General features: G+C 68.2%; 56 protein-coding genes (2 of these 56 only partly in view). 16 read left to right on the forward strand and 40 right to left on the reverse strand.

Annotation, left to right across the window (positions count from 1 at the left end):
- The 3 genes from V5F59_RS11780 to V5F59_RS11790 form a co-directional block, all read right to left on the reverse strand.
- A protein-coding gene (locus tag V5F59_RS11780) for an SPOR domain-containing protein (RefSeq protein ID WP_393977561.1) crosses the window boundary here: on the reverse strand, positions 1-424 show its beginning. 1,331 nt of this gene lie to the left of the window's left edge; only the first 424 of its 1,755 coding nucleotides appear in the window; its start codon is at positions 422-424; its stop codon lies off the left edge, out of view.
- A 141-nt stretch (positions 425-565) separates the two neighbouring features.
- Positions 566-2,326, reverse strand: a complete 1,761-nt coding sequence (gene argS, locus V5F59_RS11785; RefSeq protein ID WP_393977563.1) for an arginine--tRNA ligase — start codon at positions 2,324-2,326, stop codon at positions 566-568.
- A gap of 35 nt (positions 2,327-2,361) precedes the next feature.
- Positions 2,362-3,567, reverse strand: a complete 1,206-nt coding sequence (locus V5F59_RS11790) for a deoxyguanosinetriphosphate triphosphohydrolase (RefSeq protein ID WP_393977565.1) — start codon at positions 3,565-3,567, stop codon at positions 2,362-2,364.
- 173 nt (positions 3,568-3,740) lie between these two features.
- Here V5F59_RS11790 and erpA point away from each other — a divergent pair, with 173 nt between their 5' ends.
- A complete protein-coding gene (gene erpA / locus V5F59_RS11795) occupies positions 3,741-4,118 on the forward strand; it encodes an iron-sulfur cluster insertion protein ErpA (protein WP_393977567.1) in 378 nt (125 codons plus the stop codon).
- 130 nt (positions 4,119-4,248) lie between these two features.
- Here the strand turns inward: erpA and V5F59_RS11800 are convergent, their stop codons facing one another.
- Positions 4,249-5,409, reverse strand: a complete 1,161-nt coding sequence (locus V5F59_RS11800; RefSeq protein WP_393977569.1) for an alginate O-acetyltransferase AlgX-related protein — start codon at positions 5,407-5,409, stop codon at positions 4,249-4,251.
- A gap of 16 nt (positions 5,410-5,425) precedes the next feature.
- Positions 5,426-6,832, reverse strand: a complete 1,407-nt coding sequence (locus V5F59_RS11805) for an MBOAT family O-acyltransferase (protein ID WP_393977571.1) — start codon at positions 6,830-6,832, stop codon at positions 5,426-5,428.
- A 162-nt stretch (positions 6,833-6,994) separates the two neighbouring features.
- Between V5F59_RS11805 and xth the strand changes: the two genes are divergently transcribed.
- Together xth and V5F59_RS11815 are read left to right on the forward strand one after the other, a co-directional pair.
- Positions 6,995-7,783: an exodeoxyribonuclease III gene (gene xth / locus V5F59_RS11810; RefSeq protein WP_393977573.1), complete on the forward strand. Its 789-nt coding sequence runs from the start codon at positions 6,995-6,997 to the stop codon at positions 7,781-7,783.
- Between the two features lie 5 nt (positions 7,784-7,788).
- Positions 7,789-8,199, forward strand: coding sequence for a GFA family protein (locus V5F59_RS11815; RefSeq protein WP_393977575.1), 411 nt, complete (start codon positions 7,789-7,791; stop codon positions 8,197-8,199).
- Here V5F59_RS11815 and V5F59_RS11820 read toward each other — a convergent pair.
- The 8 genes from V5F59_RS11820 to V5F59_RS11855 form a co-directional block, all read right to left on the reverse strand.
- Positions 8,169-9,347 (reverse strand): vWA domain-containing protein, encoded by a 1,179-nt coding sequence (locus V5F59_RS11820; RefSeq protein ID WP_393977577.1) that lies wholly within the window; start codon positions 9,345-9,347, stop codon positions 8,169-8,171. The genes V5F59_RS11815 and V5F59_RS11820 overlap by 31 nt on opposite strands.
- Positions 9,348-9,371: 24 nt before the next feature.
- Positions 9,372-10,292 carry an AAA family ATPase gene (locus tag V5F59_RS11825; RefSeq protein WP_393977579.1) on the reverse strand — a complete coding sequence of 307 codons (921 nt, stop codon included), beginning with the start codon at positions 10,290-10,292 and terminating at the stop codon, positions 9,372-9,374.
- A gap of 7 nt (positions 10,293-10,299) precedes the next feature.
- A complete protein-coding gene (locus tag V5F59_RS11830; RefSeq protein ID WP_393977581.1) occupies positions 10,300-10,911 on the reverse strand; it encodes a TMEM175 family protein in 612 nt (203 codons plus the stop codon).
- A 167-nt stretch (positions 10,912-11,078) separates the two neighbouring features.
- On the reverse strand, positions 11,079-11,876 hold the full coding sequence (locus tag V5F59_RS11835) for an FAD binding domain-containing protein (RefSeq protein ID WP_393977583.1): 798 nt from the start codon (positions 11,874-11,876) through the stop codon (positions 11,079-11,081).
- Between the two features lie 12 nt (positions 11,877-11,888).
- A complete protein-coding gene (locus V5F59_RS11840; RefSeq protein ID WP_393977585.1) occupies positions 11,889-14,273 on the reverse strand; it encodes a xanthine dehydrogenase family protein molybdopterin-binding subunit in 2,385 nt (794 codons plus the stop codon).
- A gap of 79 nt (positions 14,274-14,352) precedes the next feature.
- Positions 14,353-14,874: a (2Fe-2S)-binding protein gene (locus V5F59_RS11845; protein WP_393977587.1), complete on the reverse strand. Its 522-nt coding sequence runs from the start codon at positions 14,872-14,874 to the stop codon at positions 14,353-14,355.
- Positions 14,875-15,155: 281 nt separating this feature from the next.
- A complete protein-coding gene (locus V5F59_RS11850; protein ID WP_393977589.1) occupies positions 15,156-16,220 on the reverse strand; it encodes a bile acid:sodium symporter family protein in 1,065 nt (354 codons plus the stop codon).
- A 24-nt stretch (positions 16,221-16,244) separates the two neighbouring features.
- Positions 16,245-16,709 carry an SRPBCC family protein gene (locus V5F59_RS11855; RefSeq protein ID WP_393977591.1) on the reverse strand — a complete coding sequence of 155 codons (465 nt, stop codon included), beginning with the start codon at positions 16,707-16,709 and terminating at the stop codon, positions 16,245-16,247.
- 240 nt (positions 16,710-16,949) lie between these two features.
- Between V5F59_RS11855 and V5F59_RS11860 the strand changes: the two genes are divergently transcribed.
- The 8 genes from V5F59_RS11860 to V5F59_RS11895 all read left to right on the forward strand — a co-directional run bounded on the left by V5F59_RS11860 (position 16,950) and on the right by V5F59_RS11895 (position 24,651).
- Positions 16,950-17,867, forward strand: coding sequence for an ABC transporter permease subunit (locus V5F59_RS11860; RefSeq protein ID WP_393977593.1), 918 nt, complete (start codon positions 16,950-16,952; stop codon positions 17,865-17,867).
- Positions 17,867-19,366, forward strand: a complete 1,500-nt coding sequence (gene livM / locus V5F59_RS11865) for a high-affinity branched-chain amino acid ABC transporter permease LivM (protein ID WP_393977595.1) — start codon at positions 17,867-17,869, stop codon at positions 19,364-19,366. The genes V5F59_RS11860 and livM overlap by 1 nt, the downstream gene beginning before the upstream one ends.
- Positions 19,366-20,295 carry an ABC transporter ATP-binding protein gene (locus tag V5F59_RS11870; protein WP_393977597.1) on the forward strand — a complete coding sequence of 310 codons (930 nt, stop codon included), beginning with the start codon at positions 19,366-19,368 and terminating at the stop codon, positions 20,293-20,295. The genes livM and V5F59_RS11870 overlap by 1 nt, the downstream gene beginning before the upstream one ends.
- Positions 20,292-21,065 (forward strand): ABC transporter ATP-binding protein, encoded by a 774-nt coding sequence (locus V5F59_RS11875; protein WP_393977599.1) that lies wholly within the window; start codon positions 20,292-20,294, stop codon positions 21,063-21,065. The genes V5F59_RS11870 and V5F59_RS11875 overlap by 4 nt, the downstream gene beginning before the upstream one ends.
- Position 21,066: 1 nt before the next feature.
- A complete protein-coding gene (locus V5F59_RS11880; protein ID WP_393977601.1) occupies positions 21,067-21,516 on the forward strand; it encodes a DUF6867 family protein in 450 nt (149 codons plus the stop codon).
- A gap of 178 nt (positions 21,517-21,694) precedes the next feature.
- On the forward strand, positions 21,695-22,795 hold the full coding sequence (locus V5F59_RS11885; RefSeq protein ID WP_393977603.1) for a branched-chain amino acid ABC transporter substrate-binding protein: 1,101 nt from the start codon (positions 21,695-21,697) through the stop codon (positions 22,793-22,795).
- A gap of 234 nt (positions 22,796-23,029) precedes the next feature.
- Positions 23,030-24,130 (forward strand): branched-chain amino acid ABC transporter substrate-binding protein, encoded by a 1,101-nt coding sequence (locus tag V5F59_RS11890; RefSeq protein WP_393977605.1) that lies wholly within the window; start codon positions 23,030-23,032, stop codon positions 24,128-24,130.
- 119 nt (positions 24,131-24,249) lie between these two features.
- Positions 24,250-24,651 (forward strand): rhodanese-like domain-containing protein, encoded by a 402-nt coding sequence (locus tag V5F59_RS11895; protein WP_393977607.1) that lies wholly within the window; start codon positions 24,250-24,252, stop codon positions 24,649-24,651.
- Between the two features lie 14 nt (positions 24,652-24,665).
- Here the strand turns inward: V5F59_RS11895 and V5F59_RS11900 are convergent, their stop codons facing one another.
- The 13 genes from V5F59_RS11900 to V5F59_RS11960 form a co-directional block, all read right to left on the reverse strand.
- On the reverse strand, positions 24,666-25,124 hold the full coding sequence (locus tag V5F59_RS11900) for a type II toxin-antitoxin system RatA family toxin (protein ID WP_393977609.1): 459 nt from the start codon (positions 25,122-25,124) through the stop codon (positions 24,666-24,668).
- A 5-nt stretch (positions 25,125-25,129) separates the two neighbouring features.
- Positions 25,130-26,083: a lipoyl synthase gene (gene lipA / locus V5F59_RS11905; RefSeq protein ID WP_393977611.1), complete on the reverse strand. Its 954-nt coding sequence runs from the start codon at positions 26,081-26,083 to the stop codon at positions 25,130-25,132.
- A 167-nt stretch (positions 26,084-26,250) separates the two neighbouring features.
- Positions 26,251-26,499, reverse strand: coding sequence for a GlsB/YeaQ/YmgE family stress response membrane protein (locus V5F59_RS11910; protein WP_393977613.1), 249 nt, complete (start codon positions 26,497-26,499; stop codon positions 26,251-26,253).
- A gap of 10 nt (positions 26,500-26,509) precedes the next feature.
- Positions 26,510-26,788 (reverse strand): GlsB/YeaQ/YmgE family stress response membrane protein, encoded by a 279-nt coding sequence (locus tag V5F59_RS11915; RefSeq protein ID WP_393977615.1) that lies wholly within the window; start codon positions 26,786-26,788, stop codon positions 26,510-26,512.
- 118 nt (positions 26,789-26,906) lie between these two features.
- Positions 26,907-28,322: a dihydrolipoyl dehydrogenase gene (lpdA, locus tag V5F59_RS11920; protein ID WP_393977617.1), complete on the reverse strand. Its 1,416-nt coding sequence runs from the start codon at positions 28,320-28,322 to the stop codon at positions 26,907-26,909.
- A 66-nt stretch (positions 28,323-28,388) separates the two neighbouring features.
- Complete coding sequence (locus V5F59_RS11925; protein WP_393977619.1) at positions 28,389-28,961, reverse strand: nucleoside 2-deoxyribosyltransferase; 573 nt, start codon at positions 28,959-28,961, stop codon at positions 28,389-28,391.
- 71 nt (positions 28,962-29,032) lie between these two features.
- The gene (locus V5F59_RS11930) at positions 29,033-29,269 is read right to left on the reverse strand and encodes an HP1242/YdcH family protein (protein WP_393977621.1); all 237 of its coding nucleotides are present in this window, start codon (positions 29,267-29,269) and stop codon (positions 29,033-29,035) included.
- A 124-nt stretch (positions 29,270-29,393) separates the two neighbouring features.
- Positions 29,394-30,746 carry a pyruvate dehydrogenase complex dihydrolipoamide acetyltransferase gene (locus tag V5F59_RS11935; RefSeq protein ID WP_393977623.1) on the reverse strand — a complete coding sequence of 451 codons (1,353 nt, stop codon included), beginning with the start codon at positions 30,744-30,746 and terminating at the stop codon, positions 29,394-29,396.
- Positions 30,747-30,777: 31 nt separating this feature from the next.
- The gene (locus tag V5F59_RS11940; protein ID WP_393977625.1) at positions 30,778-31,488 is read right to left on the reverse strand and encodes a class I SAM-dependent methyltransferase; all 711 of its coding nucleotides are present in this window, start codon (positions 31,486-31,488) and stop codon (positions 30,778-30,780) included.
- On the reverse strand, positions 31,485-32,861 hold the full coding sequence (locus tag V5F59_RS11945) for a pyruvate dehydrogenase complex E1 component subunit beta (RefSeq protein WP_393977627.1): 1,377 nt from the start codon (positions 32,859-32,861) through the stop codon (positions 31,485-31,487). The genes V5F59_RS11940 and V5F59_RS11945 overlap by 4 nt, the downstream gene beginning before the upstream one ends.
- Positions 32,862-32,866: 5 nt before the next feature.
- Positions 32,867-33,220, reverse strand: coding sequence for a hypothetical protein (locus V5F59_RS11950; RefSeq protein ID WP_393977629.1), 354 nt, complete (start codon positions 33,218-33,220; stop codon positions 32,867-32,869).
- A 10-nt stretch (positions 33,221-33,230) separates the two neighbouring features.
- Positions 33,231-34,244, reverse strand: a complete 1,014-nt coding sequence (gene pdhA / locus V5F59_RS11955; protein WP_393977631.1) for a pyruvate dehydrogenase (acetyl-transferring) E1 component subunit alpha — start codon at positions 34,242-34,244, stop codon at positions 33,231-33,233.
- Positions 34,245-34,405: 161 nt separating this feature from the next.
- Positions 34,406-34,720, reverse strand: a complete 315-nt coding sequence (locus tag V5F59_RS11960; RefSeq protein ID WP_393977633.1) for an FtsB family cell division protein — start codon at positions 34,718-34,720, stop codon at positions 34,406-34,408.
- A 119-nt stretch (positions 34,721-34,839) separates the two neighbouring features.
- Here V5F59_RS11960 and recO point away from each other — a divergent pair, with 119 nt between their 5' ends.
- Entirely contained in the window at positions 34,840-35,589 is a 750-nt protein-coding gene (gene recO / locus V5F59_RS11965; protein ID WP_393977635.1) for a DNA repair protein RecO, read from the forward strand.
- 86 nt (positions 35,590-35,675) lie between these two features.
- Here the strand turns inward: recO and V5F59_RS11970 are convergent, their stop codons facing one another.
- Together V5F59_RS11970 and V5F59_RS11975 are read right to left on the reverse strand one after the other, a co-directional pair.
- Positions 35,676-36,065: a hypothetical protein gene (locus V5F59_RS11970; protein WP_393977637.1), complete on the reverse strand. Its 390-nt coding sequence runs from the start codon at positions 36,063-36,065 to the stop codon at positions 35,676-35,678.
- 265 nt (positions 36,066-36,330) lie between these two features.
- The gene (locus V5F59_RS11975; RefSeq protein WP_393977639.1) at positions 36,331-36,573 is read right to left on the reverse strand and encodes a hypothetical protein; all 243 of its coding nucleotides are present in this window, start codon (positions 36,571-36,573) and stop codon (positions 36,331-36,333) included.
- Positions 36,574-36,853: 280 nt separating this feature from the next.
- On the opposite strand from V5F59_RS11975, the gene parC reads away from it, so the two are divergent.
- Together parC and V5F59_RS11985 are read left to right on the forward strand one after the other, a co-directional pair.
- The gene (parC, locus tag V5F59_RS11980) at positions 36,854-39,091 is read left to right on the forward strand and encodes a DNA topoisomerase IV subunit A (RefSeq protein ID WP_393977641.1); all 2,238 of its coding nucleotides are present in this window, start codon (positions 36,854-36,856) and stop codon (positions 39,089-39,091) included.
- Positions 39,092-39,097: 6 nt separating this feature from the next.
- On the forward strand, positions 39,098-40,897 hold the full coding sequence (locus V5F59_RS11985) for a chloride channel protein (protein ID WP_393977643.1): 1,800 nt from the start codon (positions 39,098-39,100) through the stop codon (positions 40,895-40,897).
- A gap of 88 nt (positions 40,898-40,985) precedes the next feature.
- On the opposite strand, the gene V5F59_RS11990 is transcribed toward V5F59_RS11985, so the two are convergent.
- The 10 genes from V5F59_RS11990 to V5F59_RS12035 form a co-directional block, all read right to left on the reverse strand.
- Positions 40,986-41,564: a flavodoxin family protein gene (locus tag V5F59_RS11990; RefSeq protein ID WP_393977645.1), complete on the reverse strand. Its 579-nt coding sequence runs from the start codon at positions 41,562-41,564 to the stop codon at positions 40,986-40,988.
- Between the two features lie 234 nt (positions 41,565-41,798).
- Positions 41,799-42,800, reverse strand: coding sequence for a GTPase Era (gene era, locus V5F59_RS11995; protein ID WP_393978578.1), 1,002 nt, complete (start codon positions 42,798-42,800; stop codon positions 41,799-41,801).
- 167 nt (positions 42,801-42,967) lie between these two features.
- Positions 42,968-43,669: a ribonuclease III gene (gene rnc, locus V5F59_RS12000; RefSeq protein ID WP_393977647.1), complete on the reverse strand. Its 702-nt coding sequence runs from the start codon at positions 43,667-43,669 to the stop codon at positions 42,968-42,970.
- A gap of 5 nt (positions 43,670-43,674) precedes the next feature.
- On the reverse strand, positions 43,675-44,427 hold the full coding sequence (lepB, locus tag V5F59_RS12005) for a signal peptidase I (RefSeq protein WP_393977649.1): 753 nt from the start codon (positions 44,425-44,427) through the stop codon (positions 43,675-43,677).
- Positions 44,428-44,696: 269 nt separating this feature from the next.
- Entirely contained in the window at positions 44,697-45,113 is a 417-nt protein-coding gene (gene acpS / locus V5F59_RS12010) for a holo-ACP synthase (protein WP_393977651.1), read from the reverse strand.
- Positions 45,110-45,883, reverse strand: a complete 774-nt coding sequence (locus tag V5F59_RS12015; RefSeq protein ID WP_393977653.1) for a pyridoxine 5'-phosphate synthase — start codon at positions 45,881-45,883, stop codon at positions 45,110-45,112. The genes acpS and V5F59_RS12015 overlap by 4 nt, the downstream gene beginning before the upstream one ends.
- 29 nt (positions 45,884-45,912) lie before the next feature.
- Positions 45,913-48,123 carry a RelA/SpoT family protein gene (locus V5F59_RS12020; protein ID WP_393977655.1) on the reverse strand — a complete coding sequence of 737 codons (2,211 nt, stop codon included), beginning with the start codon at positions 48,121-48,123 and terminating at the stop codon, positions 45,913-45,915.
- Positions 48,124-48,338: 215 nt separating this feature from the next.
- The gene (locus V5F59_RS12025; RefSeq protein ID WP_393977657.1) at positions 48,339-49,313 is read right to left on the reverse strand and encodes a quinone oxidoreductase family protein; all 975 of its coding nucleotides are present in this window, start codon (positions 49,311-49,313) and stop codon (positions 48,339-48,341) included.
- Positions 49,314-49,382: 69 nt separating this feature from the next.
- Complete coding sequence (locus V5F59_RS12030; protein WP_393977659.1) at positions 49,383-50,132, reverse strand: SDR family oxidoreductase; 750 nt, start codon at positions 50,130-50,132, stop codon at positions 49,383-49,385.
- Positions 50,129-50,884, reverse strand: coding sequence for a TerC family protein (locus V5F59_RS12035; RefSeq protein WP_393977661.1), 756 nt, complete (start codon positions 50,882-50,884; stop codon positions 50,129-50,131). Before V5F59_RS12035 ends, V5F59_RS12030 begins: the two co-directional genes overlap by 4 nt.
- A gap of 260 nt (positions 50,885-51,144) precedes the next feature.
- On the opposite strand from V5F59_RS12035, the gene V5F59_RS12040 reads away from it, so the two are divergent.
- Complete coding sequence (locus V5F59_RS12040) at positions 51,145-52,335, forward strand: UbiH/UbiF family hydroxylase (RefSeq protein ID WP_393977663.1); 1,191 nt, start codon at positions 51,145-51,147, stop codon at positions 52,333-52,335.
- Positions 52,336-52,344: 9 nt separating this feature from the next.
- On the opposite strand, the gene V5F59_RS12045 is transcribed toward V5F59_RS12040, so the two are convergent.
- Together V5F59_RS12045 and V5F59_RS12050 are read right to left on the reverse strand one after the other, a co-directional pair.
- Positions 52,345-53,301 (reverse strand): AEC family transporter, encoded by a 957-nt coding sequence (locus tag V5F59_RS12045; RefSeq protein WP_393977665.1) that lies wholly within the window; start codon positions 53,299-53,301, stop codon positions 52,345-52,347.
- An 89-nt stretch (positions 53,302-53,390) separates the two neighbouring features.
- Entirely contained in the window at positions 53,391-54,197 is an 807-nt protein-coding gene (locus tag V5F59_RS12050; RefSeq protein ID WP_393977667.1) for a gamma-glutamylcyclotransferase family protein, read from the reverse strand.
- A gap of 159 nt (positions 54,198-54,356) precedes the next feature.
- On the opposite strand from V5F59_RS12050, the gene V5F59_RS12055 reads away from it, so the two are divergent.
- On the forward strand, positions 54,357-55,149 hold the 5' portion of the coding sequence (locus tag V5F59_RS12055; protein ID WP_393977669.1) for an HpcH/HpaI aldolase/citrate lyase family protein. It continues 248 nt past the right edge of the window; only the first 793 of its 1,041 coding nucleotides appear in the window; the start codon lies at positions 54,357-54,359; its stop codon lies off the right edge, out of view.

Raw genomic sequence — 55,149 nt, forward strand, 5'->3', positions numbered from 1 at the left:
GCGCGGTCCGGGCGGGCGGCGCAGAGCGCTGGACAGGCGCGGGAACCGAGCTGCGCTGCGGCGCGCCGGACCAATCGTCCTGGTCGTCGTCCTCGTCGTCATAGGCCTGCGCCGGGGCTGCCTGCACGCCGCGCACCGGCGCGCGCGCCGCCTGACGGGGATCGGCATAGCCATCCGCCGTCCCGCGATAGGCCGGCGGGGTTTCCGGATAAGCACGCTGCGGCTGCCCGTAGGCCTGCGGCGCTTGCCCATAAGCCTGCGCGGGCTGGCGCTGCGCCGGGAGCTGGCTGCGCGCGGCGGGGGATGCGGCCCGGGAGCTGGGGCCGGAATAGTCGTCGTAAGGCTCCTCGTCGCCGATGAGGCGGGCGAGTTCGGCAAGGGCATCGTCCTTGCCGCTGGAGGCCTGCGCGTTGCTTGCGCGCACCGCACTCTCCACGGCCCCATTATCACGCCGGTAGCGGAACCTGCTTTCGTCGCCCATGTCGCCTCGATGTGTTGTCGTCCGCCCCATCCGGACATCCCGTTCCGGGCCGCACCGCCCTTACCGGGGCCACGGGACGAGCGATCACTTCATCTCGTCAACGGCCTCGACTCCCAGCACCTTGAGACCGGAGGCGAGGACCGCGGCCACGCCGTGAACCAAAGCCAAGCGAGCCGAAGTCAACTCTCGATCATTCTCGATAATGAAGCGTAAATGTGGCAAGTCTTTTCCCCGGTTCCACTGACCGTGAAATTCGCCCGCCAAATCGTGCAGGAAGAAGGAGATCCGGTGCGGCTCGCGGGCCGCCGCGGCTTGCTCCACAAGGCGCGGCCAGGACGCGAGGCGGCGCAGCAGCGTCAATTCGCCCTCATCGTCGAGTCGCGCCAGCGGCGCGTCGGCAAAGGCGGCGGACTCCTGCGGAAGGTCCTCGAATTCGCCGGCCGCGTTGCGCAGGATCGACTTGGCCCGGGCATGCGCATACTGCACGTAGAACACCGGATTCTCGCGTGACTGCTCGATCACCTTGGCAAGATCGAAGTCCAGCGGGGCGTCATTCTTGCGGAACAGCATCATGAAGCGCACCGCATCGCGGCCCACCTCGTCCACCACGTCGCGCAGGGTGACGAAGGAGCCCGCCCGCTTCGACATGCGCACCGGCTCGCCGTTGCGGAACAGGCGCACCAGCTGGATCAGCTCCACGTCGAGGCTGGCCCGGCCGCCGGATACCGCCTTCACCGCCGCCTGCATGCGCTTCACATAGCCGCCGTGGTCCGCGCCCCAGACGTCGATCATCTTGAGGAAGCCGCGGTCCACCTTGTCCTTGTGGTAAGCGATGTCGCCGGCGAAATAGGTGTAGCTGCCGTCCGATTTCTTGAGCGGCCGGTCCACGTCGTCGCCGAAGTCGGTGGAGCGGAACAGGGTCTGCTCGCGATCCTCCCAATCCTCGATGGGCGCGCCCTTGGGCGGCGGCAGCCGGCCCTCATAGACCTCGCCGGAGGCCCGCAGCGCCTCGATGGTGGCGCCCACCCGGTCCACCGCCCCGACGGACAGGGAACGCTCGGAGAAGAACACGTCGAACTCAATGCCGAGGGCCGCGAGGTCGTCGCGGATCATCACCATCATGGCGCCGATGGCGAAGCTGCGGAAGATGGGCAGCCACTCGCTCTCGGGCGAGCTCATGTACTCGCCGCCGTGCACCTGCGCCAGCTCCTGGCCCACGGGCACCAGATAGTCGCCCGGATAGAGCCCTTCCGGTATCTCCGCCTTCTCGCCGGTCACCGCCTCGCGGTAGCGCAGGTAGGCGGAGCGGGCCAGCACGTCCACCTGGGCGCCGGCGTCGTTGATGTAATATTCCTTGGTCACCGCGAAGCCGGCGAACGCCAGCAGCCGCGCCATGGCGTCGCCGAACACCGCGCCCCGGCAGTGGCCCACGTGCATGGGGCCGGTGGGGTTGGCGGAGACGTATTCCACGTTCACCTTCTCGCCCGCCCCCAGGGTCGAGCGGCCGAACCCTGTACCGTGCCGCAGCACGGCGGCCAGCACCGCCGGCCAGAAGGCGGCGTCGAGGCCGATGTTGATGAAGCCAGGACCGGCCACGTCGACCCTGGCAACGCCCTCCACCGCCTTGAGCTTGCCGGCGATCCGCTCGGCGAGGTCGCGGGGCTTCATGCCCGCATCCTTGGAAAGGACCATGGCGGCGTTGGTGGCAAGGTCGCCGTGGCTCGCATCGCGCGGCGGCTCCACCACCACGCGGGAGAGGTCGAGGCCTGCAGCAACCTGTCCCTCGGCGGCGAGGGCGGCGACGGCTTCGCGCACGTGATCGGCGAAGATCGCGTAGACGTTCATGAATGGGAGTCCGATCGGGTTGGTTGCCGGGGCGCCTATCGCAAGTCCGGCGTCGTGTCAAAGAAGCGGGCGTGCTGGTCGAGGGCGTAGCGGTCGGTCATCCCGGCGATATAATCCGCCACCCGCCGCGCCAGCCGCTCGGGATCCAGAAGGTCGAGATCGGCCGTCCAGCTTTGCGGCATGTCGTGCGGCTGGGCGGTGAAATGGCCATAGAGGTCGCGCACCACCTGCTGGGCGTCGGCCATGATGCGGTTGACCCGCTCGTGCCGGTACATGCGGGGGAAGAGGAAGCCCTTCACCGCCCGCTCCTTCTCCCGCATCTCGTCCGAGAAGGCCGCCAGCGGCGCCCCGAGGGCGCGCACCGCATCCGCAGAGGCGACCCCGGCCGCCGCCGCCCGCCGGTCGGTCTCCGCCACCACGTCCTCGATGAGGCGGGTGATGACCCTGCGGAAGACCTCGTTGGCCGTCCGCGCGACCCCGAGACCGGGATACCGCCCGCGCACCTCGGCGACGGCCTCGCCGATCAAGGGGATCTCGCTGATATCGTCCAAGGTGAAGAATCCGGCCCGCAAACCGTCGTCGAAGTCGTGGACGTCGTAGGCGATATCGTCGGATATGGACGCCACCTGCGCCTCGGCGGAGGCGTGGCTCCACAGCTCCAGGTCCTGCAAGGCGGAGTGGACGGAGATGGCGTGGGGCAGCCCGTCCCTGTAGCGGCCGATGCCGTTTCCATCCCGGTCCGTGAGCGGACCGTTGTGCTTGGCGATGCCCTCCAGCGTCTCCCAGGTGAGGTTGAGGCCATCGAACTGCGCATACCGGCGCTCGATCCGCGTCACCACCCGGAGCGACTGGGCATTGTGGTCGAACCCCCCCTGCCCCGCCATGCAGGCGTCCAGCGCCCTTTCTCCCGCATGGGCGAAGGGCGGGTGGCCGAGATCGTGCGCCAGCGCCAGCGCCTCGGCGAGATCCTCGTCCAGCCCGAGCGCCCGCGCGATGGAACGGGCCACCTGCACCACCTCCAGCGTATGGGTGAGGCGGGTGCGGTAGTGGTCGCCCTCGTTGAACACGAAGACCTGGGTCTTGTGCTTCAGCCGGCGGAAGGCGGTGGAATGAATGATGCGATCGCAATCGCGCCGGAACGGGCTGCGAGGCGCCATCTCCGGCTCGGGCACGAGCCGGCCGCGCACCTCGAGCGCGTCGCAGGCCCATGGAACGCGCGGCCTTGCGCCGGAAACCGCCATTCTCTCGTCCTCCCCCAAGCCCTTCGGCACGCCGGGCTAGAGCGTGATTGCGGCGGAGCCGTGCCCTTCCGGAACCGGGCCGCCGGCTCTTTTTGCGGTGCAACCCTTTAATTCATGCCCCGTTGGGCTTACCTTCAGGGCCATTGCCAGCTTCAATTCGTAAAGTCGATACCATGGAAACCTCACTCGCCCCGACGCCAGCTCCCGACGCCCTGACCGCGGCGGAGCTGGACTTCACCGTCACCGACGCCGCCGCCCGCCGCATCTGCCAGATCCTGTCGTCGGAGCCCGACGGCACGTTCCTGCGCCTCAGCGTGGAAGGCGGCGGATGCTCCGGCTTCTCCTACAAGTACGATGTGACAACCGAGCAGGGCGAGGACGACCTCGTCATCGAGAAGGAAGGCGCCAAGGTGGTGGTCGACCGCATCTCGCTCGACTACATCAAGGGGTCCCAGCTCGACTACAAGGCCGACCTGATGGGCTCCGCCTTCAAGATCAGCAACCCGCAGGCCACCGCCAAGTGCGGCTGCGGGTCGAGCTTCGCCGTCTGAGCCGAAGCGCCCGTTCCGAAGCTGCCGTCGCCATCCGGCGCGTCCGGGTGGCGTGCCTTTTTGCCTGCGTCCGCACGTCGCCGGCCGATGCCGAGCCGCTGCGGGAGCATGAGGCGCGCCGGCCGCGGCTTCACGGCGCCACGTTGCGCGGGACCGCCCGGGTCCAGGGCCGGGGCAGGCCCGTTGGCCAGTCGTCGCCGTAGCAGGGGAAGAAGCGCTCCGTCCGGGCGTAGATGATGAGGTCCGGCGCGAAGCGCTTCACGTCGTCGAAGTTGAAGTCGCAATTGCCGGTCACCTTCGCCGAGGCGTGCATCCATGCCACCTGGCTCGCATCCGAGTACGCGAACAGGCGCGGCCACGTCACCGCGGTGAAGGAATCCCCCATGATCAGCACCCGTGGGCCGGTGGCGGCGAAGTCCCGCACCACCGACTTGAAGGCGATATGCTCGTTATGGTGCCTCAGCGACGGGTCGAAACGCGGCTTTGCCCCCCGGTCGTCGATCTGAAGGCGGAAGTTCTCCTCCTTCACCTCCGGCGGCATGCGCATGTTGCGCAGCAGGTCGCCGCGGGGGGCGTCCTGCAAGGGGCCGACCACCTTCGCCGGGTCCACCTGCCAACCGGGATGGCCCGCCGCCGCCATGACGGCATTGAAGGCGGCCACGGACGATTGGTTGTTCCAGTGCGTATCGGTGAGGAGATAGCGCGGCCGAGGCATCTCGCGCAGCACCGAGCGCAGGTCCACCGTTGCCACGCCCCGCGCCTTCAGGCCCTGCAGCGCCAGGTCATATTCGGTGACGGGATAAGCCAGTCCGTCGGACCAGTCCGGCAGCGCCTCCAGTTCCACCGACTGGGCATTGGGCGGGATGGCGACGATTATGCGCGTCCCTCTGGGCGCGAGCACCCGCTGCATCTCGCCCAGCATATCGACGAAGCGCTCCACATTCTCCGCCCGCACCAGGGCGCCGGAGGATTGCTGCGGCGTCTGTTCCCGGCCCCAGAAGAGCTGTCCGCCGCGGCCCGCATAGAAAGGACGGCTGTCGGGTGATTCCAGGACCACCCGCATCTCCCGCCTCAGCACCGGGAGGGTGGCGCGGAAGCCGAAATTGTCCTGCACGAGGGAGCCGATGTTGCGGAACCAATAGTTCAGCTTCTGGGACCAGCTGAAATCCGATGGCACCTTCACCCGCCATTCCATGCTGGCGAGCGGGTCCGGGATCACATTGGAAACCAGAAGGAAGCCGAACAGTCCGGCGACCATGAGGCCCATGTAGCGGCGGTGGCGGGAGAGCATGCTCGGGTCCTCCCCCTCAGAACCGGTAATACAGGAAGGGGGTGGCGGTCGTGCCCCCCACCCAGGCGATGCTGGCCAGCATCAGCGCGGCCACCAGAGCGTAGTCCGCAACCCCAGCCAGCCGCCCCTCGCCCACCAGGGTCTTCCAGCGCGGCCAGCGAAAGAAGCCGATGAGCCCGCCGATGATGAGCACGGTGATGGCCAGGGGCGTGAGCCCGAAGCCCAGCGCCATGGAGGCGCGGCTGAACCCGTTCATCCCGAACAGGCCGCGGAACATGTCCAGCGCGCCCGGGAGCGTATCGGCCCTGAACCACACCCAGCCGAACATCACGACGATGACCGTATAGAGGTGGGCGATGGCGCCGGGGGCCCGCTTCAGCCATTTGCCGAGGAAGGCGCGCTCGATGATGAGGAAGCCGCCGTGGTGCGCCCCCCAGATCACGAAGTTCCAGCTCGCCCCGTGCCACAGGCCGCACAGGAGGAAGACGGCGGACAGATTGATGTAGGTCCGCAGCTCGCCCCGCCGGTTTCCGCCGAGGGGAATGTAGAGATAGTCGCGCAGGAAGGCGGAAAGGCTCATGTGCCAGCGCCGCCAGAAATCGGTGATGGAATGAGCCGTGTACGGCAGGCGGAAGTTCCGCGGCAGCACGAAGCCCACCATCACGCCGAGGCCCACCGCCATGGTGGAATAGCCGGCGAAATCGAAATAGATCTGCACCGTATAGGCATAAAGACCCAGCCACGCCTCCACGAAGGTGGGATGGGTGGTGGTGTCGAACACGCCGTCCACGAGGCGGGCCACCTCATCGGCGATCAGCACCTTCCAGGCGAGGCCGATGGCGAACAGCCGGGCCCCGGCGGAGAAGCGGCCGAGGGTGACGCGCCGCTCCGACAGCTGCCGCGCCACCGTGGCGTAGCGCACGATGGGTCCGGCCACGAGCTGCGGGAACATGCACATGTAGAGCGCGAATTGCGCCGGATCGCGATTGGCGTGGACTTTCCGCTTGTAGATGTCCGCCAGGTACGAGAGCGCATGGAAAGAATAGAAGGAGATGCCCAGCGGCAGCGAGATCTTCGGCAATGGCAAGGCCAGACCGGCGGGCTCGATCAGGGCGTTGAGGTTCTCAACGAGGAAGCCGGTGTATTTGAACACCCCGAGCAGGAGCAGGTTGAACACAACCCCGCCGGCCAGCACGCGCTGCCGCGCCGCGCCGTCCCGCCCCTCGATGGCACGGGCGAGGAAGAAGTTGACCGCTACAGAGCCAAGAAGAATGAGGATATGCGGGGTATAGCCGGCAGAGTAGAAGACGAGTGAGAAGGCAAGGAAGATGTAATTCCGCGTCGTGATGCGCTTCGCGGAGAAGTAGGACACCAGGAACAGGGGGAAGAAGTAGAACAGAAACTCGATGGACGCGAACGTCATACCACTCTGCCGCCGCTGAGGGACAAAGGGCGTTCCTGCCATTCTTTTGCCGCCGCCGCAACCCTTGGACAGAAGGTGCGCTTGAGCGCGGGCACCATTGCCTCCGGCCGGTAGCGGCGTATCCTCCCGGCCGAGAAGCCCGGCCCCGAGGAGTCCGCCGCCTTGCGCATCGCCACCTGGAACGTCAATTCCATCCGCCAGCGTCTCGACCACGCGGTGCGCTGGCTCTCCGAAACCCGGCCGGACATCGTCTGCCTGCAGGAGATCAAGTGCCAGACCGACGCCTTCCCGAAGGAGCCGTTCGAGGCGCTGGGCTATAATGTCACGGTCCACGGCCAGAAGACCTTCAACGGCGTCGCCGTCCTCTCCCGCCTGCCGCTGGAGGACGTGACCCACGGCCTCGCCGGGGACGACGGGGACGAACAGGCCCGCTTCATCGAGGCGGTGGTGTCGGTGAAGGGCACGGTGGTGCGCGTCGCCTGCATCTACCTGCCCAACGGCAACCCGCCGGACACGGAGAAATACCCCTACAAGCTTGGTTTCATGCAGCGGCTGGAGGCCTTTGCCGCCGACCGGCTGAAGCTGGAGGAGCCCCTGGTGCTCGCCGGCGACTTCAATGTCATTCCCGAGCCGCGGGATGCCGCGGAACCGGCCGCGTGGGTGAAGGACGCCCTGTTCCTGCCCCGCACCCGGGCCGCCTTCCGCTCGCTCACCAACCTCGGCCTCACCGATGCGCTGCGCGCCAGCACCGATGCGGAGCGGCTCTTCACCTTCTGGGACTACCAGGCCGGCGCCTGGCAGCGGGACTTCGGCATCCGCATCGACCATCTGCTGCTGTCACCACAGGCCGCCGACAAGCTGATCGCCACCGGCGTCGACAAGCATGTGCGGGCTTGGGAGAAGCCCTCCGACCACGTGCCCGTCTGGGCCGACTTCTCCATCGCGGCGTGATCGTGATGGCGGAGCCTGAGCTGGAAGGCGGATGCTTGTGCGGGCAGCTACGCTACCGCATCCGCCGCATCCACAGCGTCTACTGGTGCCATTGCACCATGTGCCGACGCTCGTCAGGCTCCGGAGCGATTCCCTGGGTCACGGTGGCGCGGGAGGATTTCGAGCTGATCGCCGGCACTCCGCGGGCCTACGCCTCCTCGCCCGGCGTCGAGCGGAGGTTCTGCGGCGCCTGCGGCAGCCCCATCGTCTTCGACATGGCGCGGGAAGCGCAGGTGGACGTCACCGTCGGCACGCTCGACGCGCCGGATGCGGTGCGCCCCACCCACCACATCTGGAGCCGATCCGCGCTGCACATGACCGCCGGCCTCGGCCCGGATCTCCCCCGCTATGCGGCGGAACGGCCGGCGGAGGAATAATCCGCCCCCAGCGCCGTCACGAGGCTTTCGAGGCTCTTGAGGTCGTGCACGGGGCGGAAGTCGTCCACATGCGGCAGCATCGCCTTCACGCCCTGCGCCTTCGGCTCGAACCCCTCATAGCGCAGCAGCGGATTGAGCCACACCAGCCGGCGGCAGGAGCGACGCAGGCGCGCCATCTCGGCGGCGAGGCCCGCGTCCGCCTCGCGCTCCAGCCCATCGGTGAAGAGCAGCACCACCGGATTTTGTGCCAGCACCCGCCGCGACCAGTCGCGGTTGAAGGCGTGAAGCGAGGAGGCGATGCGCGTTCCGCCGGCCCAGTCCTTCGCGGATTGTGCCACGGCCGCGAGCGCCGCATCCGGATCGCGCCGCCGCAGGGCGCGGGTCACGTTCGTGAGCCGCGTGCCGAAGAGGAAGACGGCAACCCGCCGCTTCTCTCCCAGCGCGTGCAGGAAATGCAGGATGGGCCGCGAATAGTCGGCCATGGAGCCGGAGATATCCACCAGCGCCACGATGGGCGGCGGGCGAAGCCGCGGCCCCGCCCGCTTCAGCAACAGCAGATCGCCCCCGGTGGCGAGCGCGCCGCGCAGCGAGGCGCGGAAATCCACCTTCCGCCCCCGAGGATCGGCGGCAAGGCGGCGGGTGTGGGCCCGGTCATCCGGCATGCGCAGGGTGGCGATGCGCCGGCGCGCCTCGGCCAGTTCGGCGGCGCTCATCTGCGCGAAGTCCTTGGTGCGCAGCACATCCTCGCGGGACGCGGAAAGGCGCGCCTCCACCTCCACCCGCGGCTTCTCAGCCGCCCGCGGCGTGCCGATGTTGGAGAACAGCGCCTCCTCCACCCTGCGCAGCACGCTCTCCCGCTTCTTCTCCCGCTCCGGCACCGCCACCGGCGAGAGCAGGGCCATGAGCTTTTCCTGGTGCGCCCGCCGCCGCCAGAACAGGCGGAAGGCATGGTCGAACACCACGCTGTCCTCATGGCGTGAGACGAAGACGGCGTGGAGGGTCCAGTAGAAATCCTCGTGCGAGCCAACCCCCGCCGACTGCAGGGCCTCCACCGCATCGAGGACCCGGCCCGGCCCCACCGCAAGCCCCGCCGCCCGCAAGGCGCGGCCGAAATAGGCGATGTTCTCGGAAAGATGCCCCTCAGGCATGACGCGGCCGGAGGGATCGGAGCCTCATTCCGCCGCCCGCACCGCCTGGCGCGCCTCCTCGATCAGGCGCTCGATGCGTGGCGCATCGGTCCGGGCGATGTCGTCCTGATACTTCAGCAACACGCCGAGCGTATCTCCCACGAGCCCCGGATCGAGGGCCACCGCGTCCAGCTCCACCAGCGCGGAAGCCCAGTCCAGCGTCTCGGCGACGCCCGGCAGCTTGAACAGGTCTTCCTTCCGCAGGGCCTGCACGAAGGCGACCACCTCCGCCGAGAGCCGCGCCGGCGCATCCGGAAGGCGCGCGCGCAGGATGGCGAGCTCGCGCGCGGCATCCGGATAATCCACCCAATGGTAGAGGCACCGCCGCTTGAGCGCGTCGTGGATCTCGCGGGTGCGATTGGAGGTGAGGATGATGATGGGCGGGGCCACGGCCCTCACCGTGCCCACTTCCGGGATGGTCACCTGGTGATCCGCCAGCACCTCCAGCAGGAAGGCCTCGAAGGCCTCGTCCGTGCGGTCGAGCTCGTCCACCAGCAGCACCGGCGGCCCCTCCGGCTGCGGTTCCAGCGCCTCCAGCAGCGGACGGCGCAGCAGGTAGCGCTCGGAGAAGATATCGGCGGCGATGGCGGCCTTGTCGGTCTCCCCGGCCGCCTCCGCGAGACGGATGGCGATCATCTGCGCCGCATGGTTCCACTCATAGACTGCGGCGGCGAGGTCGAGCCCCTCGTAGCATTGCAGGCGGATAAGGCGCCGGCCGAGCGCGGCGGCGAGCGTCTTGGCGACTTCCGTCTTGCCGACCCCTGCCTCCCCCTCCAGCAACAGGGGGCGCCCCATGCGCAGGGCCAGGAACACCACCGTGGCGAGGGCCCGGTCCGCCACATAGCCGGCCTTCAGCAGCAGCGCGGCGGTGGCGTCGATGGAGGCGGGGAGCGTCACCTGCGTCATGGGCGGATCACGGCTGTTTCGTTGCCCGCGCGCCATCCTCGGGCGGACTTCCGCCCGCCCCGCCGAAGCCGCCGCGCGGCCAGCCGGGCAGGCGTGAGAGCGCATTGAGGAAGAAGGCGGACATGGCGTAGCGCGGCTCCACCAGCGCGATCAGCGCCGCAAGCGCCGCCGTGGCGATGAAGAGCGGCAGCTTCGGCCCGGCCGCGGCCGCGAACGAACGATGCCCCGGCATCACGTCGAGATAGCGCATGGTGATGGTGAGCGCGCCCAGCGTCGCCATGTTCGCCGCATAGACGAGCACCGCCGGCGCGAAATTCCCATAGCGCCCGACGAGCCCCGAAGAGAACGGCACCATCGTCACGAAGAAGAGGAAGAGCAACACAAGCCGCACCACGCCCCCGCCCACCGCATCCCCCGTCGGCCGCAGCTCGATGCCGCCGCGCCACAAGGCACCGAGCACGAAGAAGCTGATGACGTAGGTCAGCGTCTGGTGCCGGAGCGAGAGGAGATGGGACCAGAGGCCCGCTGCGGACGAGATGTCGAGATCGTCCGGCAGCCGAATATCCAGCACCAGCAACGTCATGGCGAAGGCGAAGACGCCGTCGCTCAGGGCGTCCACCCGCGCCTTGGGAAATCGGCTTTCGGCTTGTCGGCTCATAGTGCCCCGATGGCGCGCCCCTTCGCCCGCGAGCGGATGGCGCATCCGTTCGCCCATAGCGTGCCTCGCCCTCGCACGCGAGCCGGCGCGGCGTCGCAACCCGCCCCGGACGCACGGGCCGGCCCGGCTCAGGCGATGGACGCGACCGCACGTTTCGCCATCACCTTCACCAGCTGCGCGCGATATTCGGCGCTGCCGTGAAGGTCGCTCATGAGGTCGGACGGATCGAGGGAGAGGTCGGCCACCGCCTGCGGCGAGAAATCCGAGGTGAGGACTGAGCCCGCCTCCTCCCACAGGAAGACACCGGATTGCCCCGCCCCCGTCACCGCCACCCGCACCTCGGCCGCGGTCTTCGCCACGAACACGCCGGCCATGGCGTAGCGGGACGCAGGGTTGCGGAACTTCGCATAGGCCGCCTTCTCCACCTTGGGGAAGTCGACCCGGGTGATGATCTCGCCTTCCTTCAGCGCCGTCTCGAACAGGCCGCGGAAAAAATCGTCCGCGGCGATGGAGCGGCGGTCGGTCACCACCGTGGCGTTGAGGGCGAGGACCGCGGCGGGATAATCGGCGGTGGGGTCGTCATTGGCGAGGGAGCCGCCAAGGGTGCCCCGGTTGCGCACCGCCGTGTCGCCGATCATGCCGGCGAGATCCGCGAGGGCGGGAATGGTCGTGCGGACGAGCGCCGACCTCGCCACCTCCGCATGGCGTGTCATGGCGCCGATGGAGAGACCTTCCGGAATGGCGGAGATGCCGGACAGGCCGGGAATCCGCGACAGGTCCACCAGGGCGGAGGGCTGGGCGAGCCGCTGCTTCAGGGTGGGCAGAAGCGTCTGCCCGCCGGCGAGCGGCTTCGCCTCCGGATCGGCGGCGAGGGCCGCCACCGCATCGGCGATCTGCGCGGGACGCTGATAGTCGAAGGCAAACATGGCGCGTCCTCCCTATTCCGCCGCCAGGCGTGCCGCGCGCGCCTGGGCGATGGCCCAGACCCTCGCGGGCGTCGCCGGCATGGGTACGTCTTCGGTTCCGAGCGCATCGGTGAGCGCATTGATGACCGCAGGCGGCGAGCCGATGGCCCCGGCCTCCCCGCAACCCTTGATTCCCAGGGGGTTGGAGGGACAGCGCGTCTGCGTCATCCCCACCTTGAACGAGGGAAGGTTGTCAGCCCGCGGCATGGTGTAGTCCATGTAGGAGCCGGTCACGAGCTGGCCGTCCTCGTCATAGGTGACGCCCTCGAGCAGCGCCTGGCCGATGCCCTGCGCAATGCCGCCGTGCACCTGCCCTTCGACGATCATCGGGTTGATGATGATGCCGAAATCGTCCACCGCCACGAAGCTGACAACCTCGGTGACGCCGGTCTCCGGATCCACCTCCACCTCGCACACGTGGCAGCCGGCGGGGAAGGTGAAATTGGTGGGGTCGTAGAACGCCCCTTCCTTCAGCCCCGGCTCGATCTCGGAGGTGGGGAATTTGTGCGCCACATAAGCGTTGAGTGCCACTTCGGCGAAGGCCAGCGAGCGGTCGGTGCCGGCGACGGTGAACTTGCCGTCCTTGAACTCGATGTCGCCTTCCGAGGCCTCCAGCATGTGGGCGGCAATCTTTTTGGCCTTGGCCTCCACCTTGTCCAGGGCCTTGGAGATGGCCGACATGCCCACCGCGCCGGAGCGCGAGCCGTAGGTGCCCATGCCGAACTGCACCTTGTCGGTGTCGCCGTGCACCACCGTCACCTGGTCGATGGGGATGCCGAGGCGGGCCGACACGAGCTGGGCGAAGGTGGTCTCGTGCCCCTGGCCGTGGCTGTGGGAGCCGGTGAGCACCTCCACGTTGCCGGTGGGGTTCACCCGCACCTCGGCACTCTCCCACAGGCCGACGCCGGCGCCCAGCGACCCCACCGCCGCCGACGGCGCGATGCCGCACGCCTCGATATAAGCGGAAAGCCCGATGCCGCGCAGCTTGCCACGCCGCTCCGCCTCCGCCCGGCGGGCGGGAAAGCCCTTGTAGTCGGACAACTCCAGCGCCTTGTCGAGGGAGGCGACATAGTCGCCCGCGTCATAGGCCATGATCACCGGAGTCTGGTGCGGGAAGGTGCGGATGAAGTTGCGCCGGCGGAACTCCGCCGGATCCTCCCCCCGCTCGCGCGCCGCCTTCTCCACGATGCGCTCCAGGAGGAACGTCGCCTCCGGCCGCCCGGCGCCGCGATAGGCGTCCACCGGGGCGGTGGTGGTGTAGATGGCGTCCACCTCGCAATAGATGGCGGGGATGTCGTACTGCCCGGACAGCAGCGTCGCGTAGAGATAGGTCGGGATGGAGGAGGCGAAGGTGGAGAGGTAGGCGCCCATGTTGGCGCGGGTGTGCACCCGCAGCGCCAGGATCTTCCCCGCCTCGTCCAGCGCCAGCTCGGCATGGCTGATATGGTCGCGCCCATGGGCGTCGGACAGGAACGCCTCCGAGCGATCCGCCGTCCACTTCACCGGGCGGCCAACCTTCCTCGCCGCCCAGACGCAGACGGTCTCCTCCGCATAGATGAAGATCTTGGAGCCGAAGCCGCCGCCCACATCCGGCGCGATCACGCGCAGCTTGTGCTCCGGGGCGATGCCGACGAAAGCGGACAGGACCAGTCGCGCCACATGCGGGTTCTGGCTGGTGGTCCAGAGGGTGAAGGCCTCGTCGCCGGAATCATATTCACCGATGGCGGCGCGCGGCTCGATGGCGTTCGGGGCGAGGCGGTTGTTGACGAGGTCGAGGGTGGTCACCTTGGCGGCGCGGGCGAAGGCGGCCTCGGTCGCGGCCTTGTCGCCCAGTTCCCATTCGAAGGCGGTGTTGCGCGGGGCGCAGTCATGGATCTGGCCGGCCTCCGCATCCGGGGCCGTGGCGAGATCGGCGACGGCCGGCAGGAGCTCATACTCCACCTCCACCGCCAGAGCGGCATCCTTCGCCTGGTTGAGGGTTTCGGCGATCACCACGGCCACATGGTCGCCCACATAGCGCACCTTGTCCTTCGCCAGCGCCGGATGGGAGCCCATCTTCATGGGGCTGCCGTCCTTGGAATGGATCATCCAGCCGCAGATGAGGTCGCCGATGCCGTCGGCGGCGAGGTCCAGCCCCGTGAGGATGTCCACCACCCCCGGCATCGCCTTCGCGGCGGTGGCGTCGAGGCTGCGGATGCGGGCGTGGGCATAAGGCGAGCGCACGAAATAGGCATAGGCCTGGCCGGGACGGTCGAGATCGTCCGTGTAGCGGCCCTTGCCGGTGATGAAGCGGTGGTCTTCCTTGCGCCGGACGGCGGCGCCGATGGGCGTGACGGAGCTGGAAACGCTGGCGTTCATGGAGTCCTCCCGAGGGGACGGCCTTGATCCATATGAAGAGGGGCGGCGGTGCGCCGGGCATGCCCGGCCGGCAACGGGCCTATTCGGCCGCGTGCGCGCCTTCGCCCGCTCCGCCCATGGCCCGGGCACCGGCGGCGATGGACTTGACGATATTGTGATAGCCCGTGCAGCGGCACAGATTGCCGTCAAGGTTCTCGCGGATGGTCTGCTCGTCGAGGTCCGGTCCGAAGCGGGCGACGAGATCCACCGCGCTCATGATCATCCCTGGCGTGCAGAAGCCGCACTGGAGCCCGTGATTTTCACGGAAGGCTTCCTGCATGGGGTGGAGCTTGCCGCCCGAGGCGAGGCCTTCGATGGTGGTCACCGCCATGCCGTCCGCCTGCACGGCGAGTATGGTGCAGGATTTCACCGCCTCGCCCCCCACATGGACGACGCAGGCGCCGCACTGGCTGGTGTCGCACCCCACATGGGTTCCGGTCAGGTCCAGCGTCTCGCGCAGGAACTGCACCAGCAGGGTCCGGGGATCGATCTCGGCGGAAACGGACTTCCCGTTCACCGTCATGGCGACGGGAATGCGGACCGCGGTTGCGGCGTCGGTCATGCCTTTCCTCCCTGAGCCGCCGCGATTGGTCGCGATCCATGAGGCGCGGGGTTCGGCCCCGCGTCCTCCCGTCGACCGGGCGGTCTCTTTCATTTTTCCAATGAGAGACCGACCGCATGACGCGGTCAAGACGGATGATAACCCTCGGCCCCGGTCTCCGACCGATGCCAAGTGGGTCGCTCACGCGCCGCGCAGGCTTGGCCGAAGGCCCATGAGGCAGGCGCGCGGGCCTCTTCGGCATTACCACCGACGAGGAAAAGCCCCGCGCCGCCGCGCAGGCCTCAGGCCCGGGTGCGCGCCGGCTCCGGCAGCAGGTCTTCCTCCTCCTCGGCGAGGAGGGAAGGCTCCATCTCCTCGGCCTGCAGCCGGGCGAGGGCATCCGCCCGCGCCGCGCTCTGGCCGGCGATGATGCCGACGATCACCAGTTGGAGGAAATGGTAGAGCATGATCGGCGTGATGATCAGCGACAGGCCCGGCGCCGCCCCGAACATCACGTGCGCCATGGGCAGGCCCGTGGCCAGCGACTTCTTGGAGGCACAGAACACCACCGCCCTGGTGTCCGCCTCGCCGAAGCCGAACAGCCGGCAGGCGGCCTGCACCAGCGCATAGACCAGCGCGAACAGCAGCAGGACGCCGGCCACGACCTCCACCAGAATCAGCGGGCTCTGCCCCTGCCACACGCCGGCGGCGACGCTGTCGCAGAAGGAGTTGTAGACGATGGCGAGGATCACCGCCCGGTCCGCCGCCCGCACCAGAGCGCGGTGCTTCTCCACCACCTTGAGCAGCAGCGGTCGCAGCGCCTGTCCGGCGCCCAGCGGAACGACGACGAGGATGATGAGCTTCAGGATCACCGCGCCGAGGTCCATCCCGCCGCCCACCGAGTTCAGGTAGGAGGCCATCAGCACCGGTGTGGCGAACACGCCGATGAGGCTGGAGATGGACGCGTTGAAGATGGCGACCGGCACGTTGCCGCGCGCCAGCGACGTCATCGCCACCGAGGACGACACGGTGGATGGCAGCGCCGCCAGGAAGAAGAAGCCCACCCCCAGCGATTCCGGCAACCGTCCGCCAACGAGGGCGAGCACCCCCACCACCACGGCCGGGAACAGCACGAAGGTGGCCAGCTGCACCACGAGGTGCAGCTTCCAGCGCGTGGCGCTCTCCAGCAGCCGGCGCGGCGCGAGCGACACGCCGTAGAGGAAGAAGATCAGCGCCACCCCCCAGCTCGCCGCCTTGTCGGCGTGGAGCAGGCCCCCCGTGACGCCCGGCTTGGGCCAGGCAAGGGCAAGGAGGACGGCGCAGGCGAGGGCAACAAGAAATGGGTCGAGCTTCAGTCGTGACAACATGAGCCGTGAGGTGAGGCGTGTGACTCACTCTCCCGCGGCCGTTCCCTCTCCCACCGCCTCGGCGAAGTTCTTGAAGAACTCGTCGGCGAGCTTTCTCGCCGTCCCAGCCACCAGCCTTTGGCCGAGCTGAGCCAGCTTGCCGCCGATCTGAGCGTCGGCGGTATAATCAAGCTTGGTCCCGCTTTCGGTTTCGGTCAACCTTACTGACGCTCCTCCCTTGGCGAATCCGGCGATTCCGCCCTCGCCTTCCCCGGAAATCCGATAGCTTTCAGGCGGCTCCATCTCACTGAGCAGGACGGTGCCCTTGAATTTTGCCTTCACCGGCCCGACCTTGGCGACCACCACCGCCTTCAGCTCGGAATCGGAGACCATCTCCAGCGCCTCGCAGCCGGGGATGGCGGCTTTCAGCACCTCCGCATTGTTCAGCGCCGCCCACACCTTCGCACGTGGGGCGGGGATGTCGTAGCTGCCGCTCATTTCGAGGGCCATGGCGTTCCTCCCTTTGTTTTTGCCATGCTGCGCGCGTTTGGAGCGGGCCCGCAAGGCGCATGCGCGTGAAGCGCGCTCCCAGGAGGAATCCACAGGGCTCCGGTGGCCGATGGCTGGCCGGAGGGCGCAATTGTCTCCGCCGACGGGGCGGGTTATGACTTTCTGCAACGGCAGCGCACAATCATCGGGCACGGTGACAGAATAGGCGCGCCAGCGGGCACAGAGGGGATCAGGCGGCGGATGGAAGTCTTCGTCCAGCAGCTCATAAACGGATTGACCCTCGGGTCCATCTACGGATTGATCGCCATCGGCTACACGATGGTGTTCGGCATCATCGGGATGGTGAACTTCGCCCACGGCGACGTGTTCATGGTGAGCGCCTTCATCGGCCTCATCTGCGTCCTGCTCCTGACCACCGTCTTGGGGATGAGCTCCATCTTCCTCATCCTCGCCATCACCTTGGTGGTGGCGATGCTGTTCACGGGGCTTGTCAGCTGGTGCATCGAGCGGGTGGCCTACCGGCCGCTGCGCGGTTCGTTCCGCCTCGCGCCGATGATCTCGGCCATCGGCATGTCCATCTTCCTGTCCAACTTCGTGCAGGTGGCCCAGGGCCCGCGCAACAAGCCGCTGCCCCCCATGGTGACGGACGTGATCGTGCTGATGGAGCGCGACGGCTATGCCGTGACGCTCGCCTACAAGCAGATCATCATCATGGCGGTCACCGCGGTGCTGCTGGGCGGCTTCTGGTTCCTGGTGCAGAAGACCTCCCTCGGCCGGGCGCAGCGCGCCTGCGAGCAGGACCGCAAGATGGCCGCGCTGCTCGGCATCAACGTGGACCGCACCATCTCGCTGACCTTCGTCATCGGCGCGGCGCTCGCGGCGGTCGCCGGCGTCATGTACCTCATGTACTACGGCGTCGTGAATTTCTCGGACGGCTTCGTCCCCGGGGTGAAGGCCTTCACCGCGGCGGTGCTCGGGGGCATCGGCTCGCTGCCCGGAGCGGTGCTCGGAGGGCTGCTCATCGGCCTGATCGAGACCTTCTGGTCCGCCTACTTCTCCATTGAATACAAGGATGTGGCCGCCTTCTCCATCCTCGTCGTCACGCTCATCTTCCTGCCCCAGGGCCTCCTCGGCCGGCCGGAAGTGGAGAAGGTCTGATGCCGCCTGTGCACGACGTGGACGTGGATGTGGACATCATCGACCCGGGTCCGGTCTCCATCCCGGCCCCCCTCCCCTCTCCCGCGCCGGCCCGCACCCGGTCACCGGTGGTCGCGGCCATCGAGGATGCGGCCATCAGCGGTGTCCTCACCGCCCTGCTGCTCCTGCCGCTGGTGGGCTTCCGCGCGACGGAATCGACGAGCGGGCCGCTGGTCCTCACCTACCGCTTCGGCCTGGTGGCCGTGCTGGCAGGCCTTGTCGCGGGCCTGCGCCTCGTCCTGCTGCTGACGTTGTGGCGGCCTGGCCGCAGGACCAGGACCAGCGCCGCATCGGCGGCCCTCGCCGCCGCCGGGACGAAGCTCGGCCCCGCCCTGAAGCCCGCCTTCTTCGCCTTCGCGCTCGCCTATCCCTTCCTCTCCATCCTCCTGGCGGGCGGGCTTTCCGAGAGCCGCTACTGGGTGGACCTCGGCATCTACGTGCTCACCTACGTGATGCTCGGCTGGGGGCTGAACATCGTGGTGGGCCTCGCCGGCCTGCTCGACCTCGGCTACGTGGCGTTCTACGCGGTGGGCGCCTACACCTTCGCCTTGCTCTCCACCAGCATGCCCCTGAACACCTTCATGGACGGCGCGCTGGGCGAGGGCTTCTGGGCGGCATGGGCGTTCTGGATCTGCCTGCCGGTGTCCGGCGTGCTGGCGGCCTTCTGGGGCGTGATCCTCGGCTTCCCGGTGCTGCGGCTGCGGGGCGACTATCTCGCCATCGTCACCCTAGCCTTCGGCGAGATCATCCGCCTCGTGCTCATCAACTGGGTGTCGCTGACCAACGGCGGCGCGGGCATCTCCTCCATTCCGCCGATCACCTTCTTCGGCGTGCCCTTCACCAGCTCGGATGACGGGTTCGCGGCGCGCTACGGGCTCGAATTCAATTCGATGCACCGCTTCGTCTTCCTCTATTTCGTCATCCTGGGCCTCGCGGTGCTCACCGCCCTCGTCACCATCCGCCTGCGCAAGATGCCGGTGGGCCGGGCCTGGGAAGCCCTGCGCGAGGACGAGATCGCCTGCCGCTCCCTCGGCATCAACACCACGCTCACCAAGCTCACGGCCTTCGCCACCGGCGCCATGTTCGGCGGCTTCGCCGGTGCCTTCTTCGCCGTGCGCGTGCGGTTCGTCTCGCCGGAGAGCTTCACCTTCATGGAATCGGCGGTGATCCTCGCCATCGTGGTGCTCGGCGGCATGGGATCGCAGATCGGCGTGGCCAGCGCCGCCATCCTGCTCATCGGCGGCATGGAGCTGTTGCGGAACCTCTCGTTCCTCAAGGCGAGCTTCCTGTTCGGGCCCGATTTCGATCCCTCGCTCTACCGCATGCTCATCTTCGGCTTCGCCATGGTGGTGGTGATGGTGTGGCGGCCACGCGGGCTGGTCTCCAGCCGCATGCCCACCGTCTTCCTGAAGCAGCGCAAGGCGGTTTCGGCCGCGAACGTGAAGGAGGGCCACGGCTGATGGCGGCCCCCCTCACCGCCCGCTCCTGGGACAAGGACAGCATCCTCGCCGTGGACCACCTGTCCATGCGCTTCGGCGGCCTCATCGCGGTCAACGACGTGTCGTTCCGCGCCGGCCGCGGCGAGGTGACCGCGGTGATCGGCCCCAACGGCGCCGGCAAGACCACCGTCTTCAACTGCATCACCGGCTTCTACAAGCCCAGCTCCGGCCGCCTCGCCTTGTTCCACGGCGCCGCGGCCGCGCCCCGCGATGTGGATGCGGTCACCGCCTCGGGGCTCGCCTGGGGGCGGCAGGGCGAGAGCACGCTCTATCTCCTGGAGCGCCTGCCGGACCACAAGGTGGCGTCCTGGGCCCGCGTCGCCCGGACCTTCCAGAACATCCGGCTGTTCTCGGGCATGACGGTGCTGGAGAATCTCCTGGTGGCGCAGCACATGTCGCTGGCCTCCTCCGGCCTGCTCAGCCCCGCCGCGCTGCTCAACCTGCCCTCCTGGAAGGTGAAGCAGAAGGCGGCCGTGGACCTCGCCCTCTACTGGCTCCACAAGATCGGCCTCGCCGCCCGCGCCGACGATTCGGCCGGCGACCTGCCCTATGGCGACCAGCGACGCCTGGAGGTGGCGCGCGCCATGTGCACGCGGCCGGTGCTGCTGTGCCTCGACGAGCCGGCGGCGGGCCTCAACCCGCGCGAATCCGCGGCGCTCAATGAGCTGCTCCTGTCCATCCGGCGCGACCACGCCACATCCATCCTGCTCATCGAGCACGACATGTCGGTGGTGATGGAGATATCGGACCACGTGGTCGTGCTGGAATATGGCTGCAAGATCGCCGACGGCACGCCGGAGGAGGTGCGCAACGACCCGCGCGTGATCGCCTCCTACCTCGGAGTGGACGAGGAGGAGGCCCAAGCCCCCCTCGCGGAGGCAAGGCCATGAGCACGCTCGACCTCGCCCCTCCCGCGAAGGGCGCGGACACCGCCCGCAAGGGCACGCCCCTGCTGTCGGTGTCCGGCGTCACGGCCTATTACGGCAACATCATCGCCCTGCGCGGGGTGGACCTCGAGGTGAACGAGGGGGAGATCGTCACCCTCATCGGCGCCAACGGCGCCGGCAAGTCCACGCTGATGATGACCATCTGCGGCACCCCGCGCGCCCGCGACGGGCGGATCATCTTTTCCGGGCGTGACATCACCAGCTTGCCCACCCACGAGATCATGCGCCTCAACATCGCCCAGTCCCCGGAGGGCCGGCGCATCTTCCCGCGGATGACCGTCTACGAGAACCTGCAGATGGGCGCGACCACCATCGGCAATGCCCATTTCCAGCAGGACCTCGAACGCATGTTCGAGATGTTCCCGCGCCTCAGGGAGCGCATCGACCAGCGCGGCGGCACCCTGTCCGGCGGCGAGCAGCAGATGCTGTCCATCGCCCGCGCGCTCATGAGCCGGCCGCGCCTGCTGCTGCTGGACGAGCCCTCCCTCGGCCTCGCGCCGCTGGTGGTGCGCCAGATCTTCGATGCCATCCGCACCCTCAACCAGAGCGAGGGGCTCACCGTCTTCCTGGTGGAGCAGAACGCCTTCCACGCCCTGAAGCTCGCCCACCGCGGCTACGTGATGGTGAACGGGCAGATCACCATGTCAGGCTCCGGCGCGGAGCTGCTGGCGCGGCCGGAGGTGCGGGCGGCCTATCTGGAAGGAGGCCGCTGAGATGGACCGTTCCGCCGATCCCGGCCGTCCCTCCTCCCCCATGCTGTGGGGCCCGCTCGTGGCGCTGGCCGTGCTGGCGGTGTCGCTGTTCGTCCGCCCGGACCTGCTAATCGGCCGGTCGGCGGCGGATTTCATCATCGTCACGGTGGTGCTCGGCGGCGGCGCGGCCTGGCTCACGGGCAAGGCGGTGGCGCGCAGCTGGGAGCCTTACTCCTACCTCGTCGTCTACGGCCTGCTGCTGGCGGCCGCCGTGCGCTTCTGCCACTTCGCCCTGTTCGAGGACACGCTGTTCGCCCTGAAGCAGACGGTGCCCGAGTTCGCGCTGCTCTTCTCCATCGCCACCCTTGGCTTTCGGGCCATGCGCCGGCGGCAGATGACCCGGCAATACGGCTGGCTGTACGAGCCGTCCGGCCGCATGTCCTGGAAGGCCAGCGCGGGGACTGAAAGATGAAGCCGGCGGCCCCGCGCCCCGCTGCGGTGGCCCGCATGGCCGGGAGCCACGCATGAGCGAAGGGCCGGCCGTGCCTGGTGCGTAGACTCGCGCTTGAATTGCGGCACAATGCGCGCCGCCTGTGGATTCACTGGGCCAGACGCGACGTCGGCACCGGTGCAGAAGGGGAGAAGAACGGATGAAGAAGCTACTGATGGCGTCGCTGGCTCTCGGCGCCAGCCTCGTGGTTGCCGCCCAGGCGCAGGCCCAGGTGAAGATCGCCGTCGCCGGCCCCATCACCGGCGACCTCGCCGCCGTGGGCGCGCAGCTGAAGAACGGCACCGAGCAGGCCATCGCCGACATCAATGCCGCGGGCGGCATCCTCGGCCAGAAGGTGCAGTTCCTTGTCGGCGACGACGGCGGCAAGCCGGAGCAGGGCAAGTCGGCCGCCAACAAGCTCATCTCCGACGGCGCCAAGTTCGTGGTGGGCCACTACAATTCCGGCGTCTCCATCCCCACCTCCCTGGACTATGAAGAGGCCGGCGTTCTGCAGATCAGCCCCGCCTCCACCAATCCCGTCTTCACCGAGCGCAAGATGTGGAACACTGTCCGCACCTGCGGTCGCGACGACCAGCAGGGCGCGGTGGCCGGCGCCTACATCATCAAGAACTTCAAGGGCAAGAAGATCGCCATCGTCCATGACAAGACGCCCTACGGAAAGGGCCTTGCCGACGAGACCCAGAAGGCCCTCAACGCCGGCGGCATGAAGGAAGTCCTCTATGAAGGCGTGAACGCCAAGGAGAAGGACTATTCGGCCCTCGTCTCCAAGATCAAGGCGACCGGCGCGGACCTTGTCTATTTCGGCGGCCTCTATCCGGAAGCCGGCCTCATCGTGCGCCAGATGCGCGACCAGGGCATGAAGACCGTCCTGATGGGCGGCGACGGCATGATCGACAAGGAGTTCTGGAACATCGCCGGCGACGGCGCCACCGGCACCCTGACCACCTTCGGCCCCGATCCGCGCAAGAACCCGGCCGCGAAGGACATCGTCGCCGCCTTCAAGGCCAAGGGCATCGATCCGGAAGGCTATGTGCTCTACTCCTACGCCGCCGTGCAGGTGATCAAGCAGGCGGCCGAGGCGGCGAAGTCCCTCGACCCCAAGAAGGTGGCGGAGAAGATCCACTCCGGCATGACCTTCAAGACCGTGCTCGGCCCGCTCTCCTTCGACAAGAAGGGCGACATCACCAAGCTCGACTATGTGGTCTATGTCTGGAAGGACGGCACCTACAGCGAGCTGTGAGCCGAGGCTGAACCCTCACCGGCCCGAACAGGAAAGCCTGCGCCCAAAGCGCAGGCTTTTTCTTTGGTGCGCCGGGATTTGCGCGCGTTTGGCGACCTTGTGTTCGCCGGCGGAGTTGGCAATCATGCGGGGCATGAGGGCATGGCGCTTGCTTCCTGCGCCACAGGCCCGGCGCGCCCGAGGCCGTCCACGGCCGCCGCCAGAAAAACACGCGACAGTTTCGAGGGGATCGGGATGAACAGGCTTTCCTACGCCGTGCTTGCCTTCTGCGCCGGCCTTGCGCTCGCGCCCTCCGCTCAGGCCGATGTGAGGATCGCCGCAGCGGGCCCGCTCACCGGATCCATCGCCGCCTTCGGCGCCCAGATGAAGCTCGGCACGGAGCAGGCCGTGGCGGACATCAACGCGGCCGGCGGCATCCTGGGCGAGAAGATCGTGCTGGAAGTGGCCGACGACGGCGGCAAGCCCGAGCAGGGCAAGGCCGCCGCCAACAAGCTCATTTCCGACGGCGTGAAGTTCGTGGTGGGCCACATCAATTCGGGCATCTCCATCGCTGCCTCGCAGGATTATGAGGAGGCCGGCGTGCTGCAGATCTCGCCCGCCTCCACCAATCCCGTCTTCACCGAGCGCAAGCTGTGGAACACCTTCCGCACCTGCGGCCGCGACGACCAGCAGGGCCCGGTGGCCGGCGGCTATATCGCCGCGAACTACAAGGACAGGAAGGTCGCCATCGTCCATGACAAGACCCCCTATGGAAAGGGCCTCGCCGACGAGACGCAGAAGGCCATGAACAAGGGCGGCGTCAGGGAAGTGCTCTATGAGGGCATCAACCCCGGCGAGAAGGACTATTCCGCCCTCGTCTCCAAGATGAAGGCGGCGGGGGTGGACCTTGTCTATTTCGGCGGCCTGCACCCGGAGGCCGGCCTCATCGTGCGCCAGATGCGCGACCAGGGGCTGAAAACCGTGCTGATGGGCGGGGATGCCATCGCCGACAAGGAATTCTGGAGCGTCGCCGGCCCTGGCGCGACGGGGAGCCTGATGACCTTCGGCCCCGATCCGCGCAAGAACCCGGCCGCCAAGGACATTGTCGCGCGCATGAAGGAGAAGGGCATCGATGCCGAGGGGTATGTCCTCTACTCCTATGCCGCCGTGCAGGTGATGAAGCAGGCGGCGGAGGCGGCGAAATCTCTCGACCCCAAGAAGGTGGCGGACAAGATCCACTCCGGCATGACCTTCGAGACCGTGCTCGGCCCCCTCTCCTTCGACAAGAAGGGCGACATCACCAAGCTCGACTATGTGGTCTACGAGTGGAAGGACGGCACCTACAGCGAGCTGTAAGGCACCACTGCCCCACCGGCGCCTCGCGCCGGGCCGCGGAGCCTCGGCGACGAGAGGAGGCGTGCCTTGACAGCGTGCCTCCGGCCCCCTCTCCTCCGCCTCCGAACGGAGGAAACCCCATGGCCCAGACCATCACCCGCGGCTTCAAGACCCTGCTCGCGGAAGCCAACGCCCGCGTCGAGACCCTGACGCCCGAGGCGGCGCTGGAGCGGGTCGCGGACGGTGCCCTGCTGGTGGATGTGCGCGATCCCCGCGAGCTGGAGCGCGAGGGGCGCATTCCCGGCGCCTTCCACTGCCCGCGCGGCATGCTGGAATTCTGGATCGACCCGGAGAGCCCCTATTTCAAGCCGGTGTTCGGCGAGGAGCGCCCCTTCATCTTCCTGTGCGCGGGGGGCTGGCGCTCGGCGCTCTCGGCCGCGGCCGCGCAGGACATGGGGCTGAAGCCGGTGGCCCACGTGGGCGGCGGCTTCAAGGCGTGGAAGGAGGCCGGCGCCCCGGTGCAGCAGGACAAGGACGACTGAAGCCGGCCCGCGTCCTACCCCACCGTGCCGTAGACCTGATCCGCCCGCGCCTCGAAGGCATCGGCGAAACGGCGGAAGGCGGCGTCGAACATGGCGCCCATCAGCATGCCGAGGGTGCGCGAGCGGAACTCGTAGGAGATGAAGAACTTCACGTCGCAGGCGGCCGCGCCCTGCCCCACGAACTCCCAGCGGTTGTCGAGGCGGCTGAACGGCCCGTCCAGATACTCCACATGAATGGTCAGGCGGGGCCGGTCCAGGGTCACGCGGGAGGTGAAGGTCTCGCGGATGAGCTTGTAGGCCACCGTCATGTCGGCAACGAGGATCTCGACGCCCTCGTCCGACTTCATGCGCCGCTTCACCCGCAGCGCCTGGCAGAGCGGGACGAACTCGGGGTAGCGCTCCACATCCGCCACGAGGTCGAACATGTCCGGCGCGGAGTGCTTCACCCGCCGCGCATTCGAAAAGGACGGCACCGAGGTCAGGCCCGGCCGAGCCGCGCCGCGCGGTTCGCGCGCAGCTTCTCGAAATCGTCGCCCGCATGGTGCGAGGAGCGGGTGAGCGGGCTCGACGACACCATCAGGAAGCCCTTGGCATAGGCCACGGTCTCGTAGGCCTTGAACTCGTCCGGCGTCACGAAGCGCTCCACCTTGTGGTGCTTGCGGGTGGGCTGGAGATACTGGCCGATGGTGATGAAATCCACGTCCGCCGAGCGCAGGTCGTCCATCAGCTGGAGCACCTCGGGCCGCTCCTCGCCGAGGCCCACCATGATGCCGGACTTGGTGAAGATGGAGCCGTCCAGCTCCTTCACCTTCTGCAGCAGGCGCAGGGAGTGGAAGTAGCGCGCCCCCGGCCGCACCGACAGGTAGTTGGAGGGCACAGTCTCCAGATTGTGGTTGAACACATCCGGCCGCGCCGCCACCACCACCTCCAGCGCCCCGTCCTTGCGCAGGAAATCGGGGGTGAGGATCTCGATGGTGGTCGAGGGGCTGGCCTTGCGGATGGCGGAGATGGTGCGGGCGAAATGCTCCGCCCCGCCGTCCGAAAGATCGTCCCGGTCCACGGAGGTAATGACCACGTGGGAGAGGCCGAGCTTGGCCACCGCGTCCGCCACCTTCTGCGGCTCGCCTTGATCCAGGGCCTCCGGAAGGCCGGTGCGCACATTGCAGAAGGCGCAGGCTCTCGTGCAGGTGTCACCCATGATCATGAAGGTGGCGTGCTTCTTCTCCCAGCACTCGCCGATGTTGGGGCAGCCCGCCTCCTCGCACACCGTGTGGAGGCCGTTCGCCCGCACAATGCCCGCCGTCTCGCTCCAACCGGCGGAGCCCGGCGCCTTCACGCGGATCCATTCCGGCTTGCGCAGCACCTCCGTCTCGGGGCGGTGCGCCTTCTCCGGATGGCGGGGGCGGGCGTGGGTGTCGATGACCGTGACCATGGGCTGACTCTCTTGACCCCGGGCCGGGAACGGGCCCCATCCGGGCGGCACCCCGCCCGGACCAGAAGCTGGAGCGGGCGGGTTCGTGTTCAACATACTGTGCGCCGCCGCAGCCCGGAAGCCATGCGGCACGCGCCGCGGCGATGCGTTTTCCGCGGCCCGCGTCCTCAGGCCGGCCGCTTGCCCGTCACCGCCCGCCAGATGGCGAGCAGCAGAACGGCGCCGCAGGTGGAGATGACGATGCGGTCGAGCATGCCGTCGCCGATATACTGGAGCCCGAGCGCCCCCGCCACCCAGCCGCCGAGCATGCCGCCGACGAGCCCCACCACCAGATTGGTGAGGAGCCCGCCCGAGGACTTCATGATCTTCTCGGCCAGGAAGCCGGCGATGATGCCGACGAGAATGGAGATGATCATCCCGCCCTCCTCACCGTCCGCGCACTGCGCGCCAGACCCACAGCAGCACGATGGCGCCGACGATGGCGGCGATGAGCGTGCGGAAGAAGCCGAACACCGGCACGTTCAACACCGAGGCCAGCTTGTCGCCGATGAAGGCGCCGGCGACGCCGACGAGGAGGTTCGTCAAAAGGCCGTGGTTGCTGGCGGTGACCCGCTCGGCGACCCATCCGGCGATGATGCCGATGATGATCAGCGAGAAGAAGCCGACCCCCGGCTGGTTCAGGAACGCGACTGTGTGCTGGTCCATGATGGCCCCCTGTGCACGACGCCCGTTTGGCCGCTGCCATCCGGGAAAGGCCCGGCGATCATGCATCCGCCCGCCGCCCTTGGCGAGAGGCCCCGGACCGGAGGCCCGGGGCGCCCCCTCACACGTGGATGGCGCGGCCGTAGGCGGCCATGACGCTCTCGTGCATCATCTCGGAGAGCGTCGGGTGCGGGAACACCGTGTGAATGAGCTCCTCCTCGGTGGTCTCGAGATTCATGGCCACCACGAAGCCCTGGATCAGCTCGGTCACTTCCGCCCCCACCATGTGGGCGCCGAGCAGCTCGCCGGTCTTGGCGTCGAAGATGGTCTTCACCAGGCCGTCCGGCTCGCCCAGCGCGATGGCCTTGCCGTTGCCGATGAAGGGGAAGCGGCCCACCTTGATCTGGCGGCCCTGCTCCTTGGCCTTCTTCTCGGTAAGGCCCACCGAGGCGATCTGCGGCGTGCAATAGGTGCAGCCGGGGATCTTGTTCTTGTCCATGGGATGGGTGTGGAGGCCCTTGATGGTCTCCACGCAGATCACCCCCTCATGCTCCGCCTTGTGGGCGAGCATGGGCGGGCCGGCGATGTCGCCGATGGCGTAGACGCCGGGCACGTTGGTGCGGCCGTAGCCGTCCGTCACCACGATGCCGCGCTCGATCTTCACCCCCAGCGCCTCGAGGCCCAGCCCTTCCACGTTGCCCACCACGCCCACGGCGGAGATCATGCGCTCCACCGTGATGTCGTGCTTGGCGCCCTTCTCGTCCTCGATATGGGCGGTGATGCTGTCCGCGTGCTTGGTCACGCCCGTGACCTTCGCCCCGGACATGATCTTCATGCCCAGCTTCTCAAAGCGCTTGCGGGCGATGGCGGCGATCTCCTCGTCCTCCACGGGGAGGATCTGCGGCAGCACCTCCACCACCGTCACCTCGGCGCCCATGGTGCGGTAGAAGGAGGCGAACTCGATGCCGATGGCGCCCGAGCCCATGACGAGAAGGCTCTTGGGCATCTTCTCCGGCACCATGGCGTCGAAATAGGTCCAGATCAGCTTCTTGTCCGGCTCAAGCCCCGGCAGGGCGCGCGGGCGGGCGCCGGTGGAGACGATGACGTGCTTGGCCGAATAGTCGCCGCCGCCCTTGGCGCCCTTGGGCGGGTTCTGGGCGGCTTCCACCTTCAGCTTGCCCGGCGCGGTCAAGGTGGCCTTGCCCCAGATCACGTCCACCTTGTTCTTGTTGAGCAGGAAGCCGACGCCGGTGGCGAGCTGCGCGGAGACGCCCCGCGAGCGCTTCACCACGGCGGCCGCGTCGAAGCCGATCTTCTCGGCGGAGAGGCCATAGTCCTTGGCGTGCTCCATGTAATGGTAGATCTCGGCGGAGCGCAGCAGCGCCTTGGTGGGGATGCAGCCCCAGTTGAGGCAGATGCCGCCCAGGTGGCTCTTCTCCACCACGGCGGTCTTGAAGCCGAGCTGCGCCGCGCGGATGGCGGCCACGTAGCCACCCGGCCCGCCGCCGATGACGATGATGTCGTAGGTGTCAGCCATGGAAGGTCTCCTCGCCGCGCGATCCACCGGCGGGCGCGTGTTCGGGGGTGATGGGGAAAGGCCGTGTCATCGGCCGGTGATCGTTTCACGCCTGCCGCGGGCGAGCGCGGCGAGGGCAGCCTCGAACAGGGTCAGGTCGCGGAAGGGATCGTCCACTTCCTGCTGCGCCTGGACCACCTGGAGGCCGGAGGCGATCAGCGCCTCGGCCAGCATCAGATTGTCGAACAGGCCGAAATCCTCCACGTGGAGCCCGTCGGCGAGCGGAATGCCCGCGTCCGTCGCCGGCGCGCCGGTCGCGCCGATGGCGGCGACGGCCCGGTGCTTCAGCTCCCCCGGCGCGGCGCAATAGGCCGCCACGATCTTGCCGAGGGCAAATCCATAGCCGACTTCAAAAGCCGTTCCCGGATCGGCGCTGATGCTCCGGAACGGCGTGAGATTCGCCAGCACCGCATCCGCCTCGCGGATCAAGGCGAGGTTGGCGGCGAAGATGGCGCGGCTGGTTGGGGCCGCGCCATGCCATTCGGTGTCGAGGGGGAACAGGCCGGTGAAGCCGTAGCCGGCGCAAAGCTCGGCCTTGCGCCGGCCAATCTCCCGCGCATCGGCGAGGAACACCTCGGGACCGGCGAGATAGAGCTTCATCCTTCCCCGTTCCTCTCACCGCTCCTGCGGTTCCCCTCCCGGGCGGTGGCCGGGCAGGCCCGGCCCACCGCTCACTTGGACAGGATGGCGTAGAGCTCGTCCTTGAGCTTCATGCGCTCGCGACGCATCACCTCGACCTCCTCGTCGCCGGTGGGCTCCACGTCGGTCTCGGCGCGATGCACCTGGCGGTTCACCTCGTGATAGGCGTCGTGAAGCTTGGCGAAGTGCGCATCGCTCGCCTTCAGCACCTGGATCTTCTCGGCGAACTCCGGGAAATCGGCGGCAAGCTCGTGGGGCGTATGGCTCATTTTGGTTCACCTTTCTTGGGACAGACGGCGCCGGGCGCCGATGCCTCCGCAGCTACACTGCTCCGCCGCGGCAGGATTTGATCTGCCGCAGCTGCAGTGTCCCCGCGGTCTTACACCAGCATGCTCACACGAGCATGGACATGGGCTTCTCGATGAAGCCCTTGAACGCGCTGAGCAGCTCCGCGCCCAGCGCGCCGTCCATCACCCGGTGGTCGCAGGTCATGGTCACGGTCATCTGGGTGGCGATCCGGATCTCGCCGCCCTTCACCACCGCCCGCTGCTCGGAGGCGCCCACCGCGAGGATGGAGGACTGCGGCGCGTTGATGATGGCGGTGAAGTTGCGCATCCCCATCATGCCGAGGTTCGACACGGAGGTGGAGCCGCCGGAATATTCCTCCGGCTTCAGCTTCTTGGTGCGGGCGCGGGCGGCGAGGTCGCGCATCTCGTTGGAGATGGTGGAGAGCGTCTTCTGCTCCGCCTTCTTCACGATGGGCGCATAGAGACCGCCGTCGATGGCCACCGCGACGCCCACGTCCGAATGCTTCATGCGCAGGACGCGGTCCTCGGCCCACACGGCATTGGCGGCGGGCACCTTCTGCAGCGCCAGCGCCATGGCCTTGATGATGAAGTCGTTGACCGAGACCCGGTAGGCGGGCTTGCCGTCCTTGTCCCTGGCGGCATTGGCGTTCACCTGCTCGCGCAGGGCCATCAGGTCGTCGAGGTCGCAATCCACCGTCAGGAAGAAGGTGGGCGTCACCTGCTCGCTCTCCACCAGGCGGCGGGCGATGGTCTTGCGCATGCCGTCGAGCTGGATCTCCTCATAGGAGCCGGGCTCGAACAGGGCCTTGACCTGCTCGGCGCCGGGCGCGGTGGCGACCGCCGCCTTGGGCGCGGGCGCAGCGGCCGGGACAGCCGCGGGGGCGGGCGCGGCGGCAGCGGGGGCCGCCTTGAGGCCGGGCTGGGCGCCCTCGATGTCGCGGGCGACGATGCGGCCGTGCGGGCCGGAACCCGCCACGGCACCGAGGTCGACACCCTTGTCCTTGGCAAGCCGGCGGGCCAGAGGCGAGGCGAACACGCGCCCGCCCTGCCCGTTCGCCACCGGGGCCGGAGCCGCAGCAGGGGCAGCCGCAGCAGGAGCCGTCGTGGCGGCGGGAGCAGCGGCGGGGGCCGGGGCCGCGGCCAGTGCAGGCGCCCCGCCCTTGCCGGCGCCGGCGGCAGCGGCGGCCACGTCCTCGCCCTCGCCGGCGAGCACGGCGATGAGCTGGTTCACCGGCACGTCCTGCGAGCCCTCGGGCACCAGGATCTTGGCGAGGACGCCTTCGTCGATGGCCTCCACTTCCATGGTGGCCTTGTCGGTCTCGATCTCGGCGAGCACATCACCGGACTTGACGGTGTCGCCCTCCTTCTTCAGCCACTTGGCAAGGTTGCCCTTCTCCATGGTGGGGGACAGGGCCGGCATCAGGATTTCGATGGGCATCTTCTTGGCCTTTCGAAAAATGCAAAAAACCTCAGCGACGCCGGGTGAAGGCGAGCATCTGCTGCTGGCGGGGATGGGACCAGCCGCCGATGACCTTCATCTCCCAGTTCGGGTCCCTGGAGAGGGCCTGCGAGAGCTGCGCCTCGGTGTAGTGGAACGGGTCCTTGTCGGGGAATGTCACCACGCCGCCGCGCCCCTGCTTGTAGCTGCCGTCGAAGCTGCGGTCCGGCACCAGGAAGCAGGTGACGAAGAAGGTCGCGCCCGGCACGAAGAAGGGCGCAATGCGGGCAAGGCACTCCACGAGATAGGGCAAGGGCAGGTGGCTGAAGACCGACTGGGCGATGCCCATGTCGAACTGAACCCCGAAGGGCGCCAGGTCGAAGCTGTCGGAGACCCTGAGATTCTCCCGCGGCAGCTTCTTGTCGAGGCCGAGGGGCACGATCTCGTGCTCCCAGCCGGCATCGAGCAGGTCCTGGTTGAGATCGATGCCATAATAGCGATCGGGTTCCAGGTAGGCGGCGAACCGGACCCCGCCACGCAGGCTGCCGCAGCCGATGTCGACGAGCCGGTGGCCCGGCTTCAGCCCGTGCTTCACGAGGAAGTCGAGCTGGAGCCGGCCGACCTGCTCCCACAGGCCGCCGATCACCTCGCGGTGCTGGCCCGTGCGCACGTGGCCGGCCACGTGCTCCCGGTCATAATAGGAGGACGGCGGGTCCCCCTTGGCCTCGTCGGCCGCTATCATTTGTAGGTCACCGCGTGGACCGCCGCGATCACATCGGCGACCGTCGGCAGGGCCAGCTTCTCGAGATTGGCGGCATAGGGCATGGGCACGTCCTTGCCGGTCACGCGCAGCACCGGGGCGTCGAGATAGTCGAAGGCCTTGTCCATGAGCTGGGCGACGATCTCGGCGCCGACGCCGGACTGCGGCCAGCCCTCCTCCACGCTCACGCAGCGGCCGGTCTTCTTCACCGAGGCGATGATGGTGTCCACGTCCATGGGGCGGATGGTGCGCAGGTCGATCACCTCCGCCTCGATGCCCTGCTTGGCCAGTTCCTCCGCCGCCTTCAGCGCATAGGTCATGCCGATGGAGAAGGACACCAGCGTCACGTCCTTGCCCGGGCGGGCGATGCGCGCCTTGCCGATGGGCAGCACGTAGTCATCGAGCTTCGGCACCTCGAAGGAGTGGCCGTAGAGGATCTCGTTCTCGAGGAAGATCACCGGGTTGGGATCGCGGATGGCGGCCTTCAGCAGGCCCTTGGCGTCAGCCGCGCTGTAGGGGGCGATGACGCGCAGGCCGGGCACCTGGCTGTACCAGGCGGTGTAGTCCTGGCTGTGCTGGGCGGCGACGCGGGCGGCCGCGCCGTTGGGGCCGCGGAACACGATGGAGCAGTGCACCTGCCCGCCGGACATGTAGAGCGTCTTCGCCGCCGAATTGATGATGTGGTCGATGGCCTGCATGGCGAAGTTGAAGGTCATGAACTCCACGATAGGCTTCAGGCCCGCCATGGCCGCGCCCACGCCGAGACCGGCGAAGCCGTGCTCGGTGATGGGCGTATCGACAACGCGTCGGGCGCCGAACTCCTGGAGCAGCCCCTGCGTGATCTTGTAGGCGCCCTGGTATTCGGCGACTTCCTCGCCCATGACGAAGACATCGCCGTCGCGGCGCATCTCCTCGGCCATGGCGTCGCGCAGGGCCTCGCGGACGGTCATGGTCACGTATTCGGTGCCGGCCGGCACTTCCGGATCCGGCTGGGCCACTGCCTGGGCAGGTGCGGCGGCCGGGGCGGCAGCCACCGGCGCCGGAGCGGCGGCGACCGGCGCAGCGGCCGGGACCGGAGCGGGCGCGGGAGCCGGGCTGGCGCTGGCGTCCTCGCCGTCGGCCAGGATGGTGGCGATGGGCGTGTTCACGGCCACGTCCTGGGCGCCTTCCGGCACCAGGATCTTGCCGAGGATGCCCTCATCCACCGCCTCCACCTCCATGGTGGCCTTGTCGGTCTCGATCTCGGCGAGCACGTCGCCGGATTTGACCGTGTCGCCTTCCTTCTTCACCCACTTGGTGAGGTTGCCCTTCTCCATGGTGGGAGACAGGGCCGGCATGAGAACTTCGATGGCCATGGCAGTCAGCTCTTGCTCGGCGCGCTCGCGGGCGCGGCCGGCAAGGAGCCGGCCGGGGCCGCGGTGGGCTTGAAGGTGAGGTTGGTGTAGGCGGAGATGGCCGCGACCGCGACGGTCAGCGCCACGAAGAAGGCGACGGCCGCCTTGCCGGCGCGCACCGCGTCGGCATCGGCTTCCGGCCCGCGCCGCTTCACGGCGAAAGGCCACAGGACGAGGAGGAGGTGGCGGCCGAACCCGGCCGGGAGCCCAGCTGCCCGGTCGTCGGCGATGGACTGGAGGCCGCCCCGCACGGCCCAACCCCAGGCCGCAAGGGCCGCGAGCAGGGCGAGCCCGGCGAGGATATGGAAGAACGACGCCACGGCCGGCGCCTCAGCGCAGCACGTCCGTGTACAGCTCGGAGACGTCGGGCTCGGGATCGTGGCTGGCGAAGTCGGCCGCCTCGTTGACGATCTCGCGGACCTCCGCGTCGATCTTCTTCAGCTCGTCCTCGGTCGCCTTGTGCGCATCGAGGAGACGCGCACGCACCTGCTCGATGGGATCGTGCTCGGTGCGCATCTTCTGGACCTCCTCCTTGGACCGGTATTTCGCCGGGTCCGACATGGAGTGGCCGCGATAGCGGTAGGTCTGCATCTCCAGGATGTAGGGACCGTTGCCCTCGCGGGCGAAGGCGAGCGCCCGCTCGCCGGCGGCCTTCACCGCCTGCACGTCCATGCCGTCCACCTGCTCGCCGGGGATGTTGAAGGAGGTGCCGCGCTTGGAGAAGTCCTGCTGGGCCGAGGCGCGGGAGACCGCCGTGCCCATGGCGTACTTGTTGTTCTCGATCACGTACACGACCGGCAGCTTCCACAGCTCGGCCATGTTGAAGCTCTCGTAGACCTGCCCCTGGTTGGCCGCGCCGTCGCCGAAATAAGTGACGGAGACGTTGCCGTTCTCCCGGTAGCGGTCGGCGAAGGCGAGGCCGGTGCCCAGCGACACCTGCGCGCCGACGATGCCGTGGCCGCCGAAGAACTGCTTCTCGATGCTGAACATGTGCATCGAGCCGCCCTTGCCCTTGGACAGGCCGCCGCGGCGGCCGGTGAGCTCGGCCATGACGCCCTTGGCGTCCATGCCCGTGGAGAGCATGTGGCCGTGGTCGCGATAGCCGGTGATGACCTGGTCGCCGGTCTTCATGGCCATCTGCATGCCCACCACCACGGCCTCCTGGCCGATGTAGAGGTGGCAGAAGCCGCCGATGAGACCCATGCCGTACATCTGGCCGGCCTTCTCCTCGAAGCGGCGGATGAGCAGCATCTCGCGATAGGCGAAGAGATCCTGGTCTTTGGTGAAGGGGGCCGGGGTCGCGGCATCAGCGGCGGCGCGGGGCGAGGTCTTCTTGGCGGCCATCGGCATCCTCAGGAAGCTCTGGAACTGCGCCTCTCTAACCCAGCTTCCGGGAGCCTCAAAGCAGGAAAATGCCTCCGCTGCACTGCAACACGTTGCAAATGCTTTATTTCACTTGATTGAACTGAAATATGGTTCATATCATGCATGAACTGATCTTCAGTTCATTTGCTGCGAAGCAGCACCAGATCCTTGCCATTGATGAAGTTGAGCTGGCGCCGTCCCTCCTCGTCCAGCATGTCGGGATCGAGCTGGTTCGGGGCAAGCAGGGAGACCTTATTCTCGATGGCCTTGCGCTGCGCCTTCAGGGCGGCGAGATCGCTCTCGAGCCCCCGCATCTCCTGCTCGTAATTGCGCCGCGCCACGAGGCCGTGGTCGCCATTGTAGGCATGGTATGCGAAATAGCCGATGACAGCCGCCGCTCCCAGATGGAGGGCGAGCGTGGCGAGGATGGTCTGGAGGCGAGATCGGCTCTGCATGGGCGCATATTCCTCCGTCCCGGTTTCCGTCCTCTTAAGGATGACCGCGCCTGTTGCCTGCCCCTGCACAAAGGGATCAAGTGCGACCCGGCATCGGGCATGGCGCAGGCGGAGCGGCCGTGGAGTGGATTGACGAAGGCATTGTCCTGGGGGTGAGACGGCACGGCGAGGGCAATGCCATCGTCGAGCTGCTCACGCGCCGGCGCGGCCGCCATCTTGGCATGGTTCGCGGCGGCACCTCGCGCAGGCACGCCCCGCTGCTCCAGCCCGGCAACACGGTGGCCGCCACCTGGCGGGCCCGGCTCGAGGAGCACATGGGCAACTACACGCTGGAGCCGGCGGTGGTGCGTACCGATGTGCTGATGCGCAATCCCCACGCCGCCTATGGCTTCACCCACATGGCGCAGCTGCTCCACCTGCTGGCGGAGCGCGACCCCCACGAGGAGCTGTTCCTGACGCTGGGCGCCATCCTCGACGCCCTGGAGGATCGCGCCACCGCCGGCATGCTGGTGGCGCGCTTCGAGCTGGCGCTGCTTTCCGAGCTGGGATTCAGGCTGGAGCTGGAGGCCTGCGCCGCCACCGGCCGGCGTGACGACCTCATCTATGTGTCACCCAGGAGCGGCAGGGCCGTCTCCCGGGAGGCCGGCGCGCCTTATGCCGGGCGGCTGTTCGCCCTCCCCGCCTTCCTGGTGGCGGGCGGCGCATCCCCCGGCCCCGATGAGGTGGAGGCAGCCCTTCGCCTCACCGGGCATTTCCTGCTCACCCGGGCCCTGGAGCCGCGCGGCCTCGGCCTCTCCGATGCCCGCGCGGCCTTCCTCGCCGCCTTGCGCCGGGAACCGGCCCGGCAGGATCCGGCCAAAGGGCCGTGAGCTTGCCCCACCGGCCTTTGCCCGGGAGCCCGCGCGGCGCTTGAGCGAACCCGGGCGACACCGGTCAAGGACCGGGACTGATGGTGTCAGTCCGGATAGCGCGGGCCGAAGTAGCGGCCGTCGCCGTCGCCATCATAGCCCCCGCGCGGCGCATATCCGCCGTAGTCGCGGCGCGGGGCGTAGCCGCCATAGTCCCGGTATCCGCCGCGGTCGCCGCCGTATCCGTAGCCGCCATGGTAGTGGTGGCCCGGCACCCACGCGCTCCGGCAGCGCGTATCCCAGCCCCAGCCGCGGGGCACGCGCCAGCACTGGCGTATCCAGCGCACGTCCTCAACCTGCGCGCCCTCGATGCCGGCCCGCCCCTGCCCCGCCGGCCCCATCCCGCTGCCCGCGAGCGACCCCGCCGATGCGGAAGGCCCTCCGGCCAGAAGCGCCAGCGCAACGAGACCACCTGCAGCAACAACCGCCCTAATCATCGTCCTGTCTCCTCTCGGAGCGAGCGCTCATGCGCCCATGCCCTGAAAGGTAAAATCGAGTTTTGTTGCGACGTTGTTGGGGAGGTGATCTTTTGTTGTTTCAATGAATGCAATTCGTCCACAAGTTCGACCGAAATATGCAAAGCATTAAATGAGGAAATAACAAACGGTCATACCGACCTGACGGACGACGCCCCCACCCGGAGGGGGCCCCTCTCCCGGCGGGTGGGGACTGGCGCCGGTGAACGGCGCCAGTCCGGTCCAACTACCAGCGCGGCCCCACCCAGGCGCTGCGGCAACGGGTGGTCCAGTGCCAGCGACCACCCCACCACACGCGCTGGCGCCAGCACCGGCGGACCCAGTAGACGCTTTCCGGCGCCGCCTGCTGCTGCGCCGACCCGGCGAAGGTGGAGCCGCTACCCATCAGCGTGCCCGCCGACGCGCTCGGGACACTGGAAAGAAGCGCAAGGGCGACCACTCCGCCCGCAGCCAGTATCGTCTTTCTCATGAGCCTCTCCTCTTGTGCGCGAGCGATCTTCGGCGCACGCGCCAAAGCTAGAACGCAGCTAGGGCGTAACTTTGTTCCCCGGAGATTTTTTGCCATGTGATTTTAATGATTTAAGGTGCGCGGTTACTGCCGCGCTGAACGGGCGTTCATGTACCTGAATACCAAGGCGCGGGTCGTTCACCTTGGTGGCGATCCCATGGCGGCTGCCCGGTGACCCCGGCAGGCGCCGGCGCGCCAACAAGCGCCTTGTCCCGCGCGTGCGCGCGGGCTACTGGCAGGCATGGCCACCCGCACACTTCCCCCCGGCGACGGACACATCGAGAAGGTACCGCTGAAGGAGGCGCTGGAAGAGCGCTACCTCGCCTATGCCCTCTCGACCATCATGCACCGCGCGCTACCCGACGCGCGCGACGGGCTGAAGCCCGTCCACCGCCGCATCCTCCACGCCATGCGCCAGCTCCGGCTCGATCCCGGCCAGGGCTTCAAGAAGTCCGCCCGCGTGGTGGGCGACGTGATCGGCAAGTTCCACCCCCACGGCGACCAATCGGTCTATGACGCGCTGGTGCGCCTCGCCCAGGATTTCGCCCAGCGCTACCCGCTGGTGGACGGCCAGGGCAATTTCGGCAACGTGGACGGCGATAACGCCGCCGCCATGCGATACACCGAGGCGCGCCTGACCGAGACCGCGCGTCTGCTCCTCGACGGCATCGACGAGGACGCGGTGGACTTCCGCCCCACCTATGACGGCTCCGAGGAGGAGCCGTCGGTGCTGCCGGCCGCTTTCCCCAACCTGCTCGCCAACGGGTCCCAGGGCATCGCGGTGGGCATGGCCACCTCCATCCCGCCCCACAATGCGGCGGAGCTGCTGGACGCCGCGCTCTACCTCATCGACCATCCCGAGGCCCTTGCCTTCGACCTGCTGAAATTCGTGCCGGGCCCGGACTTCCCCACCGGCGGCGTGCTGGTGGAGGACCCCGTCGGCGTCGCCGAAGCCTATGCCACCGGCCGCGGCTCGTTCCGCGTGCGGGCGCGCTGGGAGAAGGAGGAGACCGGGCGCGGCACCTATGTGGTGGTGGTCACCGAGATCCCCTACGGCGTCGCCAAGTCCCGCCTCGTCGAGAAGATCGCCGAGCTGCTCACCGACAAGAAGCTGCCGCTGCTGGCCGATGTGCGCGACGAGAGCGCCGAGGACATCCGCCTGGTGCTGGAGCCCCGCGCCCGCACGGTGGATGCCGAGGTGCTGATGGAGAGCCTGTTCAAGCTCACCGAGCTCGAGGCGCGCATCCCCCTCAACATGAACGTGCTGGTGCGCGGCCAGATTCCCAAGGTGCTCTCCCTCGCCGAGGCGCTGCGCGAGTGGCTGGACCACCGCCGCGAGGTGCTGCTGCGCCGCTCCCGCTACCGGCTGGAGCAGATCGCCCACCGGCTGGAAGTGCTGGGCGGCTACCTCGTCGCTTATCTCAACCTCGACGAGGTGATCCGCATCATCCGCGAGGAGGACGAGCCCAAGGTGTCGCTCATGCGCACCTTCGAGCTGACCGACGTGCAGGCGGAAGCCATCCTCAACATGCGGCTGAGGTCTTTGCGCCGCCTGGAGGAGATGGAGATCCGCAAGGAGCACGACGCCCTCTCCAAGGAGCAGGATGCCCTCAACAAGCTGGTCGGGTCCGAAGGCGCCCAGTGGAAGGCGATCTCCAAGGAGATCCGCGACACCCGCAAGACCTACGGCCCCGAGACCGCCATCGGCCGGCGCCGCACCACCTTCGCCGCCGCCCCCACCGTGCACGAGGACGCGTTCACCGAGGCGCTGGTGGAGCGGGAGCCCATTACCGTTGTCGTTTCCGAGAAGGGGTGGGTCCGCGCGCTGAAGGGTCATGTGGCGGACCTGTCGAACCTTCAGTTCAAGGGCGACGACAACCTCGGCCACGCCTTCTTTGCCGAGACCACGTCGAAACTGATGGTGTTTGCATCCAACGGTCGATTCTACACCTTGGACGCCTCCAAGCTGCCCGGCGGACGCGGGCACGGCGAGCCGCTGCGCCTCATGATCGACCTGGAGCAGGAGGCGGAGATCGTCTCCGTCTTCGCCTACCAGGCCGGCCGCAGGCTGCTGGTGGCCTCCAGGCAGGGCCGCGGCTTCGTGGTGCCGGAAGACGAGTGCCTCGCCAACACCCGCAAGGGCAAGCAGGTGCTGGTGACCGACCCGCCCGATGCGGCGCTGGCCGTGCGGTTCGTGGACGGCGACTGGGTGGCGGTGATCGGCGAGAACAGGAAGCTCCTGGTCTTTCCGCTCAACCAGATGCCGGAGATGAGCCGCGGCCGCGGCGTGCGCCTGCAGCGCTACAAGGAAGGCGGGCTGTCGGACCTGAAGTCCTTCCCCATGGCCTCCGGCCTTACCTGGGAGGACACCTCCGGCCGGACCTGGACCGTGACCGACCTGATCGAATGGCAGGGCGAGCGCGCCTCCGCCGGCCGCCTTCCGCCCAAGGGCTTCCCGCGTACCAACAAATTCGCCTGACGCCACATGGCCGTGCCGCTCGCCGATCCCGCCGCATCGAAGGGCCCCGGCGCCCAGGGCACGACCCTGAGGGGGCTGCTCGCCTCGGCCCAGGCGACGCTGCGGGCACGGGAAACCGCGCTGGTGCTCATCGCCGCCGTGATGGGCGTGCTCGCCGGCCTTGCCGCGAGCTTCATGAGCGCGGCGACCCAATGGATGCATGAGGTGCTGTTCGCCCTCGCACCGGGCCAGCGGCTCAGCTCCTCCGGAGCCCTCGCCTCCCCCTGGCTCATCCTGGTGCCGGCGGCGGGCGGGGCGGCCATGGGGCTGATCGGGCTGGCGCTGAAGCGCTGGCGGCGCCGCAGCTTCGTCGACCCCATCGAGGCCAACGCCCTGCATGGCGGGCGGATGTCTCTCGTCGACAGCATCATCGTTGCGCTGCAGACCATGGTCTCCAACGGCTTCGGCGCCTCATTGGGCCTGGAGGCGGGCTATTCGCAGATCGGCGGTGGCATCGCCGCGCGCCTGGGCATGTGGTTCCATCTGCGGCGTAACGATTTGCGCATCCTCGTCGGCGCCGGCGCGGCGGCCGGCATCGGCGCAGCCTTCGATGCGCCGCTGATGGGCGCCTTCTACGGCTTCGAGATCGTCATCGGCACCTATTCCATCCCCGCTGCCGCCCCGGTGCTGACTGCAACCGTCATGGCCGTGATGACGGCGCGCGTGCTGGGCGTGCATCTTGAGCCGCTGAACCTGCCCCTCGACGTGGTGCTGAAGCCGCTCGACATCCTGCCCATCCTCGGGCTGGGGCTGCTGGCCGCCGGTGTCGCCATCGTCGTCATGCGGCTCGTGACGGGGGTGGAATTCCTGTTCGGCAAGAGCCGCATCCCCGTGTCCCTGCGCCCCCTGGTGGCGGGCGTGATGGTGGGGGGGCTGGCGCTCTACAGTCCGCAGGTGCTGTCCGACGGCCATGGCGCCCTGCATCTTCAGGTGGAGAGCGCGGTGACGCTGTCGGTGGCGATCATCTTCGGTTTCAAGATCCTGGCCTCGGCCCTCTCCATCGGCTCGGGGTTCCGCGGCGGCCTGTTCTTCGCCTCGCTGTTCCTCGGGGCGCTCATGGGCAAGCTCTACGGCGAGCTGGTCGCCATCGCCTGGCCGGGGCTGCACCTCGACCCCGCCGTCGCCTCGGTGGTCGGCATGGGAGCGCTGGCGGTGGGCATCATCGGCGGGCCCATGACCATGACCATGCTGGTGCTGGAGATGACGCGCGACCTCGCCCTGTCCGGCTATGTGCTGGCGGCGGCGGTGGTCACCTCGCTCACGGTGCGCGAATCCTTCGGCTATTCCTTCTCCACCTGGCGCTTTCACCTGCGGGGCGAGACCATCCGCAGCGCGCAGGACATCGGCTGGATGCGGGAACTGACCGTGGCGCGCATGATGCGCACCGACTTCCGCACCTTCCCGCAGGACGGCACGCTCGGCGACCTGCGCGCGGCGGTGCCCCTCGGCGCGGCGCGGGTGGTGGCGCTTGTGGACCAGGGCGGCGGCTATGCCGGACTGGTGCGGGTCTCCGACGCCCACGGGCCGGACCATGACCCCGCAGCGCCCGCAGCGGCCCTCGCCCGGCAGGGAGAGGCCATGCTGCTGCCGGCGATGAACGTGAAGGAGGCCGCCCTCGCCTTTGATGCTGCCCACGCCGAGGATCTCGCGGTGGTGGACGACAGGAACAGCCGCCACCTGCTCGGCCTCCTCGGCGAGACCCATGTGCTGAAGCGCTATGCCGAGGAGCTGGAGAAGGCCCGCAAGGGCCTCGGCGCAGAGGAATAGCCCCGCCGTCGCAGGGGCGGCAGGGCGATCGCGCGGACATTCGGGGCGGCGCGATCAAGCGTGCCCCGAGCCGTCAGGCTCCGGCTTCTCAGGCGCCCTTGGTCCAGCGCACGGCCGCGTCGGCGACGCGCCTGCCCAGGTGCTGAGCGGTCTTGCGGTCGGCGGCGGGGGGAACCATATCCGGCCCCTCGTCCACGTTGGACTGGGCGAAGGCGCCGCCGAAGCCGCCGAGACGGTTCAGGTCGTCCACCGAGCCCTTGGAATTGTTGTTGCCCGGGTGCAGGCCGAGGCCGACCCAGAGCATTCCGTGCTGCTGCGACAGGTTGAACATGGCATGCAGGCCCTGCAGCTTGTCGCCGTTCTGACTGCCGGAATTGACGAAGCCGGCGGCCAGCTTGTCCTTCCACTTCAGCTCCATCCAGCGCTTGGAGGACTTTTCGGCGAAGCCCTGGAAGCCGGCGGAAAGGTTGCCCATGTAGATGGGCGCGCCGAAGATGATGGCGGCCGCGCCGTCCAGCACCTCCCAATTGGCATCGACCTCATCCACGGAAATCAGGGCTCCTTCGACGGCATCCGATTCCTTGATGCCGGCGAGCACAGCCTCGGCCACCACCTTGGTGTGGCCATAGCCGGAGTGATAGACGATCGCGACGACGGGCTTGGACATGATGTGTCTCCCGGTGGGTTCGCCACCGGTTTTGCCGTGCATCGGCGCCGAATTCCAGGCGTGTCTTTGCAATGTATTATTGCATTAACGCAAGCATGGTCTGGGCGTGACTCGGCGCCCCAGAGCGCGATCCGATCAAATCGAATCCCCTTGATCGGTGAATCCCGCTCTCAACGTGAAGAAAGAGAAGGCGTTATCCGACCTGATCGCGATGCGGTCAGATCGGCGCATGCTCTATCCCCCCTTGGGGAATTCGAGACCCATCTCGCGATAGCGCTCCGGATCGTCTGCCCAGCTCTCGCGCACCTTCACGAACAGGAAGAGGTGCACCGGCTGCTCGATGATCTGCGAAATCTCCGCGCGCGCCTCCGAGGAGATGGTCTTGATGGTGCTGCCGCCCTTGCCGAGCACGATCTTGCGCTGGCTCTCGCGCTCCACATAGATCGTCTGCTCGATGCGCACGGAGCCGTTGCGCAGTTCCTTCCAGCTCTCGGTCTCTACCGTGGAGCGGTAGGGCAGCTCGTCGTGGAGACGCAGGAACATCTTCTCCCGCGTGATCTCCGCCGCCAGCATGCGCATGGGGGCGTCGGAAACCTGGTCCTCGGGATAGAGCCAGGGGCCGAGCGGCACCGTCTCGGCGAACCAGCGGCGCACGTCGTCCACCCCGTCGCCTGTCAGGGCCGAGATCATGAACACGCGGTCGAACGGCAGGCGCTCGTTCAGTTGCGCTGCCAGCGCCAGCAGGGTGTCGCGGCGGATGAGGTCGATCTTGGTGAGGATCAGAGCCCGCGGCTTGCGGATCTCGGCCAGCGGGGCGAGCAGCGCCTCGATGTCCTCGTCCATGCCCCGCTTGGCGTCCACCAGCAGGGCGATCACGTCCGCATCACCCGCATGGGTCCAGGCGCTCGACACCATGGCCCGCTCCAGCCGCCGCTTGGGGGCGAAGATGCCGGGCGTGTCCACCAGAACGATCTGCGCGGCGCCGTCCAAAGCGATGCCGCGCACGATGGCGCGGGTCGTCTGCACCTTGTGGGAGACGATGGACACCTTGGTGCCCACGAGGGCGTTGGTGAGCGTCGACTTGCCTGCATTGGGCGCGCCGAGCAGAGCGACGAAGCCGCAGCGGGTCGGCCCCGCGAGGGGCGGAGGAGGGTCCGCCACCTCCTCCTGATCGGCGTCGAAATCGTCCTCCTCGTCGTCATCGAAGAGGTCGTCGGCCAAGTCGTCGTCTGCCATGTCGTCGGTGGCCAGGTCATCGGCGGGAATGTCGTCGGCGGGCATGTCGGCCGTGGCAAGAGCCTCGGTCGGAGCGGGGACGGCGCGCCCTTCCTCTTCCGGGGCGGCGTCCTCGCGCCTGGACTTGCCCTTGCCGATACCCGCGCCTGCCTTCTTTCCCGATGCCATCATTCCTCGCCCTTCTGCCAGACGCCCTCGCGGACGAGGAAGGCGGCGGCCGCCGCCTTCTGCGCATTCTGCTTGGAGGCCCCGTCCGCCTGCGCCGAGGGCAGGCCGGGAAGGTCCACCGCCACGGTGAATCGCGGCGCATGGTCGGGGCCGGAGCGCATCACCTCACGATAGGAGGGGGGCGGCAGGCCGCGCGCCTGCGCCCATTCCTGGAGCACCGTCTTGGCATCGCGCAGCGGACGGCGAGGGGCCTCCAGCCGCGGGCGCCAGAAGCGCTCCACCAGCGCATGCGCCGCGTCATAGCCCCCATCGAGGAAAACCGCAGCCACCACGCCCTCGGTCACGTCGGCCAGGATTGCACGGCGCTTGTGGGCACCGGACTGGCTTTCACCTGGACCGAGGCGGATGAAGGGGCCGAGGTCCATGTCCTCGGCGACTTCGGCGCAAGCCTCCTCGCGCACCAGCTCGGCGAGCCGGCGCGACAGCTCGCCCTCCTCTCCTTCGGGGAAGGCCAGATAGAGCATGTGGGAAACCACGGAGCCGAGCACGTGGTCGCCCAGGAACTCCATGCGCTGGTAGGACCTGAGGCGCGGGGCGGCGCCCTTCACGGCGCTGATGTGCGACAGCGCAAGCTCAAGCGCGGAGCGGTCGCGGAAACGGTAACCGATCCGCTCCTCCAGGAGGGCGAGATCCGTACTCACCCCGTTCAATGTACCCGAGTGAACAGGCGATCCCATCTAACCGTCCAAGGCCACGACCAAACCTGCCACGCGGAGGCGCCCTCGTCGATCGAGAAGAAGATCAGCTGCGCCTTGCCGATGAGATTCTCGAAGGGCACATAGCCAACCTGGCTCAGCACGCGGCTGTCGGCGGAATTATCGCGATTGTCGCCCATCATGAAGAAATGCCCAAGCGGCACCTCATAGACCGGCGTGTTGTCGTAGAAGCCATTGTCCACGATGTCGAGCGTCTCATAGGAGACGCCGTTCGGCAGCGTCTCGCGCCAGCGCTTCACCGGCATCTTGCGGCCGGAGCCGTCATCCTCGGTCACGTCGGCCAGGCGCTCGCGCTTCACCGGCACGCCGTTGATGTGCAGGAGGCCCGAGATCATCTGGATCTTGTCCCCCGGCATGCCGATCACGCGCTTGATGTAGTCCGTCTCGTTGTCGCGCGGCAGCTTGAACACCACCACGTCGCCCCGGGTCGGCTCGGAGCCGAAGATGCGGCCGGAGAACAAATTGGGCGAGAAGGGGATGGAGAAGTGCGAGTAGCCGTAGCTGTATTTGGAGACGAACAGATAGTCGCCGATCAGGAGCGTGTCCTTCATCGACCCCGACGGAATATTGAACGGCTGGAACAGGAAGGTGCGGATCACCAGCGCGATCAGCAGCGCATGGACGATCACGCGGACGGTTTCGAGCAGTCCGCCGTCCTTCTTGGAGTCGCTGGTCGCGGTCATCGTGTGTCCAAAAAAATTCCGAGAGAGCGCAGCCTAGGGACAACTGCGCCGAAACTGAGGAGAAAGGGCCAGATCGACACCCGCCTCCACAGGCCAAGGCCCCTATAGATGTTTCGCCCGCCGCGGGCAACGCAAGTGGGCCCATGTGGCGTTACGTCGGCACCGCCCGCCGACCGAGATTCCCACCGAAATCACCTTTTTTGCCACTGCCGCTGGGGGAGACGGACGCAAGGTCCTCCCCTCGGTGAAGGCGGGAACGAAGGGGGGCTTCAGGCCGCCGGAGCCGCCCCGCGCGGGACGGCGGAGATGATCACATGGGCCGCCGTCAATGGCCCTTCGTCGGTGAGCGAGAGGTGGATGCGCGGCTCGTAGCCCTCCGGCACCAGCTGCTGGAGCCGCCGCGCCGCACCGCCGGTCAGGACAAGTGTGGGCTGGCCCGTGGGCAGGTTCACCACGCCCATGTCGCGCCAGAACACGCCATGGCTCAGGCCGGTGCCCAGAGCCTTGGCGCAGGCCTCCTTGGCAGCGAAGCGCTTGGCATAGGTCTCGACCCTCAGCTTGCGGCGGTCCGCCTTGGCGCGCTCCACCGGAGTGAACACCCGGTCGAGGAAGCGATCGCCGAACCGCTCGATGGAGCGGGCGATGCGCCGCGCATCGGCGAAGTCCGAGCCGATGCCGATGATCATGCGGCCGCCCCGCTGGCGAGCGTCGCCCGGCCCCCGGCGATGGCCTCGCGCATGCGTCGCACCGCCTCTTCCAGCCCGATGAAGACCGCCTCGCCGATGATGAAGTGGCCGATGTTCAGCTCGGCGATCTCAGGAAAGGCGGCGATGCGTTCGGCTGTCTCATAGTCGAGCCCATGGCCCGCATGCACCTCGAGCCCGAGGGCGGCCGCGTGGCGTGCGCCCGCCTTGAGCCGCTCGAACTCGACTTCGGCGGCATCGTGCCGGCCTTCAGCACAGGCATCGCACCAAGCGCCGGTGTGCAGCTCCACGATGTCCGCTCCGAGGGCAGAGGCGGCCTCCAGCTGCGCGGGGTCCGCGGCGACGAAGAGCGAGACGCGGATGCCGGCCGCCCTCAGCCGGGCGATGCGCGGGGCGAGCTCCGCCATCTGGCCGGCGGCGTCGAGCCCGCCCTCCGTGGTCCGCTCCTCGCGCCGCTCGGGCACGAGGCAGCAGGCGTGGGGACGGATGCGGGTGGCGATGCCCACCATCTCCTCGGTGGCCGCCATCTCGAAATTGAGCGGAAGGTCGATCTCACCCTTCAGCCGCACCATGTCCGCGTCGCGGATATGGCGGCGATCCTCGCGCAGATGGGCGGTGATGCCGTCCGCGCCGGCAGCCTTGGCGAGGGCGGCGGCGCGGACCGGATCCGGATGGATGCCGCCGCGCGCATTGCGCACGGTCGCCACGTGGTCGACGTTCACCCCGAGCCGCACGGCATTGCGCACCGCCATTTCGCTTGCTCCTTGCCGGGCCTGTCGCCTCAGCCGTTGACGCGCTCCACCTGGGAGACGACCTCGCGGGCCTTGAGGTCCGCCATGATGGAATTGAGGTGCCTGAGGTCAAACACCTCGATGTCGATGACCATCTCGTGGAAATCGGCGGACCTCGACCGCATCTGCAGGCCCTCGATGTTGCCGCCCCGGTCGCCGATGGCGCTCGCCACCTGAGCGAGGGAGCCGGGCGCATTGCGGGCGGTCACGATGATCCGCGCCGGGAAGCGCCCCTCCGACAGTTCGTCCACATCCCAGCGCACGTCGAGCCAACGTTCCGGCGCATCCTCGAAATTCTGCAGCGAGGGGGACTGGATGGGGTAGATGGTGATCCCCTCCCCCGGCGTGAGGATGCCGACGATGCGGTCGCCCGGCACCGCACCGCCCTCCGGCGCGAAGCGCACCGGCAGCTCGCCATTGATGCCGCGGATGGGGATGGCGTCGAGCCGCTCCGCCTTGGCGCCCTCAGGGATCTTGAACTTGAGATTGTGGCCGCGCTTCAGCTCGAACCAGCCTTCCCCGTTGGCCTGCTGCGCCGCGCGTTCCTCCGGCCGCGGTGGCACCCAGTCGGGATAGACGGCACGCACGAGGTCGTCGGTCTTGATCTCGCCCCGGCCCACCGCCGCGAACACATCTTCCGCTGCGGCGCGGGCGAGGCGCGGCGTCGCCTTGGCCACCGCGTCCTCGGAGAAGCTCTTGCCGGCCTTGGCGAAGGCCCGCTCGGCAATCTTGCGGCCGAGCCCGGCATATTGCGCCCGCACGGCGGCACGGGTGGCCCGGCGCACGGCGGCGCGGGCCTTGCCGGTGACGGCAATGGTCTCCCACGCCCCCGGCGGGGTCTGGGCCTTGGAGGTGATGATCTCCACCTCGTCGCCATTCTTCAGCTCGGACACGAGGGGGGCAATGGAACCGTTGATCTTGCAGCCCACCGCCGTGTTGCCCACGTCGGTGTGCACGGCATAGGCAAAGTCGATGGGCGTCGCCTTGCGCGGCAAGGCGATCAACCGGCCCTTGGGGGTGAAGCAGAACACCTGGTCGTGGAACAGCTCGAGCTTGGTGTGCTCCAGGAACTCTTCCGGCGAAAGCCCCTGCGACAGGTTCTCGATGGTCTTGCGCAGCCAGGCGTAAGCGCGGCTCTCGTGGGAGAGCATCTCCCCCGGTGCACCGGAGGCATCCTTGTAGAGGGCATGGGCGGCGATGCCGTACTCGGCGATCTCCTCCATGTCGCGCGTGCGAATCTGCATCTCGACGCGCTGGCGGCGCGGGCCCACCACCGTGGTGTGGACAGAGCGGTAGTCGTTCGGCTTGGGGGTCGAGATGTAGTCCTTGAAGCGGCCCGGCACGATGGCCCACTTGGTATGGACGACGCCCAGCGCGCGATAGCAGTCTTCCACCGAGGAGACGATGACGCGGAAGCCGTAAAGGTCGGAGAGCTGCTCGAAGCCGATGGCCTTGCGCTCCATCTTGCCCCAGATGGAATAGGGCCGCTTCTCGCGCCCTTTCACCTCGGCGACGATGCCGCGGCGGGCGAGTTCGTCCTTCAGCTCACGCTCGATCTCCTGGACCAGCGGGCCGTTGACCTGCCGCAGCTCGGACACCCGGGTGGTGATGCTTTCGTAAGCCTCCGGGGAGAGTTGGCGGAAGGAAAGGTCCTCCAGCTCCTCGCGCATGTCCTGCATGCCCATGCGGGCTGCGAGCGGCGCGTAGATGTCCAGCGTCTCCTGGGCGACGCGATCGCGCTTCTCCGGCGGCACCCACTTCAGGGTGCGCATGTTGTGCAGGCGATCGGCCAGCTTCACCAGCAGCACGCGCACATCGTCGGCAATGGCGAGGAGAAGCTTCCTCAGGTTCTCCGCCTGCTTGGCCTGCTTGGAGACGAGGTCCAGCTTCTTGATCTTGGTGAGGCCCTCCACCAGCGTCGCGATCTGGTGGCCGAACAGGCGCTCGATCTCCGCCTTGGTGGCGCTCGTATCCTCGATGGTGTCGTGCAGCAGGGCCGCGACGATGGTGGCATCGTCGAGCTTGAGATCCGTGAGGATGGCCGCCACTTCGAGCGGATGGGAAAAGTAGGGATCGCCGGACGCGCGCAGCTGGCTGCCGTGCGCGCGCATGGCATAGACGTAGGCGCGGTCGAGCAGCGCCTCGTCGGTGTTGGGATTATACCGTCGAACGCGCTCGACGAGTTCGTATTGGCGCATCATGGCCGGAACGATCCGTCGCAGCACGGGCAGAGCGGCGCAGCCCGCCCCATCCTTGTTTGTCTCGTAGATATCATGCGGAAGGGCGGCAGACGCAAGGCATAGCTGCCTCGCGATGAAAGAGGAGCCGGTGCGCCCTCCTGCAAGGAGGCGCCGCCGGCGGACAAGGATGCGGACGGGCACTGGCCCTTTGGGGAGGCCCCTCCCCTGCACGGGCCTTACGGCAGGAGCAGCGTCGTGCCGGTGGTCTTGCGCGATTCGAGGTCGTGATGGGCCTTCTGAACATCCTTCAGCGCATAGGTCTGGTGGATCGGGATCTTCACCGCGCCCGTCAGCACCGCCTCGAACAGGTCGTTGGCGGTGGCGATGAGGTCGTGGCGCTTGGCGACAAAGGTGCCCAGCGTCGGCCGGGTGGCGAAGAGCGAGCCCTTCTGCGACAGGTGCAGCAGGTCGAAATTCTTGATGGCGCCCGAGGCGTTGCCGAAGCTCACGAACAGGCCGAGCGGCTTCAGGCAGTCGAGGGAGGCAGGGTAGGTCGCCTGCCCCACGCCGTCATAGACCACGTCGCACAGCTTTCCGGAGGTGATCTCCTTCACCCGGTGCACGAAATCCTCGTCGCGATAGAGGATCACCTCGTCGCAGCCGTTGGAAAGCGCCAGCCCCGCCTTTTCCTTGGAGCCTACGGTGCCGATGACCGTGGCGCCCAGGTGCTTGGCCCACTGGCAGAGGATGAGCCCCACGCCGCCGGCCGCCGCCTGCACGAGAATCACGTCGCCAGGCTTCACATGGTGGGTGCGGCGCACCAGATACTGCGCCGTCATGCCCTTCAGCATCATGGCGGCGGCGGTGCGGTCGTCGATGGCCGCCGGCAGGTGCACCAGCACCGAGGCGGCGATGTTGCGCACCTGCGCATAGGAGCCGGTGGCCATGGCATAGGCCACGCGGTCGCCGGGGTGGAACTCGGTCACGTCCGGGCCCACGGCCTCCACCACGCCGGCGCCCTCGTTGCCGGGCACGAACGGCAGGCTCGCCGCCTTGTAGAGGCCGGTCCGGAAATAGACGTCGATGAAATTGAGGCCGATGGCCGTGTGGCGCACCTGCACCTCACCCCGGCCCGGCGGCTGCAACTGGACCTCTTCGTAGCTGAGGACCTCGGGACCGCCCGTTTGATGCACCCTTACCGCATAGACCATGTCGCCAGACCCCTGTCCTCCCGGATTGGGAGGGATCATAGGGCCGGGCCGGTGCGCCGCAAGCATCCTTCAGCGGCCGCCGGACACCGGAAGCACGGTGCCGGTGACATAGGAGGCAGACTCCGACAGGAGCCACAGGATGGAGCGGGCCACCTCCTCGGACGTGCCCGGCCGGCCCAGGGGAATGCTGGGCGCCAGCCGCTCCAGCCGGTCGTGTTGGCCACTGCGGGCATGGATGCCGGTCTCGATCAGGCCGGGGGCCACTGCATTCACGCGCACGCTCTCCCGCGCGAGCTCGCGCGCCAAGCCGAGAGTGAGGCTGTCGATGGCGCCCTTGGAAGCGGCGTACCACACATATTCCCCCGGCGAGCCGAGCCGCGCCGCCATGGAGGAGACGTTGACGATGGCACCGCCCGCCCCGCCATGGGCGGTGGAGATGCGCCGGATGGCGGCCTGCGCCACCAGCATGGCGCCGGTGACGTTGATGCCGACGACCTGCGCCAGCACGTCCGGGGCGAGATCCGCGAACCGACTGGCCGGGCCGGTGATGCCGGCATTGTTCACGAGATGGGTGGTGCGGCCGAGGCGGGAATCCACCTCCGTGAACAGGCGCTCCACCTCCTCCGGCCGGGCCACGTCCGCCTTGACCACCAGCACCTCCGCCCCCAGCGCGCGGGCCGCGGCGGCGCTGCGCTCGGCCTCCACCGGGGCCGAGGCGTAGTTGAGGGCGATTCGATAGCCCTCGGCGGCGGCGAGACGCACCGTCGCCGCGCCGATGCCGCGGCTGCCGCCGGTCACCACAAGCACCTTCCCGGTCATTCGCCCCCTCCCGCGCGACGCGCTGCGACCTTGCGCCGGCGCCGCCCTGCGGACGCGACGTTGAGCACCTCCACCGTCACGGAAAAGGCCATGGCGGCATAGATGTAGCCCTTCGGGATGTGCGCGCCGAAGCCGTCCGCCACCAGCGTCACGCCGATGAGCACAAGGAAGGCGAGCGCCAGCATCTTCGTGGTGGGATGGGCCGCGATGAAGGCGGAGAGCGGGCCCGACGCCGCGAACATGATGGAAACCGCGATGATCACCGCCAGCACCATGATGGAGAGATGCTCCGCCATGCCGATGGCGGTGAGGATGGAATCCACCGAGAAGATGAGGTCGAGCACGATCACCTGCGCCACCACGATGGCGAAGGCCTGCTTCACCGCGCCCGTCAGGCTCTCCTCCGTCTCGTCCTCCCCTTCGAGGGCGCCGTGCATCTCGTGGGTGGCCTTGGCGATGAGGAAGGCGCCGCCGCCGATCAGGATGATGTCGCGCCAGGAGAAGTCATGGCCGAAGGCGGTGAAGAGGCTCTGCTGCAGGCCGATGAGCCAGGACAGGACGAACAGCAGCGCGATCCGCAGGCCGAGCGCCGCCGACAGCCCCACCTGCCGCGCCCGCAGCGCCTGGGCGGCGGGGAGGCGCTGCACCACCAGCGAGATGAACACCACATTGTCGATGCCGAGGACGATCTCCATGGCCGTGAGCGTCAGGAGCGCCGCCCAGGCCTCCGGCGACGTAACCCATTCCAGCATCCGCCCCTCCACACAAACCCGGCGCAAGCATGGGCAAATGCACGCGCATCGCAACCCGAGCCGCCCCAGGCGCCGCCGAAACCCGCCACCCGTGCCGAAGGGGCAACAGGGGGCGGCGCGGGCCGGGTGAGCCGGCATCCTCCTTCCAGCGTATGGTTTCCGGATGCCATGCCGCAGGCCGGGCCGCTTTTCTCGCGCCGGGCCCGGTTCTAGAGTCGCGCATCGTAAGGGATGAAGAAGATCGGCCTGGAGGCAGTCAGATGAGCGCAGTCGCGGCGCATGACGGCATGCACAAGGTGGTCGTGGTGGGCGCAGGTCCCGCCGGACTGGCCACCGCCATCGGACTCGCCGCGCGGGGCGTGCCCACCGCCCTCGTCACCGGGCCGGATCGGGGCGCCGACCATCGCACGACCGCGCTGCTCGAAGGCTCCGTGCGGATCCTCGAAGACTTCGGAGTCTGGGCCGACCTGGCGCCCAAGGCCGCGCCCCTGCGCGACATGCGCATCGCCGACGCGACCCGCCGCCTGGTGCGGGCGCCGGAGGTGACCTTCCGCTCGTCCGAGATCGGGCTGGAGGCGTTCGGCTACAACATCGAGAACGATTCCCTGCGCAACGGGCTGCTCGCCCAGGCGCTGGAGCAGCCGAACCTGCATATCGCCCGCACCGCCCTGGAGCGCATCGCGTTCGGCCCCGACGCGCTGGTGCTTCATCTCGCCGACGGCGCGCCGCTGAAGGCAAGGTTGGTGGCGGGCGCGGACGGGCGCAATTCCACGGTGCGCGCCGCCGCCGGCATCAAGATGCGCACCCACGCTTATCCGCAGGTGGCCTTCACCGCCACCGTGCAGCACACCCGCCCGCATGAGGACACCTCCACCGAGTTCCACACCGAGACCGGCCCCTTCACCCTGGTGCCGCTGCCCGGCGACCGCTCCTCCATCGTCTGCGTGGTGAGCGAGCGGGAGGCGGTGCGCCTCCTCGGCCTCGACGATCAGGCCCTGGCCCGCGAGATGGAGGCGCGCGCCTCCTCCGTGCTGGGCCGGTTCGAGATCGAGGGCGGGCGCGGCGCCTTCCCGCTGGCGGCGGAGACGGCCGAAACGATCATTGGCGACCGCATCGCGCTGCTGAGCGAGGCCGCCCACATCATGCCGCCCATCGGCGCGCAGGGGCTCAACCTCGGCCTCAGGGACGCCGGAGCGCTGGTGGACGTCGTAAGCCATGCGGTAGCCTCCGGGCGCGATCCCGGCAGCGCGGAAGTCCTGTCCCGCTACGCCGCGGCGCGGGAGCGGGACATTTCCGGCCGCATGCGCGCGGTGGACTTGCTGAACCGCTCGCTGCTCTCCGACCTGGTGCCGATCCAGAGCATGCGCGGTTTCGGCCTCTATCTGCTGGACCGCATCGGCCCGCTCCGCCGGACGCTGATGCGTCTCGGCGTGGGCGACAGGGCCGCCTGATGGCCGCCGTCAGAACAGGCTGAGCGGGATGATCTGCTCCCGCAGCAGGTAGAGCATCCCCGTCACCGTCACGACGGAAAACAGCGTGCCGAGAAGGACGGCCGTGGACGCCTCCTCCACGAATACATGATACTGCCGCGCCAGCACGAAGGCATTGAGCGCCGGCGGCAGGGCAGCCATCAGCAGCAGCGTCTGCGCCCACACCGGCGAGAACGGCCCGAACAGCGACAGCGACGCCAGCGCGACGGCCGGATGGACCAGCAGCTTGAGCACCAGCAGTGGCCCCAGCTCCATCGGCACGCGCGTCAGCGGACGCAGCGCCACCGTGACGCCGAGGGTGAAGAGCGCGCAGGGGGCTGCGGCATTCTTCAGGAAGTCCAGCATCTTGGCGAGGGCGTCTGGCTCCCTGAACTCGAAGGCCGCGGCCAGCACGCCGAGCAGCGTCGCGATGTTGAACGGATGGGTGAAGACCCTCTTGGCGATGAGCACAAAGGTGTGCCCCAGGCTCTCGCCACGCCCGCGCATGGCCATCAGCAGCGGCACCAGGGTAAAGAAGAAGACGCTGTCGCAGGCGAAGATCAGCGCCGCCGGCGTCGCCGCCGCCTGCCCCAGCGCGGCCAGGGTGAGCCCCGGCCCCATGTAGCCCACATTGGCATAGGCGCCGACCGTGATGGCGATGGCAGCCTCGCCGATGTTCCCTTTCCGGAACCACAGCCCGATGGCCAGCGCCACCATGGCTGTCGTGGCCGTGGAGACCACCACAGCGAGGATGAAGCGGGGGTTGGCCAGTTCGTGGAAGGGCGTCTGGGCGACGATCCGGTAGAACAGCGCCGGCAGCGCCACGTAAATGATGAAGAAGGACAGCCAGGCGAGCCCGCTCTCCGGCAGCTTCACCCGCCAGCCGCAGAAATAGCCGAGGAAGATCAGGCCGAAGAAGGGAAAGGCGAGGCCGAAGAGATCGCTCATGGAGGCAAAGGTGCGCGCGGGGAAGGGCAGAAGGGCAGGCGGCGCCTGTCCTTCTTAGCTGCGCCGGAGCGGCAAGGAAAGCACCCGTCCTACCTGGCGCCGGCCGGTGCCGGCAGCAGGTGGCGCACCGCATAAAGCTCCGGATAAAGCCGGTTCCGGAACTGGCTCGCCGCCGGCTCCACCGTCGCCAGGAGCTTGTCGATCGAGCCCGCCTGAGGGGTCTCGGCCCATGCCCGTCGGGGAATGGGGCGGTCGTCGAGCCAGAAGGGGCTCCAGTCGAACGTGGTCTCCAGCAGTTCCCGGGCGAAGTCCACGCCCTCGCCGATGGCGCCCTGCATCACCACGTCAATGTAGGATTGCAGGAGGGGAAAATCCACGTCGGGCCGCTGGAGGTCCTGCGGCAGCTTGCCGGCGGTCACCCTGGGCACATAGATCCAGACCCGGCCGATCCGCGGCAGGCCCTGCCAGCCCACGGCCTCAAGATGCACCGCATCCAGTTCGACCCGGTCGTAGCCGCCCTCCCGGCGATCGAAGGCCGCGAGCTCGGCAGCGTCGCGCACCGGAAACACGACACCGTTGATGGTGCTCGGCCCCTCCCCGTCCATGCGTTGCCGCAGGCCGAGCGCCGTGAAGCCGGCGGTCCCCTCCCGCGGGGTGAAGCGCGCGCCCCACGACCGCACATAGCCGAAATTGGCGGAGATCCGCGCCGCGATGGCCGGCACCCGGCGGCCGGACGTACCGCTTCGCGAGGGTTCGTTGATGAGCGAACCGTAGCCAAAGAGGAATTCCTTCGGCGAATCGGCCAGCCGCTCGCCCCAGAAGTCACGCCCGGCCGCCGGCAGGGAGGAGGCCGCAAGGCCGGCAAGGCCGCCGAGTAGGGCACGCCGCGTGATCATGAGCCGTCGTCCACCTTTCCCGGCCGCGCCGCCGCCCGGATCCCCGAAGCGGCGGGACGCCCCTCAAGTCGTGTTGCGCCAGCCACCGAGCTATGCTGCATTGCAATCAAGGATTTTGCCCGGGTGGATCCGCCGCCCGCCAAACCATTGGGGAGAAAAATGAAGCTGCCGCGCCAATTCTTCAAGCCGCTCGCGATCGGCGCACCCGCACCCTATCGCGAGTTGCCGGTGCGGCTCGAGCGCATGATTCATTTCGTGCCGCCGCACCTGGAGAAGATGCGCGCCAAGGTGCCGGACATCGCCAAGCAGGTGGACGTGGTGCTCGGCAACCTGGAGGATGCGATCCCCTCCGATGCCAAGGAAGCCGCCCGCCGGGGCTTCATCGAGATGGCCAAGGCCACCGACTTCGGCTCCACCGGCCTGTGGACCCGCATCAACTGCCTCAACAGCCCGTGGGTGCTGGACGACATCGTCGAGATCGTCAGCGAGATCGGCAACAAGCTCGACGTCATCATGCTGCCCAAGGTGGAAGGCGCCTGGGACATCCACTATCTCGACCAGCTGCTCGCCCAGCTGGAGGCGCGCCATTCCATCGGCAAGCCGATCCTCATCCACGCCATCCTCGAGACGGCCGAGGGCGTGAAGAACGTGGAGGAGATCGCGAGCGCCTCCCCGCGCATGCACGGCATGAGCCTGGGGCCGGCGGACCTTGCTGCCTCCCGCGCCATGAAGACCACCCGCGTGGGCGGCGGCCATCCGGACTACAAGGTTCTGGCCGACCCGGACGGCGACAAGCCGCGCGTGGGCTACCAGCAGGACCTGTGGCACTACACCGTCGGCAAGATGGTGGATGCCTGCGCCGCCAATGGCATCAAGCCCTTCTACGGCCCGTTCGGCGACTTTGCCGACCTCGCCGCCTGCGAGAGCCAGTTCCGCAACGCGTTCCTGCAGG

Origin of the sequence: Xanthobacter nonsaccharivorans (assembly GCF_043194755.2) — a bacterium.
Lineage (GTDB): Bacteria > Pseudomonadota > Alphaproteobacteria > Rhizobiales > Xanthobacteraceae > Xanthobacter > Xanthobacter autotrophicus_G.

What these genes read in the sequence shown, in the direction of transcription:
- V5F59_RS11910 (WP_393977613.1), bottom strand. Translation starts at nt 26,499, where the DNA reads ATGATCATCTCCATTCTCGTCGGCATCATCGCCGGCTTCCTGGCCGAG.
- V5F59_RS11800 (WP_393977569.1), bottom strand. Translation starts at nt 5,409, where the DNA reads ATGCTCTCCCGCCACCGCCGCTACATGGGCCTCATGGTCGCCGGACTG.
- V5F59_RS11975 (WP_393977639.1), bottom strand. Translation starts at nt 36,573, where the DNA reads ATGAGAAAGACGATACTGGCTGCGGGCGGAGTGGTCGCCCTTGCGCTT.
- V5F59_RS11850 (WP_393977589.1), bottom strand. Translation starts at nt 16,220, where the DNA reads ATGTTGTCACGACTGAAGCTCGACCCATTTCTTGTTGCCCTCGCCTGC.
- parC (WP_393977641.1), top strand. Translation starts at nt 36,854, where the DNA reads ATGGCCACCCGCACACTTCCCCCCGGCGACGGACACATCGAGAAGGTA.
- V5F59_RS12050 (WP_393977667.1), bottom strand. Translation starts at nt 54,197, where the DNA reads ATGATCACGCGGCGTGCCCTACTCGGCGGCCTTGCCGGCCTTGCGGCC.
- V5F59_RS11945 (WP_393977627.1), bottom strand. Translation starts at nt 32,861, where the DNA reads ATGGCCATCGAAGTTCTCATGCCGGCCCTGTCTCCCACCATGGAGAAG.
- livM (WP_393977595.1), top strand. Translation starts at nt 17,867, where the DNA reads ATGCCGCCTGTGCACGACGTGGACGTGGATGTGGACATCATCGACCCG.
- V5F59_RS12040 (WP_393977663.1), top strand. Translation starts at nt 51,145, where the DNA reads ATGAGCGCAGTCGCGGCGCATGACGGCATGCACAAGGTGGTCGTGGTG.
- V5F59_RS11825 (WP_393977579.1), bottom strand. Translation starts at nt 10,292, where the DNA reads ATGACGCAGGTGACGCTCCCCGCCTCCATCGACGCCACCGCCGCGCTG.
- V5F59_RS11985 (WP_393977643.1), top strand. Translation starts at nt 39,098, where the DNA reads ATGGCCGTGCCGCTCGCCGATCCCGCCGCATCGAAGGGCCCCGGCGCC.
- lpdA (WP_393977617.1), bottom strand. Translation starts at nt 28,322, where the DNA reads ATGGCTGACACCTACGACATCATCGTCATCGGCGGCGGGCCGGGTGGC.
- acpS (WP_393977651.1), bottom strand. Translation starts at nt 45,113, where the DNA reads ATGATCATCGGCATCGGCTCGGACTTCGCCGATGCGCGGCGCATCGCC.
- V5F59_RS11915 (WP_393977615.1), bottom strand. Translation starts at nt 26,788, where the DNA reads ATGGACCAGCACACAGTCGCGTTCCTGAACCAGCCGGGGGTCGGCTTC.
- V5F59_RS11860 (WP_393977593.1), top strand. Translation starts at nt 16,950, where the DNA reads ATGGAAGTCTTCGTCCAGCAGCTCATAAACGGATTGACCCTCGGGTCC.
- V5F59_RS11885 (WP_393977603.1), top strand. Translation starts at nt 21,695, where the DNA reads ATGAAGAAGCTACTGATGGCGTCGCTGGCTCTCGGCGCCAGCCTCGTG.
- V5F59_RS11960 (WP_393977633.1), bottom strand. Translation starts at nt 34,720, where the DNA reads ATGCAGAGCCGATCTCGCCTCCAGACCATCCTCGCCACGCTCGCCCTC.
- V5F59_RS11930 (WP_393977621.1), bottom strand. Translation starts at nt 29,269, where the DNA reads ATGAGCCATACGCCCCACGAGCTTGCCGCCGATTTCCCGGAGTTCGCC.
- V5F59_RS11880 (WP_393977601.1), top strand. Translation starts at nt 21,067, where the DNA reads ATGGACCGTTCCGCCGATCCCGGCCGTCCCTCCTCCCCCATGCTGTGG.
- V5F59_RS11875 (WP_393977599.1), top strand. Translation starts at nt 20,292, where the DNA reads ATGAGCACGCTCGACCTCGCCCCTCCCGCGAAGGGCGCGGACACCGCC.
- V5F59_RS12030 (WP_393977659.1), bottom strand. Translation starts at nt 50,132, where the DNA reads ATGACCGGGAAGGTGCTTGTGGTGACCGGCGGCAGCCGCGGCATCGGC.
- V5F59_RS11845 (WP_393977587.1), bottom strand. Translation starts at nt 14,874, where the DNA reads ATGACCGACGCCGCAACCGCGGTCCGCATTCCCGTCGCCATGACGGTG.
- V5F59_RS11940 (WP_393977625.1), bottom strand. Translation starts at nt 31,488, where the DNA reads ATGATAGCGGCCGACGAGGCCAAGGGGGACCCGCCGTCCTCCTATTAT.
- V5F59_RS11820 (WP_393977577.1), bottom strand. Translation starts at nt 9,347, where the DNA reads ATGCCTGAGGGGCATCTTTCCGAGAACATCGCCTATTTCGGCCGCGCC.
- V5F59_RS11835 (WP_393977583.1), bottom strand. Translation starts at nt 11,876, where the DNA reads ATGTTTGCCTTCGACTATCAGCGTCCCGCGCAGATCGCCGATGCGGTG.
- V5F59_RS11890 (WP_393977605.1), top strand. Translation starts at nt 23,030, where the DNA reads ATGAACAGGCTTTCCTACGCCGTGCTTGCCTTCTGCGCCGGCCTTGCG.
- era (WP_393978578.1), bottom strand. Translation starts at nt 42,800, where the DNA reads ATGGCAGACGACGACTTGGCCGACGACCTCTTCGATGACGACGAGGAG.
- V5F59_RS12015 (WP_393977653.1), bottom strand. Translation starts at nt 45,883, where the DNA reads ATGGCGGTGCGCAATGCCGTGCGGCTCGGGGTGAACGTCGACCACGTG.
- V5F59_RS12045 (WP_393977665.1), bottom strand. Translation starts at nt 53,301, where the DNA reads ATGAGCGATCTCTTCGGCCTCGCCTTTCCCTTCTTCGGCCTGATCTTC.
- V5F59_RS11925 (WP_393977619.1), bottom strand. Translation starts at nt 28,961, where the DNA reads ATGAAGCTCTATCTCGCCGGTCCCGAGGTGTTCCTCGCCGATGCGCGG.
- pdhA (WP_393977631.1), bottom strand. Translation starts at nt 34,244, where the DNA reads ATGGCCGCCAAGAAGACCTCGCCCCGCGCCGCCGCTGATGCCGCGACC.
- erpA (WP_393977567.1), top strand. Translation starts at nt 3,741, where the DNA reads ATGGAAACCTCACTCGCCCCGACGCCAGCTCCCGACGCCCTGACCGCG.
- V5F59_RS12035 (WP_393977661.1), bottom strand. Translation starts at nt 50,884, where the DNA reads ATGCTGGAATGGGTTACGTCGCCGGAGGCCTGGGCGGCGCTCCTGACG.
- V5F59_RS11970 (WP_393977637.1), bottom strand. Translation starts at nt 36,065, where the DNA reads ATGATTAGGGCGGTTGTTGCTGCAGGTGGTCTCGTTGCGCTGGCGCTT.
- V5F59_RS11870 (WP_393977597.1), top strand. Translation starts at nt 19,366, where the DNA reads ATGGCGGCCCCCCTCACCGCCCGCTCCTGGGACAAGGACAGCATCCTC.
- V5F59_RS11815 (WP_393977575.1), top strand. Translation starts at nt 7,789, where the DNA reads ATGGCGGAGCCTGAGCTGGAAGGCGGATGCTTGTGCGGGCAGCTACGC.
- V5F59_RS11990 (WP_393977645.1), bottom strand. Translation starts at nt 41,564, where the DNA reads ATGTCCAAGCCCGTCGTCGCGATCGTCTATCACTCCGGCTATGGCCAC.
- lipA (WP_393977611.1), bottom strand. Translation starts at nt 26,083, where the DNA reads ATGGTCACGGTCATCGACACCCACGCCCGCCCCCGCCATCCGGAGAAG.
- V5F59_RS11790 (WP_393977565.1), bottom strand. Translation starts at nt 3,567, where the DNA reads ATGGCGGTTTCCGGCGCAAGGCCGCGCGTTCCATGGGCCTGCGACGCG.
- V5F59_RS11935 (WP_393977623.1), bottom strand. Translation starts at nt 30,746, where the DNA reads ATGCCCATCGAAATCCTGATGCCGGCCCTGTCCCCCACCATGGAGAAG.
- V5F59_RS11855 (WP_393977591.1), bottom strand. Translation starts at nt 16,709, where the DNA reads ATGGCCCTCGAAATGAGCGGCAGCTACGACATCCCCGCCCCACGTGCG.
- V5F59_RS12020 (WP_393977655.1), bottom strand. Translation starts at nt 48,123, where the DNA reads ATGATGCGCCAATACGAACTCGTCGAGCGCGTTCGACGGTATAATCCC.
- V5F59_RS12025 (WP_393977657.1), bottom strand. Translation starts at nt 49,313, where the DNA reads ATGGTCTATGCGGTAAGGGTGCATCAAACGGGCGGTCCCGAGGTCCTC.
- argS (WP_393977563.1), bottom strand. Translation starts at nt 2,326, where the DNA reads ATGAACGTCTACGCGATCTTCGCCGATCACGTGCGCGAAGCCGTCGCC.
- V5F59_RS11840 (WP_393977585.1), bottom strand. Translation starts at nt 14,273, where the DNA reads ATGAACGCCAGCGTTTCCAGCTCCGTCACGCCCATCGGCGCCGCCGTC.
- V5F59_RS11805 (WP_393977571.1), bottom strand. Translation starts at nt 6,832, where the DNA reads ATGACGTTCGCGTCCATCGAGTTTCTGTTCTACTTCTTCCCCCTGTTC.
- V5F59_RS11895 (WP_393977607.1), top strand. Translation starts at nt 24,250, where the DNA reads ATGGCCCAGACCATCACCCGCGGCTTCAAGACCCTGCTCGCGGAAGCC.
- lepB (WP_393977649.1), bottom strand. Translation starts at nt 44,427, where the DNA reads ATGACCGCGACCAGCGACTCCAAGAAGGACGGCGGACTGCTCGAAACC.